This window comes from uncultured Agrobacterium sp., from assembly GCA_913777615.1.
Lineage (GTDB): Bacteria > Pseudomonadota > Alphaproteobacteria > Rhizobiales > Rhizobiaceae > Agrobacterium.
In genome coordinates this window covers 56,663-113,843 of record CAJYTK010000017.1, presented here as the reverse complement: position 1 = coordinate 113,843, position 57,181 = coordinate 56,663, and the positions used below count along the sequence as shown (strand labels likewise).

Annotated in this window: 52 protein-coding genes, 2 tRNA genes and 2 pseudogenes (2 of these 56 cut by a window edge); 29 read left to right on the top strand and 27 right to left on the bottom strand. The window is 57.3% G+C overall.

Features of this window, described 5'->3' with window-relative positions:
• Window positions 1-391: the 5' portion of a YafY family protein gene (locus QZ862_RS15090; RefSeq protein ID WP_296100788.1), read on the bottom strand. Its footprint begins 329 nt before the window's first position; only the first 391 of its 720 coding nucleotides appear in the window; its start codon is at window positions 389-391; its stop codon lies off the left edge, out of view.
• A gap of 191 nt (window positions 392-582) precedes the next feature.
• On the opposite strand from QZ862_RS15090, the gene QZ862_RS15085 reads away from it, so the two are divergent.
• Window positions 583-1,866, top strand: a complete 1,284-nt coding sequence (locus tag QZ862_RS15085) for a TadE/TadG family type IV pilus assembly protein (protein ID WP_296100787.1) — start codon at window positions 583-585, stop codon at window positions 1,864-1,866.
• Window positions 1,867-1,925: 59 nt separating this feature from the next.
• On the opposite strand, the gene QZ862_RS15080 is transcribed toward QZ862_RS15085, so the two are convergent.
• Entirely contained in the window at window positions 1,926-2,825 is a 900-nt protein-coding gene (locus tag QZ862_RS15080; protein WP_296073758.1) for a LysR family transcriptional regulator, read from the bottom strand.
• Between the two features lie 138 nt (window positions 2,826-2,963).
• Between QZ862_RS15080 and QZ862_RS15075 the strand changes: the two genes are divergently transcribed.
• Together QZ862_RS15075 and QZ862_RS15070 are read left to right on the top strand one after the other, a co-directional pair.
• On the top strand, window positions 2,964-4,145 hold the full coding sequence (locus tag QZ862_RS15075; RefSeq protein ID WP_296100786.1) for an MFS transporter: 1,182 nt from the start codon (window positions 2,964-2,966) through the stop codon (window positions 4,143-4,145).
• Between the two features lie 85 nt (window positions 4,146-4,230).
• A complete protein-coding gene (locus tag QZ862_RS15070) occupies window positions 4,231-5,058 on the top strand; it encodes an aldo/keto reductase (RefSeq protein WP_296073753.1) in 828 nt (275 codons plus the stop codon).
• Window positions 5,059-5,060: 2 nt separating this feature from the next.
• Here QZ862_RS15070 and QZ862_RS21355 read toward each other — a convergent pair.
• A pseudogene (locus QZ862_RS21355) lies at window positions 5,061-5,180 on the bottom strand (LysE family translocator); the annotation flags it as partial.
• Between the two features lie 30 nt (window positions 5,181-5,210).
• Window positions 5,211-5,969, bottom strand: coding sequence for an SDR family oxidoreductase (locus tag QZ862_RS15065; protein WP_296100785.1), 759 nt, complete (start codon window positions 5,967-5,969; stop codon window positions 5,211-5,213).
• Between the two features lie 104 nt (window positions 5,970-6,073).
• Here QZ862_RS15065 and QZ862_RS15060 point away from each other — a divergent pair, with 104 nt between their 5' ends.
• Complete coding sequence (locus tag QZ862_RS15060) at window positions 6,074-6,499, top strand: helix-turn-helix domain-containing protein (RefSeq protein ID WP_296100783.1); 426 nt, start codon at window positions 6,074-6,076, stop codon at window positions 6,497-6,499.
• A gap of 12 nt (window positions 6,500-6,511) precedes the next feature.
• Here the strand turns inward: QZ862_RS15060 and QZ862_RS15055 are convergent, their stop codons facing one another.
• Complete coding sequence (locus tag QZ862_RS15055) at window positions 6,512-6,904, bottom strand: hypothetical protein (RefSeq protein ID WP_296100781.1); 393 nt, start codon at window positions 6,902-6,904, stop codon at window positions 6,512-6,514.
• A gap of 211 nt (window positions 6,905-7,115) precedes the next feature.
• On the opposite strand from QZ862_RS15055, the gene QZ862_RS15050 reads away from it, so the two are divergent.
• Both QZ862_RS15050 and QZ862_RS21350 read left to right on the top strand, forming a co-directional pair.
• Window positions 7,116-8,678, top strand: coding sequence for a helicase HerA-like C-terminal domain-containing protein (locus tag QZ862_RS15050; RefSeq protein WP_296100780.1), 1,563 nt, complete (start codon window positions 7,116-7,118; stop codon window positions 8,676-8,678).
• 247 nt (window positions 8,679-8,925) lie between these two features.
• Window positions 8,926-9,267 (top strand): annotated as a pseudogene (locus tag QZ862_RS21350) (GNAT family N-acetyltransferase); the annotation flags it as partial.
• A 188-nt stretch (window positions 9,268-9,455) separates the two neighbouring features.
• On the opposite strand, the gene QZ862_RS15040 reads toward QZ862_RS21350, so the two are convergent.
• Window positions 9,456-9,881: an organic hydroperoxide resistance protein gene (locus QZ862_RS15040; protein WP_296017204.1), complete on the bottom strand. Its 426-nt coding sequence runs from the start codon at window positions 9,879-9,881 to the stop codon at window positions 9,456-9,458.
• A gap of 350 nt (window positions 9,882-10,231) precedes the next feature.
• On the opposite strand from QZ862_RS15040, the gene QZ862_RS15035 reads away from it, so the two are divergent.
• A complete protein-coding gene (locus QZ862_RS15035) occupies window positions 10,232-10,678 on the top strand; it encodes a MarR family transcriptional regulator (protein ID WP_296100778.1) in 447 nt (148 codons plus the stop codon).
• Window positions 10,679-10,818: 140 nt separating this feature from the next.
• Here QZ862_RS15035 and QZ862_RS15030 read toward each other — a convergent pair whose 3' ends face one another.
• From QZ862_RS15030 to QZ862_RS15005, 6 genes are all read right to left on the bottom strand, one after another.
• Window positions 10,819-11,553, bottom strand: coding sequence for a L,D-transpeptidase (locus tag QZ862_RS15030; RefSeq protein WP_296017206.1), 735 nt, complete (start codon window positions 11,551-11,553; stop codon window positions 10,819-10,821).
• A gap of 197 nt (window positions 11,554-11,750) precedes the next feature.
• Window positions 11,751-12,635 carry a L,D-transpeptidase gene (locus tag QZ862_RS15025; RefSeq protein ID WP_296100777.1) on the bottom strand — a complete coding sequence of 295 codons (885 nt, stop codon included), beginning with the start codon at window positions 12,633-12,635 and terminating at the stop codon, window positions 11,751-11,753.
• A gap of 128 nt (window positions 12,636-12,763) precedes the next feature.
• Complete coding sequence (locus tag QZ862_RS15020; protein WP_296017210.1) at window positions 12,764-13,702, bottom strand: alpha/beta fold hydrolase; 939 nt, start codon at window positions 13,700-13,702, stop codon at window positions 12,764-12,766.
• An 88-nt stretch (window positions 13,703-13,790) separates the two neighbouring features.
• A complete protein-coding gene (locus QZ862_RS15015) occupies window positions 13,791-15,422 on the bottom strand; it encodes a cisplatin damage response ATP-dependent DNA ligase (RefSeq protein WP_296100775.1) in 1,632 nt (543 codons plus the stop codon).
• Between the two features lie 2 nt (window positions 15,423-15,424).
• Window positions 15,425-16,435 carry a ligase-associated DNA damage response exonuclease gene (locus QZ862_RS15010; RefSeq protein WP_296101017.1) on the bottom strand — a complete coding sequence of 337 codons (1,011 nt, stop codon included), beginning with the start codon at window positions 16,433-16,435 and terminating at the stop codon, window positions 15,425-15,427.
• Between the two features lie 217 nt (window positions 16,436-16,652).
• The gene (locus QZ862_RS15005) at window positions 16,653-18,173 is read right to left on the bottom strand and encodes an MDR family MFS transporter (protein ID WP_296100774.1); all 1,521 of its coding nucleotides are present in this window, start codon (window positions 18,171-18,173) and stop codon (window positions 16,653-16,655) included.
• A 109-nt stretch (window positions 18,174-18,282) separates the two neighbouring features.
• On the opposite strand from QZ862_RS15005, the gene QZ862_RS15000 reads away from it, so the two are divergent.
• A complete protein-coding gene (locus QZ862_RS15000; RefSeq protein WP_296100773.1) occupies window positions 18,283-18,789 on the top strand; it encodes a MarR family winged helix-turn-helix transcriptional regulator in 507 nt (168 codons plus the stop codon).
• Between the two features lie 37 nt (window positions 18,790-18,826).
• Here the strand turns inward: QZ862_RS15000 and QZ862_RS14995 are convergent, their stop codons facing one another.
• On the bottom strand, window positions 18,827-20,278 hold the full coding sequence (locus tag QZ862_RS14995) for a diguanylate cyclase (protein WP_296100772.1): 1,452 nt from the start codon (window positions 20,276-20,278) through the stop codon (window positions 18,827-18,829).
• Between the two features lie 344 nt (window positions 20,279-20,622).
• Here QZ862_RS14995 and QZ862_RS14990 point away from each other — a divergent pair, with 344 nt between their 5' ends.
• Window positions 20,623-21,282 (top strand): glutathione S-transferase family protein, encoded by a 660-nt coding sequence (locus QZ862_RS14990; RefSeq protein ID WP_296073836.1) that lies wholly within the window; start codon window positions 20,623-20,625, stop codon window positions 21,280-21,282.
• 54 nt (window positions 21,283-21,336) lie between these two features.
• Here QZ862_RS14990 and QZ862_RS14985 read toward each other — a convergent pair whose 3' ends face one another.
• Complete coding sequence (locus tag QZ862_RS14985; RefSeq protein ID WP_296100771.1) at window positions 21,337-22,341, bottom strand: asparaginase; 1,005 nt, start codon at window positions 22,339-22,341, stop codon at window positions 21,337-21,339.
• A gap of 74 nt (window positions 22,342-22,415) precedes the next feature.
• Between QZ862_RS14985 and QZ862_RS14980 the strand changes: the two genes are divergently transcribed.
• Window positions 22,416-23,195, top strand: a complete 780-nt coding sequence (locus tag QZ862_RS14980; protein ID WP_296073832.1) for a DUF3750 domain-containing protein — start codon at window positions 22,416-22,418, stop codon at window positions 23,193-23,195.
• On the opposite strand, the gene QZ862_RS14975 is transcribed toward QZ862_RS14980, so the two are convergent.
• The 4 genes from QZ862_RS14975 to betI form a co-directional block, all read right to left on the bottom strand.
• Window positions 23,138-24,547, bottom strand: coding sequence for a chloride channel protein (locus QZ862_RS14975; RefSeq protein WP_296100769.1), 1,410 nt, complete (start codon window positions 24,545-24,547; stop codon window positions 23,138-23,140). The two genes, QZ862_RS14980 and QZ862_RS14975, sit on opposite strands and share 58 nt — an antisense overlap.
• Before the next feature lie 160 nt (window positions 24,548-24,707).
• Window positions 24,708-26,360, bottom strand: coding sequence for a choline dehydrogenase (betA, locus tag QZ862_RS14970; RefSeq protein WP_296100768.1), 1,653 nt, complete (start codon window positions 26,358-26,360; stop codon window positions 24,708-24,710).
• An 88-nt stretch (window positions 26,361-26,448) separates the two neighbouring features.
• Window positions 26,449-27,912, bottom strand: a complete 1,464-nt coding sequence (betB, locus tag QZ862_RS14965) for a betaine-aldehyde dehydrogenase (RefSeq protein ID WP_296037187.1) — start codon at window positions 27,910-27,912, stop codon at window positions 26,449-26,451.
• 16 nt (window positions 27,913-27,928) lie between these two features.
• Window positions 27,929-28,540, bottom strand: a complete 612-nt coding sequence (betI, locus tag QZ862_RS14960) for a transcriptional regulator BetI (protein WP_296017230.1) — start codon at window positions 28,538-28,540, stop codon at window positions 27,929-27,931.
• A 323-nt stretch (window positions 28,541-28,863) separates the two neighbouring features.
• Here betI and QZ862_RS14955 point away from each other — a divergent pair, with 323 nt between their 5' ends.
• The 3 genes from QZ862_RS14955 to QZ862_RS14945 all read left to right on the top strand — a co-directional run bounded on the left by QZ862_RS14955 (window position 28,864) and on the right by QZ862_RS14945 (window position 32,165).
• Window positions 28,864-29,091 (top strand): type II toxin-antitoxin system ParD family antitoxin, encoded by a 228-nt coding sequence (locus QZ862_RS14955; protein WP_296017232.1) that lies wholly within the window; start codon window positions 28,864-28,866, stop codon window positions 29,089-29,091.
• A 182-nt stretch (window positions 29,092-29,273) separates the two neighbouring features.
• On the top strand, window positions 29,274-31,076 hold the full coding sequence (locus tag QZ862_RS14950; protein WP_296101015.1) for an EAL domain-containing protein: 1,803 nt from the start codon (window positions 29,274-29,276) through the stop codon (window positions 31,074-31,076).
• A 102-nt stretch (window positions 31,077-31,178) separates the two neighbouring features.
• Window positions 31,179-32,165 carry an NAD(P)H-quinone oxidoreductase gene (locus tag QZ862_RS14945; RefSeq protein ID WP_296101013.1) on the top strand — a complete coding sequence of 329 codons (987 nt, stop codon included), beginning with the start codon at window positions 31,179-31,181 and terminating at the stop codon, window positions 32,163-32,165.
• A gap of 354 nt (window positions 32,166-32,519) precedes the next feature.
• Here QZ862_RS14945 and QZ862_RS14940 read toward each other — a convergent pair whose 3' ends face one another.
• The 4 genes from QZ862_RS14940 to QZ862_RS14925 all read right to left on the bottom strand — a co-directional run bounded on the left by QZ862_RS14940 (window position 32,520) and on the right by QZ862_RS14925 (window position 36,450).
• Window positions 32,520-33,557 (bottom strand): sulfate/molybdate ABC transporter ATP-binding protein, encoded by a 1,038-nt coding sequence (locus tag QZ862_RS14940; protein ID WP_296100766.1) that lies wholly within the window; start codon window positions 33,555-33,557, stop codon window positions 32,520-32,522.
• Window positions 33,558-33,568: 11 nt separating this feature from the next.
• Window positions 33,569-34,441 carry a sulfate ABC transporter permease subunit CysW gene (gene cysW / locus QZ862_RS14935; protein ID WP_296083520.1) on the bottom strand — a complete coding sequence of 291 codons (873 nt, stop codon included), beginning with the start codon at window positions 34,439-34,441 and terminating at the stop codon, window positions 33,569-33,571.
• Window positions 34,434-35,291: a sulfate ABC transporter permease subunit CysT gene (cysT, locus tag QZ862_RS14930; protein ID WP_296077558.1), complete on the bottom strand. Its 858-nt coding sequence runs from the start codon at window positions 35,289-35,291 to the stop codon at window positions 34,434-34,436. Before cysT ends, cysW begins: the two co-directional genes overlap by 8 nt.
• 133 nt (window positions 35,292-35,424) lie before the next feature.
• The gene (locus QZ862_RS14925) at window positions 35,425-36,450 is read right to left on the bottom strand and encodes a sulfate ABC transporter substrate-binding protein (protein ID WP_296077556.1); all 1,026 of its coding nucleotides are present in this window, start codon (window positions 36,448-36,450) and stop codon (window positions 35,425-35,427) included.
• Window positions 36,451-36,984: 534 nt separating this feature from the next.
• Here QZ862_RS14925 and QZ862_RS14920 point away from each other — a divergent pair.
• From QZ862_RS14920 to QZ862_RS14870, 11 genes are all read left to right on the top strand, one after another.
• The gene (locus QZ862_RS14920; protein ID WP_296100765.1) at window positions 36,985-37,752 is read left to right on the top strand and encodes a phosphoadenylyl-sulfate reductase; all 768 of its coding nucleotides are present in this window, start codon (window positions 36,985-36,987) and stop codon (window positions 37,750-37,752) included.
• A gap of 32 nt (window positions 37,753-37,784) precedes the next feature.
• Entirely contained in the window at window positions 37,785-38,738 is a 954-nt protein-coding gene (gene cysD, locus QZ862_RS14915; protein ID WP_062425850.1) for a sulfate adenylyltransferase subunit CysD, read from the top strand.
• Complete coding sequence (cysN, locus tag QZ862_RS14910) at window positions 38,738-40,213, top strand: sulfate adenylyltransferase subunit CysN (protein WP_296100762.1); 1,476 nt, start codon at window positions 38,738-38,740, stop codon at window positions 40,211-40,213. The genes cysD and cysN overlap by 1 nt, the downstream gene beginning before the upstream one ends.
• Window positions 40,214-40,616: 403 nt before the next feature.
• Window positions 40,617-42,086 (top strand): glycosyltransferase family 2 protein, encoded by a 1,470-nt coding sequence (locus tag QZ862_RS14905; RefSeq protein ID WP_296100760.1) that lies wholly within the window; start codon window positions 40,617-40,619, stop codon window positions 42,084-42,086.
• Window positions 42,087-42,123: 37 nt separating this feature from the next.
• Complete coding sequence (locus QZ862_RS14900; RefSeq protein ID WP_296100758.1) at window positions 42,124-42,825, top strand: hypothetical protein; 702 nt, start codon at window positions 42,124-42,126, stop codon at window positions 42,823-42,825.
• A 481-nt stretch (window positions 42,826-43,306) separates the two neighbouring features.
• Complete coding sequence (locus QZ862_RS14895; RefSeq protein WP_296100756.1) at window positions 43,307-43,705, top strand: hypothetical protein; 399 nt, start codon at window positions 43,307-43,309, stop codon at window positions 43,703-43,705.
• The gene (locus tag QZ862_RS14890) at window positions 43,702-44,697 is read left to right on the top strand and encodes a dihydrodipicolinate synthase family protein (RefSeq protein WP_296100754.1); all 996 of its coding nucleotides are present in this window, start codon (window positions 43,702-43,704) and stop codon (window positions 44,695-44,697) included. The genes QZ862_RS14895 and QZ862_RS14890 overlap by 4 nt, the downstream gene beginning before the upstream one ends.
• A 7-nt stretch (window positions 44,698-44,704) precedes the next feature.
• Window positions 44,705-44,893: a hypothetical protein gene (locus QZ862_RS14885; protein ID WP_296037147.1), complete on the top strand. Its 189-nt coding sequence runs from the start codon at window positions 44,705-44,707 to the stop codon at window positions 44,891-44,893.
• A gap of 50 nt (window positions 44,894-44,943) precedes the next feature.
• A complete protein-coding gene (locus QZ862_RS14880) occupies window positions 44,944-45,210 on the top strand; it encodes a hypothetical protein (protein WP_296077440.1) in 267 nt (88 codons plus the stop codon).
• The gene (locus tag QZ862_RS14875) at window positions 45,207-45,362 is read left to right on the top strand and encodes a hypothetical protein (RefSeq protein ID WP_296037149.1); all 156 of its coding nucleotides are present in this window, start codon (window positions 45,207-45,209) and stop codon (window positions 45,360-45,362) included. The genes QZ862_RS14880 and QZ862_RS14875 overlap by 4 nt, the downstream gene beginning before the upstream one ends.
• A gap of 5 nt (window positions 45,363-45,367) precedes the next feature.
• On the top strand, window positions 45,368-45,727 hold the full coding sequence (locus QZ862_RS14870; RefSeq protein WP_296077444.1) for a hypothetical protein: 360 nt from the start codon (window positions 45,368-45,370) through the stop codon (window positions 45,725-45,727).
• Between the two features lie 125 nt (window positions 45,728-45,852).
• Here the strand turns inward: QZ862_RS14870 and QZ862_RS14865 are convergent.
• Window positions 45,853-45,929: transfer RNA gene (locus QZ862_RS14865), tRNA-Pro, on the bottom strand.
• 241 nt (window positions 45,930-46,170) lie between these two features.
• Here QZ862_RS14865 and QZ862_RS14860 point away from each other — a divergent pair.
• Both QZ862_RS14860 and mqo read left to right on the top strand, forming a co-directional pair.
• Window positions 46,171-46,575 carry a hypothetical protein gene (locus QZ862_RS14860; RefSeq protein ID WP_296037152.1) on the top strand — a complete coding sequence of 135 codons (405 nt, stop codon included), beginning with the start codon at window positions 46,171-46,173 and terminating at the stop codon, window positions 46,573-46,575.
• A 386-nt stretch (window positions 46,576-46,961) separates the two neighbouring features.
• Entirely contained in the window at window positions 46,962-48,668 is a 1,707-nt protein-coding gene (gene mqo, locus QZ862_RS14855) for a malate dehydrogenase (quinone) (protein ID WP_296100752.1), read from the top strand.
• 127 nt (window positions 48,669-48,795) lie between these two features.
• Here mqo and QZ862_RS14850 read toward each other — a convergent pair.
• Window positions 48,796-48,870 (bottom strand) — tRNA-Gln (locus QZ862_RS14850).
• A gap of 265 nt (window positions 48,871-49,135) precedes the next feature.
• Here QZ862_RS14850 and QZ862_RS14845 point away from each other — a divergent pair.
• Both QZ862_RS14845 and QZ862_RS14840 read left to right on the top strand, forming a co-directional pair.
• Window positions 49,136-50,044: an MBL fold metallo-hydrolase gene (locus QZ862_RS14845; protein WP_296100751.1), complete on the top strand. Its 909-nt coding sequence runs from the start codon at window positions 49,136-49,138 to the stop codon at window positions 50,042-50,044.
• A gap of 11 nt (window positions 50,045-50,055) precedes the next feature.
• Window positions 50,056-50,505: a DCC1-like thiol-disulfide oxidoreductase family protein gene (locus QZ862_RS14840; RefSeq protein WP_296100749.1), complete on the top strand. Its 450-nt coding sequence runs from the start codon at window positions 50,056-50,058 to the stop codon at window positions 50,503-50,505.
• A 3-nt stretch (window positions 50,506-50,508) separates the two neighbouring features.
• Here QZ862_RS14840 and QZ862_RS14835 read toward each other — a convergent pair whose 3' ends face one another.
• Window positions 50,509-51,429: a DUF1499 domain-containing protein gene (locus tag QZ862_RS14835; RefSeq protein ID WP_296036240.1), complete on the bottom strand. Its 921-nt coding sequence runs from the start codon at window positions 51,427-51,429 to the stop codon at window positions 50,509-50,511.
• A 271-nt stretch (window positions 51,430-51,700) separates the two neighbouring features.
• On the opposite strand from QZ862_RS14835, the gene QZ862_RS14830 reads away from it, so the two are divergent.
• On the top strand, window positions 51,701-51,970 hold the full coding sequence (locus QZ862_RS14830; protein WP_296021201.1) for a hypothetical protein: 270 nt from the start codon (window positions 51,701-51,703) through the stop codon (window positions 51,968-51,970).
• Between the two features lie 2 nt (window positions 51,971-51,972).
• Here QZ862_RS14830 and ppdK read toward each other — a convergent pair whose 3' ends face one another.
• Window positions 51,973-54,678 carry a pyruvate, phosphate dikinase gene (gene ppdK / locus QZ862_RS14825; protein WP_296100747.1) on the bottom strand — a complete coding sequence of 902 codons (2,706 nt, stop codon included), beginning with the start codon at window positions 54,676-54,678 and terminating at the stop codon, window positions 51,973-51,975.
• Between the two features lie 172 nt (window positions 54,679-54,850).
• Window positions 54,851-57,181 carry the 3' portion of a chromosome segregation protein SMC gene (gene smc / locus QZ862_RS14820; protein ID WP_296100745.1) on the bottom strand. It continues 1,134 nt past the right edge of the window, so 2,331 of the gene's 3,465 nt are visible here — the last part of the coding sequence; the start codon falls outside the window, past its right edge; its stop codon occupies window positions 54,851-54,853.

The following is a 57,181-nucleotide window of genomic DNA, read 5'->3' as shown; positions in this document are numbered from 1 at the left end:
TGACCTTACCGGGCCCGACAAGAAGCGTGGAGTTGTCCAGCTCTTCTGCCAGGGCTTTTGGCAGGACCGCGGCGATCTTGGAGAGCCCGGCTCGGGCCGCCTCCGCCAAAGCACCATCTGCCCTGCCTGCCACCCACCGAGAGCCCAAAACCAGCGCCTCGATCTCCGCTTCGGAAAACATCAGCGGCGGAAGTAGATAGCCAGGTCTCAACACATAACCGACACCGGCCTCTCCTTCGATATTCGCACCCTGCGCCTGAAGCGTGGCGATATCGCGGTAGAGCGTGCGCAGGCTCACCCCGGTGGCTGACGCCAGTTCCGCACCGCCAATCGGTCCACGACGGCTACGCAGCAATTGAAGGAGATCAAGTAGACGTTGCGAACGTGACAATGATTTCTCCGGCCACACTGACATCATTTGCTCGCCGCCCAGCAAAACAAACAAATATCAAATCTAAACGGCGATTTTTATTGGTCGAGTAAAATTTTTACGGCGTTCAAAACCGTTTTTTATTCATTTAGCGGCAGTTATTTCCAGTATCAATAAGTCAAACGGGCTCGCTTTTATTTCAAGAGGCTCATATGCGCAATATATGGCGTGACAGGAATGGCAATTTCGCCATCATGACGGCTCTACTGGCGGTGCCACTTTTCGGCGCGGCCGGAGTCGCGTTAGACATCAGCCAAGCCCTCGTGGTCAAGGAAGATCTGCAAAAAGCTGCCGATGCCACGGCCCTTGCCGCCATTGCCAAAAATTCCCCCTATGTCATCGAGGCTCGAAAAATGAGCGGAGACGGGCCGATCATCGCTCAAGGCAACGTCTCGATGGATTTCTTCAACAAGGCTTCGGCCGATCATGGAGACGACTTCGTCGTTACCAACATAGCCTTGAAAGTCAACAAGACCGGTAACGAAGTCGAGTCTTACGTGGAATACAAAGCCACGGTGAACACCACACTGTCACAACTTTTGAACATGGAGTTCTTCACCGTCAGCGGTAAAGCGACGGGCAAGTACGTGACCGAGCGATATACCAACTTCTATCTTCTTCTAGACAATACGCCATCGATGGGTGTGGGCGCGACGCCTAGAGATGTCGCCACACTGGTGGCGAACACGCGAGATCAGTGTGCCTTTGCATGTCATGATGTGTCGGCAGGCGCCAATAGTTACTACAACCTAGCCAAGAAGCTGGGAGTGACGACACGCATTGACGTCGTGAGCAAGGCAACCGTTGCTCTGATGGACACAGCAGCGGATATGCGGCTGGTGCCCAACCAATACAGAATGGCGGTCTATACTTTTGGCGAAAAGGCCGAGGACACGAAGCTGTTGGAGGTGGTGCCTCTAACGGCGGATCTGGCGCTCGCAAAGAGCAGCGCGAGCAAAATCGACCTCATGTCCATCCCCAAGCAGGGCTACGATAACGACCAGCAAACAGACTTCGATCGTGCAATGACGCAAATTGGTAGCAAAATGGGCCTTCAAGGCGATGGCAACAGCGCGGTGACACCGGAGAAGGTTCTCTTTTTCGTTTCCGATGGCGTTGGCGACAGCTACAAGCCAACGATTTGTACTAAGCGAACCACGGGTGGACGTTGCCAGGAGCCAATCGATACAAAGCTGTGCAGCGCTCTGAAGTCGCAAGGTTACCGCATTGCTGTACTTTATACGACCTATCTTCCGCTGCCGACGGATGGCTGGTACAATCAATGGATCAGCCCGTTCCAATCGGAAATCTCGGGACGCATGCAGGATTGCGCTTCGCCCGGTCTCTTCTTCGAAGTCAGCCCGACGCAGGGTATTGCCGACGCAATGTCAGCCTTGTTCAAACGTGTCGTGACCTCTCCTCGCCTCTCCGGCTGACCAAGACCATGAGAGCGCGGTGCCGTTCTTTCGGTTTGAATGCACGCCTCGTGCGGTGATCAATTCGTTTCGATCCGCTCGACAAGGAAGTCTATGAAAGCACGGATACGGGCCGCCAGATGCTCGTGTCCGGCATAAACGGCATGGACGAGTTCCATGTCGCCACCGTTATAGTCCTCTAGGATCGGCACAAGCCGTCCGGCCTCGATGTCCGGGCGAACGTGGAATTCCCCTATACGGCCTATGCCGACGCCGAGCAGACATAGTTGCCGCTTGATGGAGCCGCTCGACACGAGGATATTGCCACTTATTGCCTTGGTATAGGTGACCTGCGTGTCAGGGTCGCGGAATGGCCATTCATCGAGGCTGCGACGAAAGTTAAAGCCGATGCAGTTGTGATGATCAAGGTCGTCCGGCGCCTTCGGGACACCTTGCCGGCTCAGATAATCCGGCGACGCCACGATCACGCGCCGGCTGGAGAAAAGGCGCCGCGCCATGAGTGACGAGTCCCTCATAGGGCCAACGCGAATCGCAATATCGGTGCGCTCGCCGATGAGATCGATCACGCCATCTGTCAGTGTGAGATCGAGTCGAACTTTCGGGTGACGGTCGGCAAACTCGCCGAGGAGCGGAAGAATGCATCGCTCGCCAAAGCCGACCGAGGAATTGACGCGCAGCAAGCCTCTCGCCTCTTCACGCCCGCCAGCGACCAGTTCCTCCGTCTCGTCGATCTCTTTCAGAATACGCCGGGCGCGGCGAAGATAAATCTCGCCCTCGGGTGTGAGTTCCAGCGTCCGGGTGGAACGGACGAGAAGGCGCGTTCCCAGCCGCTCTTCCACCCGTGACACGAGCTTGCTGACGGCAGAGGGCGAGAGCTTCAACCGTCGTCCAGCGCCAGAGAAGCTTTTCAACTCCGCAGCCAGTACAAAAACCTCCATCTCGCCCGCGCGGTTATCCATCAGCTCGCCTATGATTTCAATTCAAAAATGATTATCGATTAATCGGTATTATCAAACAAGTACCTTGCGCCGATATTCAGCCTCGAACCTCAAACCCATCGAGATTGCCTGCTATGACAGGCCTGAAAGGCACACCCCATGCCCCTTGCTCTTTTTGCCCTGACGATTGCTGCATATGCTATTGGCACTACGGAATTCGTCATCGTGGGTCTTCTCCCCACCGTCGCTAACGATCTTCACATTACATTGCCGCTCGCCGGGCTCATCGTGTCCGTCTATGCGCTGGGTGTAACCTTCGGCGCGCCCGTTCTGACGGCGTTGACCGGCCGCATCGAACGCAAGCCGCTTCTGCTTGGACTGATGGGCCTTTTCATTCTCGGCAATAGCGCTGCGGCACTGAGCCCCAGCTACGAGATGCTGCTAGTGGCACGCGTCATCTCCGCCTTTGCCCACGGCGTGTTCTTTTCCGTCGGCGCGACCATTGCCGCTGGGCTTGTGCCGGAAGATAGAAGGGCGTCGGCCATCGCCATGATGTTCATGGGGCTGACCGTCGCCATCGTGACCGGCGTGCCGCTGGGCACGCTGATCGGTCAGATTTTCGGCTGGCGCGCCACGTTCTTTGCGGTTGCAGCACTCGGGATTGTCGCCTTTATCGGCATTGCGGCACTGTTGCCATCAACACTTCAAAAAGCACCGGCAGCAAGTCTGATGGAGCAATTGCGCGTTCTCGGCTCGGGGCGGTTGCTGCTTGCCTTCGCCATGACGGCACTTGGTTATGGCGGTACATTCGTCACATTCACCTTCCTTGCCTCCATCCTTCAGGAACTGACAGGCTTTGCCGAAAGCACCGTCAGTCTTGTCCTGGTGCTTTACGGTCTCGCGATCGCGGCGGGCAATCTCGCAGGCGGACGAATTGCCGACCGCGATCCGGTAAAAGCGCTTGGCTGGCTCTTCGGGCTTCAGGCACTTGTTCTAGCGCTCTTCACCTTTACCGCCACCTCCGCACCTGCCGCACTTCTTACGCTCGTTGCCTTGGGGTTTCTGTCCTTTGCCAACGTTCCCGGCCTTCAGCTCTACGTGGTGCAACTTGCCAAGCGTTTTCGTCCGAACGCCATCGACGTGGCCTCTGCACTTAATATCGCGGCCTTCAATCTCGGCATCGCCGTCGGCGCCTGGATCGGCGGCATGGTCGTCGCTTCTCCATTCGGACTTGGCGCAACGCCATGGGTCGGTGCGATGCTGGTCTCGTCTGCGCTCGTGCTTACGCTCATCAGTGCAAGCCTCGACCGAAAGCGGGCAGATCGCGTGCAGCCCGTTTGAACCAAACCCGCCCTTTAAGACTTAGGCTAACGACCTTCCTGTCCCGCGTCCAAGCGGGACCACAATCCGCAAATGGAGACATAACATGAAGACAGTAAACGCCAATGGCGCAAATATTCCAGCTCTCGGCTTCGGCACCTTCCGCATGCCGGAAGAGGATGTGCACCGCATCTTGCCGCAGGCGCTGAAACTCGGCTTCCGCCACGTGGACACGGCGCAGGTCTACAAGAACGAGGCGGCTGTCGGCGATGCCATCGCAAAGTCCGGCATCGAGCGCGGCGACATCTTTCTGACCACCAAGGTGTGGGTAGATCAGTACAGGCACGACGACTTCATCCGCTCCGTGGATGAGAGCCTGACGAAGTTGAAAACGGATTATGTTGACCTTCTTCTTCTGCACTGGCCGAAAAGCGATGTGCCGCTTGCCGAACGGATCGGCGCGTTGAACGAACTGCACAAGGCGGGCAAAGTCCGCAATATCGGGGTCTCCAACTTCAACGTGGCACTGATGGATGAATCGGTGCGCCTGTCTGAAGCGCCCATCGCCAATAACCAGATCGAGTATCACCCCTATCTCGATCAGACCAAGGTGATCGAGGCTGCCCGCAAGCATGGCATCTCGATTACCGCTTACTATCTGATGGCCGATGGCAAGGTGCCGAAAGACGAGGCGTTGCGCGACATCGGCGCAAAGCACGGCAAGACCGCAGCGCAAATCGCGCTGCGCTGGGCGGTCCAGCAGCCCGATGTGATCGCTCTTTCCAAGACTGCAACGGAAAGCCGCCTCCCCGAAAACTTCGATATCTTCGACTTCGAGCTTTCGGAGGACGAGATGAAGGCAATTTTCGCGCTCGCGAAAAAGGACGGCCGCATCGTCAATCCTGGCCATCTCGCACCCGACTGGGATAACTGAGCCTTTTCAGTGCTACACAAAGGCCGCTTCGGGCCGAGTACAACGGAGGCTGCGCCGAGACTACGGCGCAGCCACACCAGGACAGCCGGTCGCGAAGTGACCTGCTGCCTGGTCGAAGCCGCAACGCGCAGGCCAGCCACGATCGCTGAACATCAAGAATGCAGGCTGTTCACCATGCCGAAAACCTGATCGAAATTGCCGTTCTCGGCTGCAAAACGCAATGGTTTGCAGCGTTCCACGATCACTTCCTTTTCATCAGGCCTGCTAGTCAGGATTCCCATCACCTCCGCGACGAACTCATCGAGCGGCATGGCGCGTTCGTCGGTGGCCTGTTTCTCACCTTGAAGCGTAGTCTGAACGTAGGGTGGAGCAATTTCGATGACCTCGACCGATGTATTTTTCAATTGCTCCCGCAGAGCCATGGAATATGCATGGATGGCAGATTTCGTCGCGCTGTATGTCGGTGTCGCCACCATGGGTACAAAGGCTAGGCCCGAAGAGACGGTGATAACAGCGGCGTGAGGCTTTCGCAGGAAATGCGGAAGGAGCGCCGCCGTCAGACGGATCGGGCCCAGAAGGTTGGTGGCAATGGTTTCCTCGGCAATGTCCAGATAATCGGGCGCCGCAGTAATGTCTTCGTTCTTCATGATACCGGCATTGTTGATGACGACATTGAGGTCCGGATGTTTCCGGATCAGCGTGTCGGCAAAGCTGCGGATGCCATCCGCCTTCGTTGCATCCAGCACCACGGAAACCATGCCGGGATTGGCGGCTGTCACGTCATCCAGTGACGAATGCCGGCGACCTGAGATGATGACCTTGTTGCCGAGCGCGTGAAAAGCTTCTGCGAGCGCACGACCGATACCGGAGCCGCCGCCGGTAATGAGAATGGTGTTTCCTGTCATTTTCATCTTGGCTGTCCTCTCTTGTTGGATGGACTCAACCTAGATATGCTGCTCTCCTATAGAAAGTAGGCACCCGAAAGATTTATACTTACTCGAAAGAGAGTGTCTGTATGAAAAGGCATCTGGCAGATCCCGCCATTGAGCAGAAGCGTCTCGATCCGCCACCGGATCAGACCGATCCGGTTATCGAAGCGCTGGTTCAGGACATCATCGCGAAGGTGGCGGACAAGTGGACGATGCTGATCCTTGAAGCCTTGGAAGAGCATGGCACCCTGCGCTTCACGCAAATCGGAAAGGTTGTCGGCAATATCAGTCAGAAGATGCTGACCAAAACGCTACGGCAGATGGAATGCGACGGGCTGGTGACGCGCATCATTCATCCGGTCATTCCGCCGCATGTGGATTATAGCCTCACTCATCTCGGCAAGACACTCGGCAGCGCTTTTTGCGGCGTATGGATTTGGGCAGAGACGCACCATGCAGACATAGAGAAGGCGCGGAGAGCCTTTGAAGAGCAGACTCCGCGCCTTACATAACGAATGATGCGATCAGGCGAACTGGCTGAGGCCCGGTACCGAAGCAATCACCTTGTCCACGACTTCATCGCCTGCATGCTGGCGAGCAATCGAGATGGTCGTCTTTGCAAGAGCGGAAATTTCGCCCATGCCGAGACCCTGGCTCATCAGTTGCTGGCCTAGCCCCATGATACCACCGCCGCCGATTGCGCTCATCAGACCACCAAGAAGGCCACCGCCACCCTGGCCTTCGCCGTTGTAACGGGCGACGAGCTCCGGCGCGCCTGGGATCGCTTCGATCATCTTGGCGACAGCCGCGTCATCAGCCTCGCGCTGGAGGAAACCAAGCATCATGCCGAGAGCCTTTTCCGCCTTGTCCGGCGCAATGCCCACTCTATCCGCGATCTGAGTTACGATTTCGCTCATAAATTTCCTCCTGAATGCGAAATTACGTTCACGTCAACGTAAAACAATTGAAACCGAGACTCAAGGCCGCCAGGGTCAGTCCATCAAAGGTTTTTCGATACGCTCTTTTCAAGCTTATCAAACAGTTGTTGAGGGTAAAAACAGTTCCTATAAGTATGAAGAGGAAATCGAAATTGGGCACCGCTGCCCGATAGTTGGGAAGGAACGCCAGATGCTGCAGGACGGCAAGCTTTACATCGGCACGAGCCGCAACCCGGACGACAGCCTCAACAAGGGCGAATATCTCGACCTTCGGTTTGGCAACCGCCACGGGCTGATCACCGGGGCGACGGGTACAGGCAAGACAGTATCGCTGCAGGTGCTGGCAGAAGGCTTTGCAAAGGCGGGTGTTCCGGTTTTCTGCGCCGATATCAAGGGCGACCTTTCTGGCATCGCCAAGCCGGGCGAAGCCAAGGACTGGGTGACCAAGCGCGCCGAGCAGATCGGTTTCTCAGACCTATCCTTTGAACAGTTCCCGGTGATCTTCTGGGACCTTTACGGCGAGAAAGGCCACCGCGTTCGCGCCACCATTGCCGAAATGGGACCGCTTCTGCTCGCCCGGCTCATGGATGCCTCCGAAGCGCAGGAGGGCGTTCTGAACATCGCCTTCAAAATCGCCGATCAGGGCGGCCTGCCGCTGCTCGATCTGAAGGACCTGCAATCGCTGCTGAACTATATGGGCGAGCATGCAAGCGAGCTCTCCAGCCAGTTCGGCCTTATCTCCAAGTCCTCCGTTGGATCTTTGCAGCGCGGTCTTCTGGTGCTGGAGCAACAGGGTGCGGAGCATTTCTTCGGTGAGACCGCGCTGAAAATTTCCGATATCATGCGCACGACAAGCGACGGGCGCGGCGTCATTTCCGTGCTGGCTGCCGACAAGTTGATGATGAACCCGCGCCTCTACGGCACCTTCCTTCTGTGGATGCTCTCCGAACTCTTCGAAGAACTGCCCGAAGTGGGCGATCCGGCAAAGCCGAAGCTCGTCTTTTTCTTCGACGAGGCGCATCTTCTGTTCAACGATGCGCCGAAGGTGCTCGTCGAACGTGTCGAGCAGGTCGTTCGCCTCATCCGCTCCAAGGGGGTAGGTGTCTATTTCGTCACTCAGAACCCGCTCGACGTGCCGGAAACGGTTCTCGCACAGCTCGGCAATCGTGTGCAGCACGCGCTTCGCGCCTATACGCCGCGGGAGCAGAAGGCGGTGAAAACCGCAGCCGATACCTTCCGTCAGAATCCGGCCTTCAGCACGGCCGAAGCAATCACCACGCTTGGCACGGGCGAGGCGCTGGTGTCAACCTTGGAAGACAAGGGCGCACCCTCCATCGTCGAACGCACGCTGGTGCGTCCCCCATCAGGGCGCGTCGGCCCGGTCAGCGACGACGAGCGCCGCAGCATCATGGCCTCCAGCCCGGTTGCTGGCGTCTACGATCAGGACATCGACCGCGAATCCGCATTCGAGATTCTGGGAGAGCGAGCCCGTAAGACCGCAGAGGCCGAAGCCGCAAAGCGAGCAGCGGAGGAGCAGGCAAGCCAGCAGCCCGACAGCGCGGCTGGCCGCTGGAAGCTGCCGGGCTTCGGCGACGAAGAACCGAAGCAAGCCTCAACGACCGGCGCACGACGCTCCAGCGGATATCAGCGCGAAACGGTTATCGAAGCTGCCATGAAGAGCGCAGCTCGCTCCGTGGCAACGTCCGTCGGGCGCGCGCTCGTTCGCGGCATTCTGGGAAGTCTGCGACGATAGCGCGCCGCCCTCCCCTGTTCACACGGCTGCCTCAATGCGCAATCACTTGCGTCGGTTCTCGCTGGCAACGAGATAACCCCCGGAGCGCAATAACTCCAGGGAGACATATGAGAGCATGCAATTTCTGCCGGTGGAGACCGAACGCCTTGTCCTGCGCCGGTTCGCTCCAATCGATTTCAACGCCTGTGTCGCCTATCATGGCACCGACGAGGTCTGCTGATTTCTTTACGCAGAGCCGCCCTCAGGCGACGCGCTGAGAACACAGTTCGATAGCACGTTTTCAGCTTCTATTGATAAGGATGGCGATCTTTCGCGCTTGGCGGTTGTGCGGAGAGGGGATCGGGTACTGCTGGGAGAGGTTCTGCTGAAAATCGCAAGCGCGGATGCTTTACAGGCAGAGGTGGGCTGTATCTTCAATCCAGCGTTCAGAGGCAAAGGCATTGCCACCGAAGCTGCACGCGCCACGATCGAGCTTGATTTTGTCGAGCTCGGCTTTCAGCGGATTTTTGCACGGCTGGATGCGCTCAATCGCGGCTCTGTCGATGTGGTCGAGCGGTTGAAGATGCGCAAAGAAGCCCATCTCTTGTAGAATGATCGCTTCAACGGCGTATGGGGTTACGGTTTGATCTACGCCATCCTGAAATCAGAATGAACCGACTTCAAGCGATAATCAAACGCCCAAACGTAGCGCGCAGTGCTTTTCAAAAAAAACGGCCGGTTTTAACAACCGGCCGCTTCGGGAAAGATAATGTCTCGACGAGTACCGTCGAGGAAGACTTATTCCACGGAAACCGGGACTTCCGTAGAGGTGCGCAGGGCGTGGGAATAAGGGCAAACGATGTGCGCCTTTTTCACCAGGTCTTCGGCCGTTGCCTTGTCGAGGCCTGGAATATTGACCTTGAGCGACACGTCGATGCCGAAGCCACCGCCGTCTTCGCGCGGACCCACGCCAACGCTCGCCGTCACTGTGGTGTCATCTGGGATCTTCACCTTTTCCTTGCCGGCCACGACGCGCAACGCGCCGAGGAAGCAAGCAGAGTAACCAGTCGCGAAAAGCTGCTCTGGGTTGGTGCCGTGTGCGCCATTGCCACCGAGTTCTTTCGGAACGGTCAAGGTGACGTCGAGAACACCGTCTTCAGTCTTGGAATTGCCTTCGCGTCCACCACCGGTCGCCGTTGCCTTGGTCGTGTAAAGAATGGGCATGCCATGTACTCCCTTCGTTTGAGTTGGACTTCTTGTAGCGCTCAAGTCAATTGCGCGCAATATAATTTTGCGCATTGAAAAAATTTTTATGGTCTGCGATAAGGTTAAGAAGATTACTCGGCCTTCGCATGCAGCAGGAACCGAGTGACGGGATAAAATGTTCCCTAGAGCGCTTCCCTCCCAAGCGGAATTGTTTCGCCGGAGCACAGCTTCGCAGAATGGACCAAACCGTAGCGATCAATCCCGCGGATCGCTGCAATGTTTGCATCCCTCACTGTGGAGACGGCTTCCGGCGAAGATTTCTCAAGCAGAGGATAAGCGCTTAACAGCGCATTCTGGAGCTCACGCGAATGGACGACGGGACGATGGAAGGCCTTTTAAGGCTGGACGTGCAGATATGTTTCGCGCTTTACGGCGCAGCCCATGCATTTACGCGGGCTTACAAGCCGCTACTGGAGCCGCTCGGACTCACATATCCGCAGTATCTGGTAATGATGGCACTTTGGGAAGAGGACAATGCGACCGTCAAGGCGCTGGGCGAAATGCTGGGTCTCGATTCAGGTACGCTCTCGCCTCTTTTGAAGAGGCTGGAACAGGCAGGACTGATCACGCGCAAGCGCGGCAAGCAGGATGAGCGTCAAGTGGTGATCAGCCTGACTCCAGCGGGGGCCGACATGAAGAAAAAGGCTGTTCACGTAATGCGCTCCATTGGCAAAGCCACCGGGTGCAGCCTTGAAGAGCTCGGGCAGATTCGGGATCGATTGAATTCTTTAAAACTCAATCTATCGCGGGCATGACGGGCAGCCCGCTATTCCGGTCTATTATATATGTAGAGGTGCCTAGAGATCATTGACGGCCGGCGCGGCAACGATGCCCGTCTGTCAATTTATCACCCTCCGATGCGAAGGAGGGTGATAGATCGGTAAAATGATGCAGGTTACTGCCAGACGACAACGCGCGCCTTGTTCGGCACACGGTCATAAAGGTCGATAATGTCCTGGTTCATCAGGCGAACACAGCCGGAAGAAACCGCCTTGCCGATGGAATTCCACTCCGGCGAACCGTGCAGACGGTAAAGCGTATCCTTGCCGTTCTGGAAGATGTAGAGCGCGCGAGCACCTAGCGGGTTCTTCAGGCCCGGCTGCATGCCGCCATTCTTGGCAGAGTATTTGACCAGTTCGGGCTGACGCGCGACCATTTCGTCTGGTGGCGTCCACTTGGGCCATTTCTGGCGCCACTGGATAACGCCCTCGCCCGACCAGGCAAAACCTTCGCGGCCAATGCCGACGCCGTAGCGCATGGCCGAGCCGCCCGGTTCCACCACGTAGAGGAAGCGCGAACGGGTGTCGACAACCACCGTGCCCGGGCGCTCCCCGGTCGGATCCACGACACGCTGGCGATAATAACGGCGATCGATCTTCTGATAGGGTATTGCGGGGATGACGAAACCGCCATCTTCCACCGTGCCGTACATGACAGCGAGCTCGGCGTCGGAAATACCGGACGAGAACATCTGGCGAAAATCATTCGCCACGCCGCCGGCGAAACCAAGCGGCTGCGTGCTGTCGTAGGGCGCGACACCGGATGATGCACAACCCGCCAGCAGCGACGCGGAAGAAAGGCCCAGAAGGGAAAGGAAAGTCCGTCTTGAAAGATCTGTGTCGGTGCTCATCATAAGTCCGGTTTTCTCACATCGGAGGCGAATGGGAAGGCACTGTGCAGAAGCGCTCAGAACCTGCCGTTCAATCTCGCCGTACGTCATTTGTTCCACGATAGATCAGCTATTGCTATAGTGGTTAAGACATACTGAAAGCCAGTTGCAGACGTGCAACATTTGGCGCGGTCTCATGCTTTCGTCGGCTGACGTGTTCAGATAACCACAATCGGTGCGCCCTGTGGCACGCGATCGTAAAGATCGATCACATCCTGATTGAGCATTCTGACGCAACCCGACGAGGTCGCCTTGCCGACGGACTGCCAGTCCGGCGTTCCATGCACACGGTAAAGCGTGTCTTTGCCGTCCTTGAAAATGTAAAGAGCCCGCGCACCGAGCGGGTTGTTCAGCCCTGGAATCATGCCGCCCCTCGCCGCTGAGATAGACGCCAGCTCAGGTTGTCGCTGGACCATCTCGTCAGGCGGCGTCCAGCGTGGCCACTTGGCCTTCCATTGAATGGTTCCCCGCCCGGCCCATGCGTAACCGGAACGCCCCAGACCAACACCGTAGCGAACGGCCTTGCCGCCCGGCTGCACCAGATAGAGGAAATGCTGCTTGGTATCCACGACGATAGTGCCGGGCGCTTCCGCCGTCTGATAACCCACTTCCTGGCGAAGGAAACGCGGATCGATCCGGCTGTAGGGAATTGCGGGAAGCGTGTGCCCTTCATCCGATAGCACGTCATACATGGCGCGATGGAGCGGATTGGAAACAGGAATGCCGTATCCAAGCGTGCGATCACGGTAGGCAGGAGAAAGTGCCGGCCCGGGGCGCGCTGTGGTCGGCGGGCCGTAAAGTTGCTGGAACTGCGAGCGGAAGAGATCCGGAGGACGGCTGTTGATAGAGCCGGGTGTGGGCGGCAACGGGTCGCGTGGAATCGATCCGACATTATTGTAATTGAAGACGGGTGCTGTTTCGCGCACGAACACGTCGGCATTCATGCGACTGGTGTCGGTGATGAAAAGGCAGCCGGACAGCAAGGGCGCTGCCAGCAACACACAGGCAAATCGACGCATGGTCTTCAGGGCAAATACAATCATCGAACCGCTTCAGAGATAAATCACTTGCGGCACAATGACTCGCGCGGCTGGCGCGAGGCTGGATAACCGAGGCCAGGCCCGTTTCTACCAACGGGATATGAGAGCCCGTGTAAACGCCAGCTGACTTCTCAGGTGAAGGCATTGAAGAATTTGATGCTTTCATCGACCGCATGCGGAACGACACCATTATGCGTGCCCGGCAAAAGCTGGTGATCGATCTTCGTGCCAACAGACGTCGCACGCGACATGAGAAGCTCGTGATCGGCATCGAACGGCCGCTCTTGCGTTCCGCGCAACATCAATGTCGGGCATTTTAGACTATGACCGAAACAGACAGAGGAGCGCATGATAAATTCCTGCGGATCGGTCTCGTCAAAGCAGAGCTCATCGGCGTAGCGGTTGAAGTAACGCCATGAATTGACGCCAGCGGAGATGGGAACGGCTGCGCGAAACTTTCGCGTCATGGCAGCTAGGAGAGACAGCGTGCCACCATTTGAGTGGCCAGCAAGGAAGAACCGGTCTTTGTCGATCCCGGGTAGATTTTCCAGATAGGCCGCAGCGGACAAAGCGTCCGACGTTTCATCATAGAAACCCGAATAATTGCCCTGCTGGCCGTTTTCACCGCGAAAAGAGGGCAGCAGCACCACGAAGCCTGCCTGCCAGAATGGCTTCATCAACGCCCAGTGACCGTCTCCGGTCGCATTGCCGCCGTGCAGAAACAGAACAGCGGGTTTTAGCGTCTTTGAAGGCGTGTATTCCGACAGCCACGCAACCAGCTCGATGGAACCATTTGGCCCGCCGGGATATGTCACGCGACGCGCTCCGGGCGGCGTGCCGAGCGGCTCGGACTTTTCGGGCGCAGGCATTTTTCGCAAAAGATGTGTGTGAAATCTTTCTCGGGCCTTGGCGTAATCCTCACGCTCCAGCGGCAGGACGGGGGGCTGATCTACCTCGGAATGCGCGCCTTTGGGCAGGAACGCTGCTGCGCTCAGTCCGAACGTTCCCGCAAGCAACGAACGCCGGGTTGGAGAAAAGGAAAAAGGCTTGTCGATGCGCTTGTCTGTCATTTTCTAAAATCCGATCAGCGTTGCACGGCTCAAGTTCACCACTGCACGATCTGCTTGTCTACTCAATGTTTTGTTTTCATGCATGAATTTATGCCGAACCTTCTCGCTTATCCACCATAGCCATCAATGTGGATAGCCGGTCTGCCTCTGAAGGAGGTTTGTCGGCCCGCAAACGAGCAATTCTTGGAAAGCGCATCGCCACGCCGGATTTGTGGCGGGCTGAACGATTTATGCCCTCGAATGCGACCTCGAGCACAAAGCCGAATGAGGGCGTTGCGCGTACTGCCCTGACAGGACCAAAGCGTTCCACGGTGTTGTCGCGCACGAACTTGTCCAGTACCTCAAGTTCGGCGTCGGTGAAGCCGAAGTAGGCCTTACCCACGGGCACCAACTGTTCGCCATCCTCGCCATCTGCCCAGACACCGAAGGTGAAGTCTGAATAATAGCTCGAACGCTTTCCATGACCGCGCTGGGCATACATCATCACCGCGTCTATATTGAACGGGTCTCGCTTCCATTTGAACCACGGACCCTTGGCGCGACCCGCCTGATAGACGCTATCCTTGCGCTTGATCATCACGCCTTCTATCACCGGATCGGGCGGGGCCTTTCGCAGATCGTTCAGTTCCTGCCAATTGGAGAAGCCAACGAGCGGCGAAAGATCGAAGCGGTCATGCGGTGCAGCCTCGATCAGATCAGTCAAATATTTGCGTCGCTCCAGGTATGTCTGACCGCGAATATCATCCTCACCCTTGAACAAGAGATCATAGGCGCGGATGAAGGCAGGATAATCTTCCATCATTCGACCCGTCACCGTCTTGCGGTTGAGCCTTTGCTGCAGATCGGAAAAGGTTCTGGTGGCGCTGTTGGATCGCGCGGTACCGCCAATCAGAAGTTCACCATCGATGACTCCATCGAAATTGGCAGCCTCCAATATGTCCGGGAATGCACCGGAAATATCGTCGCCCGAGCGCGAATAGAGCTTTCGGATATCGCCCGAGCGAGACAGCTGGACGCGGATGCCATCCCACTTCCATTCGGCAACGAAGTCCTTGGGATCCAGATTGGTCAGGTCGTTGTCGCCAACGGGCGTCGATAACATGACCGAATGGAAAATGGCGGGCGTTGCAAGAAGCGGACGCTCTGTTTTCCCCTCCAGCCACGCGAAGAGCGGCTCGTACGGCGTTGTCAGGCCGTGCCACAGGGTTTCGATTTCCGTGATATCCTTGCCCGCAAAATCCGCCAGCGCCTGTCGCGCAAGCCGAGCGGAAACCCCGATCCGCAGGCCGCCGGTCACCAGCTTCAAGAAAGCGAAGCGGGAGGATGTGTCCAGCCGATCAAGGAGATCGCGCACCGCTGCGCGCACTTGCGTCTTTGCGAGCGCATTGATCTGCGCCACGACTTCTCCAAGGCCCGGGTCATCGGGCTTGGGTTGATCGGTACTCTGGCTGGTGTCCCAGACCAGCGATATCGTTTCCGCCAGGTCGCCGACATAATCATAGGAATAGCGAAACAGCACCTCGTCCATTCGTTCCAGCACGAGTTCGCGCAGCATGGCGGGCTTGACGCTCTTCAGGTCCAGCGTCCCCGCGATCGCTGCAAGCCCATATCCACGATCGGGATCTGGCGTGTCGCGAAAGTAATCGGTCAGGAGCTTCAATTTACCGTTTCTGGACGGGGTCAGAACAAGCCGGTCGAGAAGGGTCGCAAAGGCTTTCACGCTTAATCTCCCTCATCTTCATAACCGACGAGATGAAGCGGTCGAGCCGGAATTCCCTGAAGCTCGCACCAGCGTACCAGCGCTTCCTCGCGACCGTGCGTCACCCATACTTCAGACGGCGCTACTTCCTTGATGGTTTCCAACAGTTCGGGCCAGTCGCAGTGATCCGATATCACGAGAGGGAGTTCAACTCCTCCCTGCTTGGCGCGTTGACGCACCATCATCCAGCCTGAGGCAAAAGCGATCAGAGGCTCGTTAAAACGCCTTGCCCAGCGATCTTGAAATGCTGATGGCGGGCCGACCACGATTGCGCCTTTAAATTGAGTCGGATTGCTTTTCTCTAGGGTGGCAGGACGCAGGTCGCCAAGATCGATGCCTTGCGAGACGTAATAATCGCAGAGCTTGGCAAGAGCACCATGGATGTAGACAGGTCCGGCATAACCGTTGTCACGTAGTAGCCGGAGAACACGCTGCGCCTTACCTAAAGAATAGGCACCGACAAGATGAGTCCGCTCCGGAAACTGACGGATCGACGTGAGCAGTTTGGCGATTTCGCGGCTCGGCGCCGGGTGATGGAACACCGGAAGCCCGAAGGTTGCCTCGGTAATGAAAACATCGCAGGCGACCGGCTCGAACGGCGCACAGGTAGGGTCGACACCGCGCTTATAATCGCCCGATGCGACAATACGAGTACCGTTATATTCGATAGAGATCTGGGCCGAGCCGAGCACGTGACCGGCAGGGTGGAAGCCTACTGTAACGCCATTGACTTCGATCGTCTGGCCGAACGCAATCGCTTGCTCGCTAAAGGTGAAATCCTCACCGTAACGCAGACGCATGATGTCCAGTGTCTGGCGGGTGGCCAACACTTTTTCATGTCCCGCCCGCGCATGATCCGAATGACCATGGGTGATGAGCGCTTTGTGCACCGGCCTGACAGGGTCGATGTAAAAATCACCCACTGGACAGTAAAGCCCTTTCGGCGTCGGATTAAGTAGCTTTTCTGGTTTCATGAGCGTAGGGATCGGTCGGGATTGCCAATGATGTGATGCGCGCAATGAAAACGAACGGTCGGGAATAAGGTTCATTTCGACGATCGCCTAAGAGCAGCAAATGCGCGCGCCATCGGGTCTCAGCCTTTGTGCAAAAAAGCGTTCGAAACCGATTATGCAGTCGAGCCCCCCTGCGGTCCCGAATTTGACAAAGCAAAGCGTTCCGCGGGCACGGCCCTCATTCTTGCAGCGTGGGCTTTTCTGTGGCGACCGGCAGGCGGATATTCTTCAGCATCACAGCCGCGATCAGACCGATGAAGGCTGTTGCGGCAGCAGCAAGAAAGAGCGGTGTGAATGCGGCTGCATAGAGATCAGCGACCGCATGCTGAGAGTCCGCTGGCAGTTCCGCCAACATCTTCGGCGTCAGCTCCTGTATCCGCCCAACACCTGGGATATCGATACTCGGGCTATTCAGACTGGAGGAAATAACCGCACCGTAGATCGAGATTGCGAGCGCTGCACCGCCCATGCGTGTGAGAGAAACAGCCCCGCTTGCGGCACCCACATCCGCCCTGGAGGCAGAATTCTGCACTCCGATGATCGGCGCCTGCTGCCCAAGGCCGACACCAAGTCCCTGCAACAGCATCAGTCCTGCGATAATCGCCAGGGGTGTGCCGGCATGGACCTGCGACAGCGAGAGCATCGCCACCACCGCAATCGATAGACTGATCACGGAAAAGGGCTTGTAGCTGCCCGTCTTCGAGATCAACCTGCCTGCCGTCAGCGAACCCATGACGATGCCGCCTGTCACGGCGATGAAGAAAAGACCGGCCTGCGAAGGAGAAAGCCCGGTCGTGGTTTGCAGGAAGAGCGCATAATAGTTGACCATGCCGATGCCGAGACCACCGCTGACCAGTGAAATGATCATCAGCAGCGGAAATGTCGAATTCTTGAAGAGACGCAAAGGCACGACCGGCTCAGGCGCCCGCTTCTCCACCTGCACCCAGAAGAAGGCGCAGACCGCCGCGAAGGCAATGATGGCAAGGCTTTGCCAGGCGATCAACGATCCGAAAAGCTCGGCACTGTCGGCCCAGAGCACGACACTGGAAATGGCGGCAGCGAGAAGAATGGCGCCGATATAGTCGATCTTGGGCTGACGGTCCGGTCGCCGATAGGGCAGAAGGAATGCGAGCCCCAGAACGACGATGATGCCAATCGGCAGATTGATGAGGAAGATGGAACGCCAGCCGAAGAGATCGCTCATCGTGCCGCCGAGGATGGGGCCGACACTGCCCGACGCCATGATGACGAGACTGGAATAGCTCTGGTAGCGAGCCCTTTCACGCGGGGCAAAAAGATCGGCATTGACGGAGAAGATGGACACCATGATGCCGCCGCCACCGAGCCCCTGGAGAACGCGGGCGGCGATCAGCGAGTTCATCGACCATGCAAGGCCACAGACCAGTGAGCCAACCGTGAAGATGACGACAGCGGAGATCATTACATACTTGCGACCGAAGAGGTCTCCAAGCTTGCCATAGACCGGCATGACGGCGCTGGTTGCAAGGAGATAGGCGGACCCCACCCAGCCAAACCGCTCCAGTGCGCCAAACTCACCGACAATCGTCGGCAGCGCCGTGGAAACAATTTGATTGTCCAGCGTCGCCATGAACATGGCCAGCATCAGAAAAAGGAAAACTACAATCCTGCGGCGCGGGTCCGTGACGAGAGGAGCCGCAGGGTTCACCGACATGTCCATGAAAATGCCTCGCGTTATATGGCATTTTATGTGCTTATAGCATATATGTGTCAATAGCATCTTCTCATTGTTTGCTATAAGCTGGAGTGCGGATGGAAGCGGGGCACCCATGAGCATGCAGAATTTGAAAAGCGCAGAGACTGACGAGACGACGCGAGATGACGTTCTCGCGATCAGTGATACCATGACACGTATGCGTATCATGATCGGCCGTCGCGTTATCGGTCGTATGGCCATCGCGAAGCTGTCACCGGAGCTGGAGCTGTCTCATCTGGACGTTCTCGACGTCGTTCATCGCACCGAGGGCGATGCGACCGTAGGCTCGATCGCGGAAGGCATGCGCCTCGATCCGTCGCGCGGAAGCCGTCTGGTTTCGGATATGGTCGGCAGAGGGCTACTGCGGCGGGACGTGTCACAGGAAGATGGGAGACGCAGCGTGATCGCCGTAACACCGCTCGGCCTCGATGTTCTGGATGACGTGCGAAGTGCAAAGATCGCCATTATACGCGATGTGGTCAGCGACTGGCCGGATGAGGATATTGCCGCCTTCGCGCAGCTTTTCGATCGCTTTATTGGGCGCTTCGAGACGCGCCTCTCGCCTGACACGCGACTTTAGACGACTGACCTGCGGCCTCAGATGTCGCTATCGACCGTCATTTTCCTTTCAGGCGATCGCGGCTGTCGCGCTTTGCCCGGTACATCGCGGCATCGGCCTTTGCAAGAAGGCTTTCGGGCGTCTTTCCATCGTTGGGATAGAAGGCGGTCCCCATTGAACAGGTTACAGTAAGAGCGGTGGCCGATAGAGCGATAGGCTCTTGCGCGATCCTGCGGATCTCCTCCAGCCGGGCCAGAATGCCAGCCTCGTCATGGGTCGGATTGCTGAAGATGATGGCGAATTCATCACCACCGAGACGCACTGCGACATCGGAAGCGCGAATGCAGGCGGTAATACGCTCGGCAAAGGCGCGTAGCACGTCATCTCCTGCTGCATGACCATAAACATCATTGATTTGCTTGAAATTGTCGAGGTCGAGATAGGTGATCGCGACAAGACGGTTTTCCCGCTTCGCCTCATGCAGTGCGCGGCGGAACTGACCCCAGAACAGATTGCGGTTCGACAATCCCGTCAGAGGATCGTGATGGGCCATGTAATGCACACGCTCTTCGGCGCGACGCCGATCGATAGCGATTCCGGCGATATTGGTCGCCATATCAATGATTTCTTTTTCCATCTCGGTGGGCATCCGAACCGATCTGGAATACAGCGCGAATGTTCCGAGCAGGACATCATTGTTGCCGAAAATGGGCGTGGACCAACAGGAACGAAGACCATGTTGCTTCGCGATATCGGCATAATCGGCCCAAAGCGGGCTTTGACACGTATCGCTTACATAGACCGCATCCCTGCGAAACGCAGCAGTACCACAAGAGCCGTTGTTAGGCCCCACCGGAACCCCGTCTACAGTGGACACATAGGCCTCGGACAATGAAGGCGCCGCTCCTGAACGCAAGATTAGTTTTTTCTCGTCAAGCATCAAAACAGAGCCGAAAACATTATCCAGCAACCCCTCTACCTCCTGAACAAGGGCGGTGAGTATGTCTTTGAGAGGCTGACCTTTAACGATCATTTCCAGTAGACTTGCGTGACTTCTGCGCATCGTTTCCTGGCGCTTGGCAAAAGTAATTTCCCGTGAAATTCCGGCAAGCCCAACCGGCGCGCCCGATTGGTCACGCAGGATGATACGAGTTCCCGCATACCAGCGTGTCGTCCCGTCCTCGCCAACCAAACGCTCTTCGGCATCGTATATATCACGATCTCCCGCCAAAATACGGCGGTCCAGCTTATCGATACACTCCGCAACGGGCTTTGAAGCCAGATCGAAAATCGTCAATGTACGACTGTTGAGATAATCCCGGCCAAACCCAAGGGACGCCAGCGCCGCAGCGTTCATATATTCGTATCGACCGGAACAGTCCTTGATGAAGACGAGTTCGGGAACATTATCAAGGAGGAAAGCCAGTTGATGCTTGCTCACGTCCGATAGGGACGTTTCCGTCGACAGCAACTGCGAAGTGGGCGGCGCCAGACCGTTTTTCTCACCCATTCCTAGAAATGCTCCTCAGATAAATTGATCCGGCAGCGCTCTTTGCTTCACATACCACCAAGAGCACGCCTATATTATGTAGAAATCCTTATTGAAAATTTGCTTACACAGAATTAAAAAAATTCATTGTAATACTAAATCCATTAAATTCGGACATTTAAATTTCCGCTACATCGTGCCGATCGATAGTTATTTGGCTTACCCCAGATTGAATTGATATTTGATAGATTTGTAGCGATTAAAGCTTGCCGGCTGATCGAACCTCCTCTCCGTAAAAACTCCATGATCACTGGATTTTGCAAAAAATGTCTCTAGTCTGCCGACGACGTTGAAGGGGCTTTGCAATGCTGACAATTTATGGCGTCTATCGTTCCCGGGCCACGCGCACATTATGGCTCGCAGAAGAACTTGATCTTGCTTTCAAACACGTACCTGTCATTCAGGCACGACGCCTGGCAGATCCGCTGGCCGACGATGCGCCGACCAATACGCTGACACCGTCCTATCTGGCGATCAATCCCATGGGAACGATACCGTGCATCGATGACGACGGCATGGTTCTCTATGAGTCCATGGCCATCAACCTATATCTCGCCCGCAAATACGGAACGTCCGTCGCCCCGACCGATGCGGCGGAAGACGCATATATGATGCAATGGTCTTTCTTCGCCGCGACCGAGATCGAAGCAAACGCCCTGAAGATTTCCTCCACCTTCGCCGAAGGACTGGCGGATACCGACAGTGGCAGGGCGGTCATCGACGTTGCAGCACGAATGCTGCGCCGGCCTTTTCGCGTTCTGGAACAGCATCTTGCGGACCGGGACTATCTGGTAGGCAACCGCTTTACGGTGGCAGACCTCAACGCCGCCGAAGTCGTGCGTTATGCTCAGGCTCATACGCCGATTTTCGATGCACATCCGGCCGTCAAAGCATGGCTGGCACGTTGCCAGTCACGCCCTGCATTCAAGGCCATGTGGGATGCGAGAACTGCCGAGCCATCCTGACAATTTCGCGCAAAGGGCCTGGCTCTACGATAATCGGCTCCCGCGTTTTTGGGCTCAGGAAAGCGAAGACGTGACTCGAATATCGCCGACATGGATGCCGTTCCAGTTCTTCAAGGAGCGGTTCGCCATGGCATCAAGTGCCGCTCGTTCGGCACTATCGCTCTCAAAGTAGCGTGCGAGAAGAGACGCAATCATAGCTTCTGCCGCGCGCGTCGTTCCGTCTTCACATTTGACCGCGATCGCCAATCCTTTTTCCGGAAGAATACCGACAAAGACGCCTTCCGCGCCGGTCTTGGCGAAAATCTTACCCGGCGCGATCTCCATCAGCTTCGTGCAGGTTCTGCCCGTACCCGCCACATAAAAAGGTTCTGCCATGCAGGCCTCGATCAGACGGCGCGAGGCTTGAGCGCGTATCGGTTCAAGTCCGCGTCCCGTCGCCATCTTTGCAAAACCATGCGCCAGCGCCTTGAGCGGCACGGCATAGGCTGGGATGGAACAGCCGTCTACTCCGCAGCTGTCTTCGGCAATCGCCGTCCCGGTCAGGCTTTCCATCGCCGCGCGGATTTCCCGCTGCAATGGGTGGTCGCCACGAACGTAGTCACGGGTCTCGATCAGATTGTGACTGCAAGCACAGATGAAGCCGGAATGTTTGCCGGAGCAGTTGTTATGCAGTGCTGTCGGCTTGTCCATGCGGCGAGCCTGCGCAATCAGCGCCGTCTGGTCGAGCGACCAATGCGCGCCGCATTCCAGGTCATCGACATCCTTGCCCGCCCTCGTCAGCATGGAGGCGGCAAGGCCCACATGCGCCTCCTCACCTGAATGCGAAGCACAGGACAGCGCCAGTTCGCGATTGCCGAAGCCGTAAGCATCAGCCGCGCCGCTTTCTACCATGAAAAGCGCCTGCATGGCCTTGCAGGCTGAGCGTGGAAAGACAGGGCGCTCGACCTCGCCTGCGGAAAAGACGATTTTGCCGTCCCCATCCACAACGACCGCCATTCCTCGATGACGGCTTTCGACGATGTTGCCGCGGGTTACTTCGACAGTCACGGGGTTGTGCATGATGCTGGCCTCAAAAAATTCGAAATGCGATCTCTATCTAACCAGATCGGTCACATGTTGCACGGGGCTCTCCATTGAAATTTGCCAAACGCTTTCTGGCTGCCGTCTTTTTCATCTATCTGCTGCCTGCGCTCGCTTCTGCGGGGTTATGGGCAATGAAGGATCACCCGACCGGTTATCGCAATGCGCGCTGGTCTTCCGCCGGCATTCTGCCCGAAGCGGCTTTGGACAAGCCAGCCGCAATCTATGTCTATTCCGCCATGACGGGTGGCTTCAAAGGATCAATTGCCAGCCATGCGTGGATCGTGATGAAGCCGGAAGGCGCCTCGACCTATGAGCGTTACGACAAGGTGGGTTGGGGGTCGCCTATTCGTCGCAACGCCTATGCCCCTGATGCTTATTGGTATTCCAACACGCCGAGGAAAGTCCTGGAACTTCATGGCGAGAATGCGCAGAGACTAATTCCGAAAATCCAGAAGGCGATTGCGGACTATCCTTATAGCAAGGCTGGTGGCTATCGTATTTATCCCGGTCCCAATTCGAATACCTTCATCGCGCATGTGCTGCGCAGTGTTCCGGAACTCGGCGTGGTGCTGCCGCCGGACGCGGTCGGTCGGGACTACCTGCCGAATGGCGAGTTCTTTCATATTGCCGATGACTGGAAGGATATGAGCGTCTCGCTGGGTGGGCTTTTCGGATTGTCCGCCGGTGTGCGCAGTGGCTTCGAGGTCAATTTTCTTGGGCTCGTCGCCGGGATCGACATTCAAAATCCCGGCATCAAAATCCCGGGCCTTGGCTACTTCGGCGTCAACTCGTTCGAACCGGCACCGGAGCGCAAGCCCGAAGCCGCATGAGCGTCACCCTCGTGATGCTCGGCTTCACTTGCGCGCCTTGCTCTTATGCCCTGGGCAATGAAGACGCGTGACAGACCGTGATAGAGCGGCTCGGGCGAAATCATGCGTGAGGTCAGGTAGCCCAGCATAGACGCGGCCATAATAGCGATGACGCCATCATGATTTCCTGTCATCTCCAGGATGATGACAAAGGCCGTCATTGGCGCCTGAACGACACCGGCGAAATAGCCAGCCATGCCGAGGATGGCACCGAGCGCGATGCTGCTGCCAAGAAGCGAAGATACCGTGCTGCCGAAACCCGCGCCGACGGACAGCGACGGCGCGAAGATACCGCCTGGGATACCCGATAGCATGGCGAGGAATGTCGTCATCAGCTTTTCGACAAAGAAGAACAACGGCGCCGCGTCACCCTCGACCGCCGCTCTTGCCTGTTCATAGCCGGTTCCGAAGGTGGCGCCACCGCTCAGAACGCCAATGACCGCCGAGGCCAGGCCGCACACGCCTGCAACGATCAGCATCCGCCTCAATGGAACCGTATGAGCCCAGCGGCGGATACGTTGCGAGGCGCGAAGCGCGCCAGCGCTGAAAATAGCGCCCAGAAAGCCGCCGCCGATGCCGCAGAGCAGAACGAGGCTCCAGTCCTTGCCCGTCTGCATCAACACCGCGCTGGTGCCGAAATAGGTGTAGCTGCCGACTAGACCGAGAGAGGCGAGACCGGATAGAATGACAGCGGTCAATACCAAGCCGTTGGCCCTCGACTGGTAGGACCGGCTCATCTCCTCGATGGCAAAGACGATACCGGCAAGCGGCGTATTGAAAGCAGCGGCAATACCTGCTGCCGATCCGGCAAGAATGAGGCCCCTCGCCTGCGCCATGCCACCCACGCGCGCCGCCAGAAGCATGATCGACGCACCGACCTGTACCGTCGGCCCCTCGCGGCCAATCGATGCGCCCGACATCAGACCGACGACAGTGAGGATGATCTTTCCAACGGCAAGCTTGATCGACAACAAACGAGACCGGTCTTCATCATGATGAAAATGGCGCGCAGCAATGGCTTGAGGAATGCCGCTTCCGCCGGAATTTGGAAACACCACCATGGCCAGCCACGCGCAGATGACAAAGCCAAGCGGCGTGATGACGAGCGGCAGGAGAAAGGCCCACTCGCCCGACGATGTCGTGGCGGCAAACATATGCTGCGCCCAGTCGGCAGCCTTTGCAAAGCCAACGCTGATCAGCCCCACCGCAATGGCTCCAAGCCAGAAAACGGCCCTGGGCTTCCAGATGCGCCATGAACCCCACATAACGCGGGATCGGCGTACCATTTTCATTTTTTTATAAGTGTCTGGCATGGCAAATTTCTGCATTTCAAAAGCTTGGTTTCTTATCGGTCCCGAAGGCCTCGATTGCAACCATGTCTTTGACAAATGCCATGCAAAGGCATTTTACGGCCCGCTCTCGATCATACGGAGACGGTTCCGCCTTGAGTAGAAACTGGCCTCATGGCCCCCCTTATCGATCGCTTACCTCGGCACGTGGATTGACCCAGGGCTCCTGGTTGGAGCGCGGCAGTGGTTGCCTTCCCAGAATGTGGTCTGCGGCTTTTTCTCCCGTCATGATCGACGGTGCATTGAGGTTGCCATAGGTCACATGCGGAAAAATGGAGCTATCGGCCACGCGCAGTCCATCGATCCCGATGACGCGACACTCCGGATCTACAACGGATAACGGATCGTCCTTGGCACCCATGCGGCAGGTGCCACAGGGATGGTAGGCGCTTTCCAGATGTTCGCGAAGGAACGCATCGATCTCCGCATCCGACTGGACCTTTTCGCCCGGCTGGATTTCCGGGCCGCGAAATTCGTCAAACGCCTTCTGGCTGAAGATCTCACGGGTGAGACGCACGCAACGGCGGAACTTTTCCCAGTCTTCGGCTTCACTCATATAGTTGAAGCGGATCACTGGGTCGTCCTTCGGATCGGAAGAGCGAAGCGTAACATTGCCGCGCGACTTCGACAGGTTGTAGCCCACATGCACCTGGAAACCGTGGCTCTTCGCCGCCGCCTTGCCATCATAGGAGATGGCAACGGGCAGAAAGTGGAACTGGATATCGGGCTGCTTCAATCCGGGTGCCGAGCGGAGGAAGGCGCAAGCTTCGAACTGGTTGGAGGCACCAAGTCCGCCCTTGGTCATAAGCCACTGCGCACCCGCCACACCCTGCCAAAACCACGGCAGCCACGAGTAGAGCGATACGGGCTTGGTGGAGACCTGCTGGAAATAAAACTCCATGTGGTCCTGAAGATTGGCGCCGACGCCCGGGCGATCCACTTTTACGTCGATGCCCATATCCTGGAGATGCTGTGCCGGACCGATGCCCGACAGCATCAGCAGTTTTGGAGAATTGAAGGACGAGGCGGAGATGATGACCTCACGATTGGCCGTGATCGTCTCGACCACGCCTTTTCGTTCGATCTCGACGCCTGTTGCACGACCGTTTTCGATCACGATCTTTCGGGCGAAGCCATGCACCAGCGTAACATTGCCGCGTTTAAGAGCGGGTCTCAGATAGGCGTTTGCGGCAGACCAGCGACGACCATCATGGATCGTCTGCTCCATCAGGCCGAAACCCTCCTGCTTGGAGCCGTTATAATCGTCCGTTAGCTCAAACCCGGCCTGGGCACCCGCTTGGATGAAGGCATGAAACAGCGGGTTCTTGACCGGACCGCGCTGAACATGAAGAGGCCCATCCGTGCCGCGCCAACCTGCCTCGCCGCCATGGCTATGCTCCATGCGCTTGAAGTATGGTAGAACATCCGCATAGGCCCAGCCCTGTGCTCCGAGTTCCTCCCAGCGGTTGAAGTCTTCGGCATGGCCACGAACATAAACCAGACCGTTGATAGAAGACGATCCGCCGATGACCTTGCCGCGTGGAGCGGTGATGCGGCGGTTGTTAAGATTGGGCTCAGGCTCGGAGAGATAGCCCCAATTGTAGCGCTTCATGCTCATCGGCCATGCAAGTGCTGCCGGCATCTGGATGAAAGGACCGAAATCCGATCCGCCAGCCTCGATGACGATGACAGAATACTTACCGTCTTCCGATAGACGATAGGCCATGGCTGAGCCAGCGGACCCGGAACCGACAATGACAAAATCTGCCTGCTGCATCTGTTATCTCTCTAGGTGGCGATACCCTGCTTAACAAGCGCGGGCTAACGGGACCGATTGGTCACTCCCCTGCTAGGGAGGTATCTGATCAATACGGAGCTTCGACTTTGCCGGTCGATACGTAGACCGTCTTCAACTCGCTATAATGATTGAGGGCTGCCGCCGAGTTTTCTCGACCAAAGCCGGATTGCTTGGAGCCGCCGAACGGCATTTCGACCGGGCACAGATTATAGGTGTTGATCCAGAGAGTTCCGGCTTCCAGCTGATCGACGACGCGATGCGCGCGTGACAGATCCGCAGTGAAAACGCCGCCTGCCAGGCCGAACTCCGTGGCATTGGCACGCGCGATGACCTCGTCCTCGTCATCGAAATCCAGCACGCACATCACCGGTCCGAAAATTTCCTCGCGGGCAATCGTCATGCCGTCCTTAACATCGGCAAAGACCGTGGGCTGGACGTAGAAGCCTTGGCCGGACACGTTGTTGGGGATGCCACCGCCGGTGACGAGTGTTGCGCCTTCCGCCTTGCCCTTTTCCATATAGGCCAGCACCTTTTCCTGCTGCGCTTTGGAGACGAGCGGGCCGATCTGGGTGGCCTCATTCATAGGGTCTCCGATGACCATGGCGTCGGTGCGGCTTTTCAGATTGTCGAGGAAGCGCTGCTTTGCGCCGCGCTGGACGAAGACGCGCGTCCCATTGGAGCAAACCTGGCCCGAAGAGTAGAAATTGCCAAGCATCGCGCCGCCGACTGCACTTTCGATGTCGGCGTCATCAAAAACGATGAGCGGCGACTTGCCGCCGAGTTCCATCGTCACATGCTTCAAGTGCCCCGCAGCGGCCGCGGCAACCTTGCGGCCCGTCGGCACCGATCCGGTCAGCGATACCTTGGCGACATCTGGATGGTTGACGAGCAGAGGGCCGGTGTCGCGGTCGCCCTGGATGACGTTGAAGATCCCTTTCGGCAGTCCCGCCTCGATGAGGATTTCAGCAATCTTCAACGCACCGAGCGGTGTATTTTCAGACGGCTTGAACACCATGGCATTGCCCGCAACAAGCGCGGGAGCAGCCTTCCAGCACGCAATCTGTTGCGGATAGTTCCAGGCACCGATTCCAACGCAGACACCCAGGGGAACACGCTTGGTATAGGCAAAATCGCCGCCGAGCGGGATGTAGTCGCCGTTCAAAGCGGATGGGGCTATACCGCCGAAGAATTCAAAGGAATCCGCCCCGGACGTCGGGTCGGCGACGATGGTTTCCTGGATTGGTTTGCCCGTGTCGAGCGTTTCCAGTTCGGAAAGCTCTTGGTTGCGCTCGCGCATGATGTCAGCGGCGCGGCGCAGAATACGTCCGCGCGCCGTCGGGCTCACCGCGGCCCACTCTTTCTGCGCGCGCTTGGCCGAAGCGATCGCTCGCTCAACGATGGCAGGCGTTGCCGCGTGAAGGCGTGCGATGACTTCGCCGGTGGCCGGATAGATGCTTTCGATCAGAGTACCGCTCTCGTCTTCAACATAGTCGCCATCGATGAAATGCGAGGCTTTGGGTTGGGCTTTCAAAGTCATGATCATGTCCTCAAAGATGTCGGGTGGACGTCTTGTTGTCTGAAAAGCGTTTCAACTGCATGTCGAAATAATCTTCGACCAGGGCTGGCGCTGCGGAGATTCCCAACGGTGCCGCTTGCAGGCTGTGGCGAATATAGAGCCCGTCAATGAGGGCTGCGGCCCCTTCCGCGATCCGCGCCGCATCGTCCGGCGGGCAAAGGCGGGAAAGACTATACATGATGTTCGAGCGAAGGCGCTTGGCATAGAGGACAAGAAGCCTGCGGGTTTCTTCGGAACGTTGCGCCTCCACATAAAAGGCGAGCCATGCGGCAACGGTTTCCTGGGTGAACTGATCGCTTTGAAACGAGACGCGCACGATGGCGCTCAGACGCTCGCGCGGTCCGGAGGCACGCATCAGGGCCGCGACTGCATCGCGTCTCAGATCGCGCAGCAGGCTGCGGATCGTTTCCAGCAAGAGCTGTTGCTTGCTGCCGAAATAATGGTGCGCAAGCGCGGCGGATACGCCCGCTTCCCGAGCGATGTCCGACATCGTCACATTCAGCGAACCATGGTGACCTATAGTGCGAAGAGCTGCATCGACCAGCGCCTTTCGCCGCAGCGGCTCCATTCCAACCTTAGGCATCAGCGATCTCCTTAGGTGATCTGTTTATTATTGATTGATCAGTCAATCAATAATAAATTCGAGGTCTCGGTGTTCTTTGCGCCATGTCAAGGCGAGCATGCGCTTTGGCTTTAAGACTGCAGTGAAGTTGGCAGACCAGACAGGCCTCGTGAGGCCGTCATTCGTCGCGCAAATGATGCCTCGTTTGGAACCGATGCACGTGCCTTGCGTTCATAAATACCTCCACCATGCGACTGACAGATCGACTTTGCCTCGATCGCCTCAGCGTGGAGGCTCATACGGTTGACGGAAAAATCCGCAGCTTGGTAATCGGGAGGACCACTATGCCAGTATTGACCGTATCGATCTCTCCGGAACAGGCTGCCCAACTCCACGAGGCAGTAGCATCCGGTGCCTATGCATCCAGCAGCGAAGTCGTCCGCGCGGCTCTGAAGCTCTGGGGGGACACGCACCAAAGAGAAAGGCGGGGGATTGCCACCGCGGCTAGAATGGATGGCGAAAGCGTCAATGTGGCGGAGCTTTACGCTTTCCACAACACTCAGAGGCGTTAAAGCCAAGCGCACCCATTTGGACGTATCAATCATCACCCGAACGTGCGGCATAAGACCGAGTGTTTAAGCTGTCATAGAAGTTTCACATCACGTAAAGTTTTCATTGAGGAGTTGTCGCCACAATCCTGCCAAAAAGACGATCCGGCGAAGCCGTAAACGGATCCGAAATGGTGGAGAAGCAAGTGATGTCGAGCAGTGCCGAGCAGAATGTCGTCAGACGGTTTGCCAGCGGTCAGATGATTTCAATGGCCAAGCTCGTTCTCGAGTGTGCCTTCCAGCCCATAGTTGAGACGACGACTGGGTCAGTATTCGGATATGAATCTCTGATGCGCGGTCATGAGCGCATCGGTTTTGCCAACCCGATCGAGCTGCTGGATCATGTGGAAGCCGAGGGACAACTCGTCGAGCTGGAGAAGATGATCGCCAGCCGCGCGCTTGCGAAATTTTCCACCCTTCCGGACTGCTCCTCTGCCACATTGTTTCTCAACCTGGACGTACGCCTGATCCGTCACGGCGACATCATTCTGGACAAGCTTCTGGAACAGCTGACGCAGGCCAAAATCCCTCCCTCTTCCATTTGCTTCGAGCTTTCAGAACGCTTCGACAATACCAGCGTCCCAGAGTTCGGCGCGCTCATCGACCGTATGCGCAAGGAAGGCTTCAAGCTGGCCATCGATGATTTCGGTGTTGGCCATGGCGAAATGAAATTGCTTTGCGATTTCGATGTCGATTACCTGAAGATCGATCGTTACTTCATTCAGGACGTTGAGCGAAATCCGCGCAAACGGCACATGGTCAAGAACATCGTCAATATTGCCCATGTGCTAGGCGTGCGCGTCATTGCGGAAGGCATCGAGACGGAAGGAGAGTTCCTGACCTGCCGTGAAATGGGTGTGGACCTCATCCAGGGTTGGTTCGTGTCCCGCCCGACCACTTTCGTCAAAGAGTTGCACGTCTCGTTTCCCCATCTCCAACTACTGGGCGACACTCGCCGCAATCGTCAGACGCTGGATGAAATCCTGATCCGCCGCCAGATCGAACATCTTCCCACAGTTTATGAAAACGACAGTATAGACAGCGTATTCGAATTGTTCCGGCGCAACCCGGAACAGGCCTTCTTCCCGGTTCTGAATGCCAATGGCGAGCCGCGCGGTGTGATCAACGAATACCATTTGAAGGAATACATCTATCAGCCCTTCGGCCGCGACCTGTTGAAGAACAAGGTCTATGAGAGAACCATATCGCACTTCGTTGATCGGGCGCCGATCGTCGGGCTGGATGCAGATGCGGATCGGCTGATGAATATCTTCGCCAATATGGGCGGCAGCGCCTGTGTGATCCTCACCGAAAACATGCGCTATGTCGGTGTCGTCTCCGCCGCATCGCTGATCAAGGTCATCAACGAAAAGCAGTTGAAGCTGGCGCAGGAGCAAAACCCGTTGACAGCACTTCCGGGGAACCGGGCGATCAGCGGCTTCATCGAGGAATCCTGCCGCGATAGCGACGAGGATCGCTTCTTCTGCTACTGCGATTTCGATAATTTCAAGCCGTTCAACGACAAGTATGGCTTCCACGTCGGCGACCACGCCATCAGCCTGTTCTCGGCGCTGATGAAGCGCTACTTCTTCTCCGGCGACTGTTTCCTTGGCCATATCGGCGGCGACGATTTCTTCATCGGCGTTCGTGACTGGACGACGGATGAGGTAACGGAAATTCTTGAGCGGTTGCTCGGCGACTTCCATGACGATGTCATTGCCCTTTATTCGGAAGAAGACCGGCTGGCAGGACAGATCAAGGGTTTCGACCGCTTTGGCAATGAGAGGGAATTTGCCCTTCTACGTTGCTCGATTGGCGTCGTTCAACTTCCCAAGGGCATGTTGATCGGCAACCCGGACGGAATTGGCGCGGAGATTGCCAATATCAAGAAAGCCGCCAAGAAGAGCGAAACCGGACTCGTCATCCACAGTCATGGTGAGATGAAATGACTGGAGCGGCATTACGTCTCCTTTTTTAATCCGCATAAGTGACCTAAGTCTAGCTGACAGTAGCAAGCTTTGAGGAGGCCACCCGTGTCACTGCCATCCACCATGCGTTTTGTCGATCTGCCCAACTTTGGCGGCCCCGAGGTCATGACGTTCTCGAATGGGCCTCTGCCCTCACCCAAAGCTGGAGAACTGCTGGTGAAGGTGCAGGCTGCCGGCATAAACCGGCCGGATGTGGCGCAGCGTCAGGGCAATTACCCCGCACCAAAAGACGCAAGCCCGGTTCTCGGCCTTGAGGTCGCTGGAGAAGTCGTTGCACTTGGTGAAGGCGTCAGTGATTTCCAGATTGGCGACCGGGTCTGCGCACTTGCCAATGGCGGCGGCTACGCCGAATATTGCGTGGTGCCAGCGGGCCAGGCCCTGCCGTTCCCCGCGGGTTATGATGCGGTCAAAGCCGCGGCCGTGCCGGAAACATTTTTTACCGTATGGGCCAATCTCTTCCAGATGGCTGGCTTGACCGAAGGCGAGAGTGTCCTGATCCACGGCGGCAGCAGCGGCATCGGCACGACGGCGATCCAACTGGCCAAGGCTTTCGGTGCCGAGGTTTACACGACCGCTGGCTCCAAGGAAAAATGCGCCGCCTGCGAGAAGCTCGGTGCAAAGCGGGCGATCAACTACCGTGAGGAAGATTTCGCCGCCGTCATCAAGGAAGCGACCGGCGGTAAGGGCGTGGATGTCATTCTCGACATGATCGGCGCATCCTATTTCGAAAAAAACATCGCCTCACTTGCGAAGGATGGCTGCCTGTCGATGATCGCATTCCTCGGCGGCACCGTCGCCGAAAAGGTGGATCTGCGGCCCATCATGGTCAAGCGCCTTACCGTGACAGGCTCGACCATGCGCCCGCGCACCGGCGACGAGAAGCGCGCCATTCGTGACGAGCTCGTCGAGCAGGTCTGGCCACTGCTGGAAAGCGGTAAATTGGCACCTGTCATTCATGACGTGATCGATTTCGATCAGGTTGCGGAAGGCCACCGACTGATGGAAAGCAGCGGCCACATCGGCAAGATCGTGATGCGAGTTAGTCAGTGATATCAGCTGCTTGGCGTCAGCGTCAGCGAAGCCCGCGGCTTTTCTGACATGACACTGCCGTTCATCGGCGATGGCGCCTTGTTCGGATTAAAACATCGATATAAGGGCGACCCCTTGCAATCGGCGCGAATCGGATTACCTTCATACTATGTTCAACGTAGAGAAAGGAAGGTGATCCAATGTCTAGTGAGATTTCGGTCTTCGTAGCAGGCAATGGAAAGGATTTGATTTTGACGAGGCAGCCCTCGGCCTGATCCGCCTTCCCTTCGAAGCGTTGCGAAACGTTTCGGGTCTGAAACAAGGACCAAACTCATGGAAGGGCCGCTCAAAGCGGCCCTTTTCCGTTTCTGCCTGTTACTTCCTAAAAACTTGCCAACGTGTCGGACGAAAGCGCACGTCGTTGCCAACCGACACGGATGCATCGAGCGGCACCTCGATTTCCAGATGATAGGGCTCGTGGCCATTATTGGCGATGTCGATTTCGGCGATGCGCGTCCCTGCCAGCCGGCGACAGGTCGTCACCTTGCCGTAGAGCGCTTCGCGTTCGTCCGTCAGCGCCACATCCTCCGGGCGGAAGAACAGGTCGCCCTCGCCCTGTCCAGTCTCGGCAATGCCGATGCCCTCTCCCTGAAACAGGATATTTCCGTCCCGAATTTTCACCGGAAGACTGGAGGATTCGCCAATGAAGGAGAACACGAAGGGAGAATTCGGCGTATCGTAAACATCATCCGCCGTACCGACCTGCTCGATCTTGCCCTGGCTCATCACCACCACACGGTCTGCCAGTTCCAAGGCCTCTTCCTGGTCATGGGTGACGAAGATGGTGGTATGACCGGTGCGGTCGTGAAACTCGCGCAGCCAACGGCGCAATTCCTTGCGGACCTTGGCATCCAAAGCGCCGAAAGGTTCATCCAGCAGAAGAACCCGAGGTTCGATGGCAACGGCGCGCGCCAGCGCCACACGCTGACGCTGGCCGCCGGATAGCTGGTTGGGATAGCGCTTTTCCAGGCCGGACAGATGCACCATGTCCAGCAGTTCCGAGACGCGTTTGCGAACTTCCGCCTTGGGCGGCCGTGTCGCAGACGGTCGCACCTTCAGACCGAAAGCAATATTTTCCGCCACCGTCATGTGACGAAACAGAGCATAATGCTGGAAAACGAAGCCGACATTGCGCTCCTGAACGGAGCGATGCGAAGCATCTTCATCGCCGAAAAAAATCTGTCCTCTGGTCGGCTGCTCCAACCCTGCGATCAGACGCAGAAGCGTCGTCTTGCCCGAGCCGGAGGGTCCAAGCAGCGCAATCAACTCGCCGGAGCGGATGTTGAGCGACACGTCATTCAACGCCGGGAAGCGGTCGAACTGCTTGGTGATACCGGAAACTTTCACTTCCATGGATATGCCCTTCAATGCTTGCCGGCAGCGTTGCCCGCGCCAAAGCGTATTTCGAGAATGGTTTTGAGAACAAGCGTGACGAGCGCAAGCCCTGCCAGCAGCGTGGCAACGGCGAAAGCAGCACCGATATTGTACTCGTTATAAAGAATCTCGACATGGAGCGGCATGGTGTTGGTCTCTCCACGAATGTGGCCTGACACGACCGATACGGCTCCGAATTCCCCCATGGCGCGGGCGTTGCAGAGAAGCACGCCATACAGCAGACCCCATTTGATGTTGGGCAGCGTCACATACCAGAAGGTTTGCCAGCCCGACGCGCCAAGTGAAATGGCCGCCTCCTCATCGCCGGTCCCTTGATCCTGCATCAGCGGGATCAGTTCGCGGGCGACGAAGGGAAAGGTGACGAAGATCGTGGCGAGCACGATGCCAGGTACGGCAAAGAGAATTTCAATGCCGTAGCTCTTCAGCCACGGCCCCAGCACGCTGTGTGAGGAAAACAGGATCACATAGACCAGGCCGGAAATGACCGGCGAGATGGAAAATGGCAGATCGATGAGCGTGATGAGAAACGCCTTACCCTTGAACTCAAACTTGGCGACGGCCCAGGCAGCAGCAACCCCGAAGATGAGGTTGAGCGGCACGGAAATGGCAGCCACGAGAAGGGTGAGACGAATGGCCGAGAGTGCGTCCGGCTCGACGATCGCTTCCCAGAACGCGCCCGTGCCTTTGCGGAAGGCTTCGAAGAAGACCGCCACCAGAGGCATGACGAGGAAGAGCGCGAGAAACAGAAAGGCAACGAGAAAAAGCGAAATCTTGGCGGGCAGACCCTCGCTTGCGGGGTCTCGGAACGGCTTTGAAGAAACGGACTGCGCTGTGTCAGGCATAACCGTACCTCTTGCGGCTCCAGGCCTGAATGAGATTGATGACGAAAAGCATGGCGAAGGAAATGATCAGCATGATTGTGGCGATACCGGTTGCGCCCGCATAGTTGAACTCCTCAAGTCTGATGACGATGAGAAGCGGCGCAATCTCCGAAACATAAGGGATATTGCCGGCAATGAAGATGACGGAGCCATATTCACCAACGCCACGGGCAAAAGCGAGCGCAAAGCCTGTGAGAATTGCCGGCACTAGACCCGGCAGAAGTATGCGCGTGATCGTCTGGAAACGGTTGGCCCCGAGTGTAGCCGCAACCTCCTCAACCTGCCGGTCGATTTCTTCCATGACGGGCTGCACCGTGCGTACGACGAAGGGTAGCCCGATGAAGATCAGCGCAATGACGATGCCGAGCGGCGTAAAGGCGATCTTGATACCGAGCGGTTCGAACAGCGAGCCGATCCAACCTCGATTGGAATAAAGTGTCGTCAGCGAGATGCCTGCCACCGCAGTCGGCAGAGCGAAGGGCAGATCCACGATCGCATCGATAAAGCGCCGACCAGGAAAGCGATAGCGGACCAGCACCCAAGCGATGATGACGCCGAAAAAGGCATTGACCAAGGCTGCCAGGAAGGCCGTGCCAAAGCTGATGCGTAGCGCATTCAAGGTTCTGCTGTCGGTCGCAATGGCGAGGAACTCGGCGAAACCGAGATGGGCGGTGGACCAGATGAGCCCACCAAGAGGAATCAGAATAATGAGAAAGAGATAGGTAATCGTGTAGCCGAGCGTCAGGCCGAAGCCTGGCAAGACGCTGGACTGCCGCCACTTCCATCCGCTTTGCGACGGGGTGTTGCTCATCGAGGCTCCGGGTAAACTAGTGGCTCAACAAGCCATCATATGCGCCATCGACCGGCCCTGAAGCCAGTCGATCTGTCCTGCTCCTCGCTGGGCAGACACAAGGCCTGCCCGGGCGGTTCGCTATATCATCCACTTACTTTCCGGGCTTGTAAATCTGGTCGAAGATTCCGCCATCGCCGAAATGTTCCGGCTGCGCCTTTGCCCATCCGCCGAAGATCGGATCATCGATGGTGACGAGCTTGATATCCGGCAGCTGCTTCAGGAGATCCTTGGAGACCACAGACGGATTGCTCGGACGATAGAAGTGCTTGGCCGCAATATTCTGCCCTTCGTCGGAGTAAAGGTATTGCAGATAGGCCTCTGCCACCTTGCGCGTACCCTTGGCATCGACATTGGCGTCGACCACGGCAACAGGCGGTTCCGCCAGGATCGAGATCGGTGGAACGACGATGTCGAAGGAATCTTCGCCAAATTCCTGACCGGCAAGATAGGCCTCGTTTTCCCAGGCGAGCAGAACGTCACCGATCTGGCGCTGGGCAAAGGTTACCGTCGAGCCACGCGCACCGGTATCGAGGACTGGGGCGCGCTTGTAGAGCTCGCCGACATAGGCCTTGATCTTGTCCTGATCGCCCTTGAACTCTTCATTCGCCCAAGCCCAGGCTGCGAGATAGTTCCAGCGCGCGCCGCCGGAGGTCTTGGGATTCGGCGTTACGATCTGGACGTCGCCCTTTACGAGATCGCCCCAGTTATGGATGCCCTTGGGGTTGCCCTTGCGGACAAGGAAAACGATGGTGGATGTGTAGGGCGAGGAGTTATGGGGTAGGCGCGCACGCCAGTCCGCATTGATCTTGCCACTGTTCTTGACGATGGCGTCAATATCGCTCTGCAGCGCGAGCGTGACCACATCGGCCTCGAGTCCGTCGATGACGGAACGGGCCTGTTTGCCAGAGCCGCCGTGCGACTGCTGGATCGTGACGTCTTCACCCGTATCGGCTTTCCACTTTTTGGCAAAAGCCTCATTGAAATCCTTGTAAAGCTCTCGTGTCGGATCATAGGACACGTTGAGGAGCTTGGTCTGGGCGGAAACCGGTCCTACAGCACCCAATGTGACTGACAGGCTAAGCGCGATTGCGCCAAGGCTGGAAAGAAATTTCGACATCACTACCCTCCTGGATGCGTACGGTCTCACACTAGCGTCTGAGATTGCGTGGTCAATCAGCTGCGATTTATTCGCAAAAGTGTTTCCCTGCCGCATCCTCCGGCAATATGAAAAACGCCGCGAACGGAAAGAATGATGAAACAAGTAATGCGCGGAATTCCCTAGATGCGCAAAACCAGTTCGCGATTTTGCTGCATTTCGCCCCATAAAGTGAGAAAAAATCGCTTCGCTGGAATGGCATTTCCGATTTTTTGCAGCAGCCCACCAATTATATATCAGCCAGCATCACGCGACGCCGGAAAAGAATTCTATAAAAATTACAGAAAATATCGCAATTCTCTTGCAATTGGTTGCGAACAACGTTTTATTGTGATCAGCGACTAGGAACAGATTCAATATATTGGGACTCTTTTGCGCGTAACTCTGCTGCAAGAGAGATATTTGCTCGTTAGCGCCTGAGAGAAGCACGAGCATTTCTGTAAAAGATGGCGTCTTTCGAAGATTATCGGGACAGTAAAGTTTCGGAATCGAGAAATGACGATAAACACGCCTCCGCAGCCCATACCCCAGCACGATATCACTTCGCTCGATGAAACGTTGAAGCATCTTTCTCTTGTCGAGAGGCTGGCCTTTGTCGCGGGGCTTGGGTGGCGGACTGTGTTCACGACGAGCCTCGGCATCGAAGACCAAGTCATCACAGCCGCAATCGGCACGCATCGCCTTCCTATCGAAGTGGTGACGCTTGAGACAGGTCGCCTGTTTGCAGAGACGGTTCGATTGATCGATGAGACGGAAGACCGCTACGGTCTGACGATCACGCGCTTTCATCCAGAGCCGGATGATGTCAGCGCTTATGCTGAAAAATATGGCTTGAACGGCTTTTATGAGAGTGTCGAGGCGCGCCACGCTTGCTGTCATGTCCGCAAGTTGATCCCGCTCGGCAAGGCACTCAAAGGCGCCGGCTTCTGGATAACCGGCCTTCGCCGAGGCCAGTCCGGCAACCGCGCTGCCACTCCTTTCGCCGAGTTCGATTCCGATCGCAATCTCATCAAGATCAATCCGCTGGCGGACTGGGACATCGAAACAATCAAGGCACATGTCGCGGCGGAAAACATTCCTGTGAACCCCCTCCACGAGCGTGGCTACCCTTCCATCGGCTGCGAGCCCTGTACCCGCGCCATCAAGCCCGGCGAGCCAGAGCGCGCCGGTCGCTGGTGGTGGGAAAATGACGAGAAGCGCGAATGCGGCCTTCATGTTGCCGAAGCCACGCAAGCCTCGCCAATCCCCGCCTCACGCCATTAACATTTCAATCAGTACATTGCCGGAGTTTTAAAATGTCCAATGCAGTTCCGGAAACGGAAGGCACCAGCGTCAGCACACCCAAGCAGCCGCTCGACCCCCACTTGAAAGCCCTCGAAAACGAAGCCATCCACATTTTCCGTGAAGTTGCCGCCGAGTTCGAGCGTCCCGTGATGCTCTACTCCATCGGCAAGGATTCATCCGTGCTTCTGCACCTCGCGCGCAAGGCATTCTTCCCGGGCCGCATCCCCTTCCCGCTTCTGCACGTCAACACCGGATGGAAGTTCAAGGAAATGATCGAGTTCCGCGACAATATCGTCAAGGAATATGATCTCGATCTGATCTCGCATACCAACCCGCGTGGAGCGGCGGAAAACGTGACGCCTTTCACCCATGGATCGGCGCTCTACACCGATATCATGAAGACCGAAGCGCTGCGCCAGGCGCTCGATGCCGGCAAGTTCGATGCCGCCTTTGGCGGTGCGCGTCGCGACGAGGAGGCCAGCCGCGCCAAGGAACGCATCTATTCCTTCCGCACGCCCGATCACAAATGGGACCCGCGCAACCAACGCCCGGAACTTTGGAACATCTATAATGGCATGGTGCGTCAAGGAGAAAGCGTTCGCGCCTTCCCTCTATCCAACTGGACGGAAGTCGATATCTGGCGCTACATCCAGGCAGAAAACATCCCGCTCGTTCCGCTCTACTATGCCAAGGAACGCCCCTATATCGAGCGTGACGGCATGATGATTCTTGCGGAAGACGAGCGGCTGGAACTGCAGCCAGGCGAAGAGGTGAAATATGATTCGATCCGCTTCCGCACGCTTGGCTGCTTCCCGCTAACCGGCGCGATCCACTCCGAAGCCACGACGCTGGACGAGGTTATCGCCGAGCTTGAAATTGCCACGGTCTCCGAACGGCAGGGCCGCGCCATCGATCGCGATCAGTCCGGCTCCATGGAAAAGAAAAAGCGCGAGGGTTACTTCTGATGACACAGATCTCCACGGCGCAATCCGCCACCATTTTGCCGTTCGTCGAGCCGGCAAAGACCGTCAAGGATACCCGCCCGCTTCGCCTCATTACCTGCGGCAGCGTGGATGACGGCAAATCGACCCTGATCGGTCGCCTGCTTTGGGACACAAAGGCGGTGAAGGAAGATCAGGCGGCGACACTGAAGCGCGATAGCGGCAAGCAGAATGATCTCGGCCTTCCCGATTTCGCGCTTCTGCTCGATGGCCTTCAGGCCGAGCGCGAACAGGGCATCACTATTGATGTCGCTTATCGCTATTTCGCCACCGACAAGCGTGCCTTCATCGTCGCCGATACGCCCGGTCACGAGCAATATACGCGCAACATGGCGACCGGCGCCTCGACTGCCGACCTCGCCGTACTTCTGGTGGACGCGCGAACCGGCATTCTAGAACAGACGCGCCGTCATGCCACGATCGCGGCGCTGATGGGCATTCGTCAGTTCGTGCTCGCCGTCAACAAAATCGACCTTACCAACTACGACAAGGCCGGTTTCGAACTGATCGCGCATGACTTCAAGGAGTTTGCGCTGTCGCTTGGCATCAAGCAGATCGTCGCCATTCCGATGTCTGCACTCAAGGGCGAGAATGTCGTGCTTTCCGGCAAGGCTTCGATGCCTTGGTATGACGGCCCAACACTTGTGGAAACACTCGAGCTCGCCACGGTCCGCTCCACACAGACTGGCGGCTTCCGTCTGCCTGTGCAGCGCGTGTCTCGTCCGGGCGAAAGTTTCCGGGGCTATCAGGGCACAGTTGCCGGTGGCGCGGTGAAGCCCGGCGATTCCGTCGTCATCCTACCGTCCGGCATGGTCGCCAACGTCAAGCAGATCGTTACTTTCGATCTGGTGCGTAATGCCGCTGTTGCTGGCGATGCCATCACACTGGTTCTTGATCGTCAGGTCGATGTATCGCGAGGCGATATGATCGTTTCTATCGATGCGCAGCCGCAGACGGGCCTCGCTTTCGATGCTCAGATCGTGGCATTGCAGCCCGGTGGCATCGAGCCAAACAAGCGATACTGGCTGAAAAGCGGCAGCCGCCGCCAGCGCGTCAGCGTTCAGCCCGTTACGCAGCTCGACCTTAAAAAAGGTCACTGGCAGGCGCATGATGAGACACTGCCAATGAACGCGATTGGCAAGGTTCGTCTGACGTTCGACGAAACTGCAATTTTCGACCCGTATGAACATAACCGTTCGACGGGCTCCTTCATCCTGATCGATCCCGACACGAACAACACCGTCGCGGGCGGGATGATTCTCGGCAAACGCAGCGATACGGGCAAAATTTCGGATGGCGAACGCGTTATCCTCTCTCTGCCGGCAGACCTGGCGGAAGCGCTACTGGCAGGCGAATTGCTCTCCGCCCGGCGTGATGAAATCGAAATCCGCAGAACGAGCGCTAAATCCGCCTCAAGACTATTGGAAGATATGGAATAAGGAAAAAGGCGCCGGACTGTCCCGGCGCCTTTTTTTTCGATTTCGCATTCGTCTGCGTCCTCGAAACGCATTGATATGTCTTAGATGCGTTTCGTTCGCTTTTAGATTTTGCCCCCAGCGTCGAACGGGACGGGTGCGCGCCTATGTTCTGAATGTCTTAAAAGACAAACATCCACAGTAGAACGACGACGAAGAACGGGACGCCAAGCGCCCATAAGAGTAGTCCTCTCAGCATTTTAATCTCTCCTTATATACCGAGATGAACTTCTTTCAGACGCAGAAGGTTCCTTGCGCAGCGAATTACCGAGCCACCACAGCATCGGAAATGCCGATCACAAGGTTCGTAAAAGCTTTGCCCGCTAACGTGGGGAGGAATAGAAATTCATCCGAAAGCTCGCCATTCATGCAATCTTCCGCAGCATTGATTTTCATGACCGGGCGTAATTGCGCGCTCTATGCGCCGCGTGCGATCGAGAGTGTCGCGAAGCAGACATTGAAGGACGTGCATATCCTCTTCATCGACGATGCCTCGGATGACGGTACCGGCGAGGCGGCCAGGGCATCTCTGGAGAGCCATTTTGCTGATCGACACACTCTCGTCGTCAATGAAACGCGCTTTGGAAAGGCGCGCAATGCTGCGGAGCATCTGCGCCCGCTCGTTGGTAATGCGACCTTCGTCGGTGTGGTGGATGCGGACGATCAACTGATAGAGCCGCGCGTTCTGGAAGGCATGAAGGCACTGTATGACGCCGGCAAGGACGTCGTCTGGACGAATTTCGCTCTGGATGATGGCCGTGTCGGCGGCAATGGTCCGCTGGACCCAAACCGCCCCCCGCGCTTACAGGGCTGGAAGACAAGTCACTTTTTCAGCTTCCGCGCCGAGCTCCTCGGCAATGTGCCGGATGACTACTTCAAGGATAGCGAGGGGGAATGGCTGCAGGCAGCCTGCGATATCGCGATTGCTCTGCCGATTCTCGACCAGACTCGCAGGTATCAGTTCCTCGCCTCGAATGCTTATCTCTACACGGCGACAAATCCGCTGTCGCACCACAATCTCGATCCGAACTCGCAGGGTCTGAATTCGACGATACAGCAAAAATCAGCGCATGCGGTGTTCAACAAGACACCGCTTCCGCTGACGCGGCCCGCGCCGGAGACTGAGCCGGCCAAAACGCCTTCCACCGTCGCCAAGCCGAAATCCCTGCACAACAAAAGTGAGCCAGCTTCCATGACTGCGAAATCCTCTCCTCAGACATGGAGCGATATAACGGGTAATCTCGTCGTGGCTGAAATGCCTGCGATCATCAATGCGATGGCCTATTGCGGGCCTCTGCGGTTGACGCCGGAACAGGTCTGGTCGCTTCGTGGCATTCTGTCGACACGCACCGACAATGCCGACATCCTCCACGTCGGCAGCACCCGTTCGGCTCTCACGCTGGCCTGCTTCGTCCGCGACACGGGGCGTCAGCTGACGTGCCTTTGCTCGTCTGAGGAAGAGGCTCAAGAACTCGACCTGCGCCTCAAGCTTTGCGGCTTCGGTGGCTATGTTTCGATTGCCGTTTCACAGCCGCAGGCCGTCGAGTTCGGCGACAGGAAGGGCATGTTCCCGGACGCTCGCGTTCTCGAAGCAGAGCCGAAATTCGATATGGTCGTGGTGGACTTCTCCAAGTCTGTTCCGTCCGAAAGCGCCGCGGTATCGCTTGCCGCACTTGCTCCCTATCTTTCGCCGCGCGGCTTTGCTTTCTGCCTCATGGCGGGAGACGCGGCTGCCGAGGCCGCTATAGCAGCGCAGTGGAAAGCTGTCGGCAGCGGACTGAGCTTCTGCGTGAACGCCATTGGCGGCTCCGGCCTGCTTGTCGTTGCCGGTCAGTAAACGAACGCCGGACACTCTTTTTGATTGAGAGATTATTGTGACCAAGAACCTTGCCGGAGCGCTGCGCTTCGATAGTCAGAACGACGTTGACGAAGACTTGGATCTGTCTGCGCAGGAGAGTTTGCTCAGTGGCGTTCTGCGCGAGCACTACAATCCCGACGCCCAGATGTCCCCCGTTCAGATCGAGGCTGTTTCTGCTGCGATCCGATCCCGTGGGCCCAATTGCAACATGCTGGTCTTCGGCCTTGGTAATGACAGTCCCTTATGGGCCAATCTGAACCATGACGGCTACACGCTTTTTCTCGAAAATATTCCCGACTGGATCGACAAGGTCAGAAGCAAGCATCCTGATCTGAACATCGACCACATGGATTATCCGACGACCGTAGACGCTTCCCTGAGGGACCCGGCTCTCACCGTACGTCAAGCCGTTGTGCCGGACAATATCAAGTCTCGCCGTTGGGATGTTATCCTTGTGGACGCGCCCATGGGATGGCGACCGGACAATCCAGGCAGAGCACTGCCAATCATCTGGACTGCACTTGTTGCTCACGACGACACGCATGTTTTTGTCGACGACTACGAGCGCGCCCTCGAGAAGCGCTATGCGGATTTCCTTTTTGCCGAAAGAGCGAAAAACAGAAGCGTGGTCCTTCCCCGGCCCGCAACCGCACGATTGAATGCCAGCGAGATGCTCTGGCTCTTCGGCATTTCACAGAGCCTCAGCGACAAGCGCTGAGACGAAGATCAGCCGTCCCATGTCTCGAAGCTTGCCGTGCGTCAGACCAAAAGAAGCCTGAGATGGCAGCGCGCATCAAGTGCGTTCGATGGAAATCTGGAGCAGGATTGAAATTCGCTTAGGTGAACTCTCGTCACCTGTATCGCAGGGATAAGCTGCTGCCTATGCCTTTGGGCAGGAACACGGCTTTAACGCCTAAACTGCCGGGGAAATTCGCAAAGCCCGAAGACGGATCATCGAGACAGCCATAGCGCGGCCGGTTTTTGCGAAACTTATGGTCCGGTTTTTATGCATTTTCGCTGATCTACAATCGCGGCAGCCCCTTGCTGGTGCGGCGATATTTGAGGCTACGATCAAAAACGACCACGCTGCGTGGGAGCTGCCGCCCTTATCTTTTCCTTATTGGCTAATGCCCAATTCGCAATCGAAATCCTACATCGATCAGCCCTAGATCAGTGTCTGTTCAACAGTAGTGAATTTCATGGCACACGGCGAACTCTCACTGTTCGATCTGAATGATCGCATTCTTCTTGGCGGAAAAGTTCGGGAGGAGCATGTCTGGTCTTATGTCAAACTGAGCGAAAGTCCCCTCTCAAGCCGGCATCACCCATCCAGCAAGCGCTTTAGCGCCCTACTGGAAGCCGGCGCAATCTTTGAGGCCCTCCTTCTTCTGGCGCAGGACCTGACCCCGCCCGCAGAGCTTTGCTCGTTTCAACGGGTCTGCGATGGCTGGGTTTGCGCCGCGGCGGCAAGGCCGCTGTCGAAGCCGGTCAGGGCACTGCATCAGACGCTAGAGGGGGCAATCTTTCTCACCCTGTTGAAGCTATCCAGCGCGACCACCCGCCCCCGCATTTCTTCCAAACAAGGCGCAATATCGTGAGCACACCACTTCTGAACGGCGTCATTACGCCTCTCGTCACTCCTTTTCGGGCAGGCGAAATCGATTATCTCGCCTTTGATCACCTCGTCAAATGGCAGGTGGAACAAGGCATAGCGGGCCTTCTTCTGCATAGCCTGACAGGCGAAGGCCCGACGCTATCGGCCAGCGAATGGCGCGCGCTGATAAGCCGCGCCGTGCAGATCAATAGAGGCCGTGCGGTCATCATCGTGCAGACCGGCACCTATTCGACGGAAACGACAATAAGCCAGACCGAAAAAGCGCATGAGTTGGGTGCAGATTTCGCACTCGTGGTACAGCCCTATTACAACCGGCCAACGCAGAAAGGCATCATTCACCACTTCGAGCAGATCGCCCACGCGACCCGTATCCCAATCATTCTTGACAACGACCCGCAGCATGCAGGCGTTGCGCTGAAGGATGAGACGATCGAAACGCTCCTGCAGATCCCGAACATCGTCGGCATTCTGGAGGATACGTCGGATGCGCGCACGGCGCAGTCTCCGTACCAAGCCATATTTGGACGGCCCCTCCATATGACCGGAGGAGAAACGAGTTCCCCCCTCACGCACCAACAGCGCGCCTGCTGCATTTCGCCAATGGCGAATGTGATACCCGATCTGACCGCGCGTATGCATCAGTTGCGTCAGGAAGGCGACGCCACTGGTTTCGGCGCCCAGATGAAACGGATCATCGAACTCGCCAATGCTTTGGAAAATGGTGGCGATGTAGCCTCACTGAAATATGCCGTTTCCTGTCTTCGCGGGATCGATAACGCGGTGCGGTTGCCATTGACGCGGGTCAATCCCGAGGCTGCCAGATCGATCGAACGCGCTCTGCGCGGTCTTCGCGTCCTGCGGCGTCGGCGCTATGCCAGCTCACTGGTTCAGGAAGCGCGCGTTGCAAGAGCCGGCTTGCAGCCTGCCATCTCGGCCGAAGCCCTGATCTCGAAATTACACTCATCGATCCTGTGAGGACAACATGACCCTACCGCTTGGAATGTATTACCGGCTTCGTGAAGAACGGCAGAAGAAGGAAAGCGAAGCTTCGCGAAAACACAGTCGCCCTCGCGCAAGACGCGCATCCGAAGGCACGATGTTTCTTCGGCTCATCGCCGTGACAGGAGGACTGCTGCTTGCGGTCTCGCTCATCATGCAATCGGTTCAATGACCACCCCAAACAGCAAGCCCACCTGGAGCATCAGAAAGAAGATGTCGCAAATGCTGCGCAACGCAACACTCATGCAGAGAGCTCGACCCTTGCCGTGTCGTTTCCTTGTCGGCCAAAGTCGCAACGGTCGCTGGATCGTCGCTGACCGTATGGGCCTTATCGGCGGTCTCTTCACCAATCGCGAAGCCGCTTTGCACTTCGTCAAAGTCGAAAGCGCCGACGTTGTGCCAATCGAAAGCTCCGTCGCGGAGGTGTCGCGACTGGAACTGGCCGATGTCTTCTCCCCTGCCAAAGCACTGAGAGGAACACGTCCGTGATCATGATGTCCGGCGGGAAGATACAGCCCGATCACAAGAGCATTCTCGCATTGACCCTCAACGCCTTAGCGGAAATCTTCGTGATGGCGGTGATCGCTTCGCTCGCCATCGGCCTCGTCGTGGCGCCGACGATTTATCTAGCGATGCGGTAATCCCCATGAAACAAGACCTGATTGGTTATTGCCTTGAGAGCGGTTTTGTGGACTGGACGCTGCTGACAAGCTGCAGCGCGTACCGCAAGATGCTCTCCGAAAACTTCTGCCGCGCTGAAGAGCGGCAAGAACGTGCTCACCGCCTGACAGCTATCCACGATTTCGAAAGCCTCTACTGGGATGCGATCGATATGGCCCGAAGCATGGGCTCCGACGGACACTTCCTCAAAGAACCTCATATCGGCGTCCTGCCATCATCGGGCCAACAGAGATACTATCTCATCTGGTCGGATGACGATCACGGCAGCATCTTCGTCATTTCACCAGTGGAGATGCAATGGCTAGGCAAACCGCAAAAGCGCTAGGCCCCAGACGACTGGATATTGACGTGCAACGACGATAAATGCGTCCAAGACACGACAAGTTTTAGAGGCATTCTGATAAGAGTCTGCGTTGATTTGGAGAGTGTTCAGATCGGACACTGTCAAGCTGGTCGGAGTGAGAGGATTCGAACCTCCGACCCCGTCGTCCCGAACGACGTGCGCTACCAGACTGCGCTACACTCCGTGACCAGCGGCGTTTCTATAGACCAGCATCCAGTTCTCGACAAGCGGCGGTTACGAATTTTTTGTGACAGGACGAGTTGCATCGTAACGAGGATATACGCGCGCTGAAATCGTTACAAAAAAGCAATTGTGGCAGGAAATTTTAAACGAAGCCCCAGTTGCCGCTGCCCCTTCTGGCGAAATCTGTTACGGGAACGCATTCCCGGCGACGACGCCGGCCCGGCTAAAAAAGGACGTTTATCATGCGTTTTCGCATCGCACTGCTCGCGGGTATCTCCCTTACCCTGTCTGCTTGCACCACCACACCTTCAATCGCCACGAAGAGCCCGGTCGAAACCCGTTGGGCCGGTCAGTCTGCTGGCATTTTCTTCGCCAAGTTCGGTCCGCCTTTGAGCGACGTCAGCAACGGCAGCACCACCACCTATACATGGCGTGGCGGCTACAAGAAGGCGAAGATTCCTGCGAAGTATGACGAGAAAGACGGCAAGCGTGGCCGTCAAATTTCCCCGGCCCGCAGTGCTTCCCTGTCCTGCACCGTTCAGTTGACCGTCGATTCGGCTTACAAGATCAGCTCGATCCGCACCGTTTCCGATCGTCCTGGCGTGAATGGCCCGAGCTACTGCGCTGAGTTCCTTGCTGGCGAATAAGGTCTGCAACTCGCAGTCTTACTACAAGGCCTGTCCGATCTATCGGGCAGGCTTTTTTACGGTGTTGTCATGGCATAAGCATCTTTTCTGAACACCGCATGTCAGCCATGCAAAAACACATTCCTTGATCTAAAACGTTTGAATTTTGACATAGCTGAGACACGGATTCACGCCAGACATTGATTTGCGCGTCACTTATCACTTTGAATACACTTATAGAATTTTTCGATGCCGCGGGCGGTGCGTCACTTCCAACGCTGCTTTGAAATTACGCCGAATTGCGCGTTCCCGCATGAAACGAGGTTGGCGCGTGTGTTGTCGCCCGTTTCCCGATGATCTATTGCGGCGCACAAAATCTGATAATTCTCAAAAAATCGGTTAGCGACATGATCAAAAACAATAAGGGCAACACCCTGCCAAGCGACATTTCTCAAGGCACTCTCACCATGAACCGCCGTCAAGTCCTCGGCAGCGCCCTGGCTGGTCTTGCTGCTGCTGCTCTGCCTGGGGTTCCGGCGCTGGCTCAATCTGCCGACAAAAAAGTCGATGTGCTGCTGATCGGCGGCGGCATCATGAGTGCCACGCTCGGCATCTGGCTGCGCGAACTGGAGCCGAACTGGTCCATCCAGATGCTCGAGCGCCTGGACGCCGTTGCTCTGGAAAGTTCCAACGGCTGGAACAATGCCGGTACCGGCCACTCCGCTCTTGCCGAATTGAACTATACGCCCGAAACTGCCAATGGCGGCATCGACATTTCCAAGGCGGTCGAGATCAACGAATCCTTTCAGATTTCCCGTCAGTTCTGGGCATGGCAGGTGCGTAACGGTGTCTTGAAAGACCCGCGCTCCTTCATCAACCACACGCCGCATATGAGCTTCGTTTGGGGCGATGAGAACGTTGCCTATCTGGAGAAGCGCTACGAGGCGCTAAAGGCAAGCCCGCTCTTTGCCGACATGCAATATTCGACCGATCCAGAGCAGATCAAAAAGTGGGTGCCGTTGATGATGGAAGGGCGCGATCCTTCCCAAAAGATTGGCGCAACCTGGTCACCGCTCGGGACCGATATGGAGTTCGGCGAGATTACACGCCAGTTCGTATCTCACCTGAAAAGCACGTCGAACTTCGATCTCCAGGTCTCGAGCGAAGTCGATGCGATCGAGCGCAATGCCGATGGATCCTGGCGCGTCAGCTACACCAATTCTACCAGCGGTTCAGAACACACGATCGATGCGAAGTTCGTCTTCATCGGTGCAGGTGGCGGCGCGCTTCACCTTCTGCAGATGTCTGGCATTCCGGAAGCGGAAGATTATGGCGGCTTCCCCGTGGGCGGCTCGTTCCTGGTGAACGAAAACCCGAATGTCAGCATGCTGCATCTGGCCAAGGCCTATGGCAAAGCGTCGGTCGGCTCTCCACCCATGTCCGTTCCGCATCTCGATACCCGGGTCATCGGCGGAAAGCGCATCGTTCTCTTCGGACCGTTTGCAACCTTCTCCACCAAGTTCCTCAAGGAAGGCTCCTATTTCGACCTTCTGACCTCCACCACCATGAGCAACATCTGGCCGATGATGCAGGTTGGCGTCGAGGAATATCCTCTGGTCGAATATCTGGCAGGTCAGTTGATGCTATCCGACGAAGATCGCATCGCGGCGCTGCGCGAATACTTCCCCAAGGCCAAGGCGGATGAGTGGCGCCTGTGGCAGGCGGGCCAGCGTGTTCAGATCATCAAGCGCGATCCGGAAAAGGGCGGCGTTCTCAAGCTCGGGACAGAAGTGGTTGCCGCCAAGGATGGCAGCATTGCAGGCCTTCTCGGCGCTTCGCCTGGGGCCTCCACCGCCGCGCCGATCATGCTCGGCGTGCTGGAAAAAGTGTTCAAGGACAAGGTTGCCACGCCGGAATGGCAGGCGAAGCTGCGCGAGATCGTTCCAAGCTATGGCACCAAGCTCAATGGTGACCCGGAGAAAGTTCAGCAGGAGTGGGATTACACCGCCGAACACCTGCAACTGCCGACACCACCGCGCATCGATGTGAGCGCGCTGAGTTCATCTGCTCCGGCGGATGCGCAGATTAAGAAGACGCCGGACATGGCGCTTTAATCACAGCGAGCACATCACTTCTCGATGGCCGTGCATTTCCGGATGCGCGGCTTTTTCTTTGGAAGCCGAAAAACGCAAACGGTAATCGCCCGGCGCAGTACGGTTAGTCGGATGGATAGTTATAAGATGGCTGGGGCGCCAGGATTCGAACCTGGGAATGCCGGTACCAAAAACCGGTGCCTTACCGCTTGGCGACGCCCCAACGAAGCAGGTGGGCGAAACGCCACTGCCTGAACGGCGCCTGATTAGCAAAGCATAGAGGCAGCGGCAATCATTAAGTTTCGAGCGGACCAGATTTCTTGTGGGTGCAGCGGCTTCTTCGTGTTAGTTCCGAAGACCAAGGCATGGCATGCGACACGCCCTTCGCGGCTTTGCGTCAGCACCTGCTGAAAACAGCAGCTTGAAGCGCAGCACTTAACTGACAGAGTTTGTGCAGCACTTCATGGATTGTGAAGAGCTTTTGCATCATGGCAGACCCGGCTTTCGATCTCGAGTTTCAACCCGCCTATGGCACTGCGGTGAGCGTTGCGGACAACGTCCAGCGCCTTACGGTCAACAACCCATCGGCTTTCACCTTTCACGGCACCAATAGCTACATCGTCGGTAATCGCTCGGTGGCGGTGATCGATCCGGGTCCCGAAGATGAGGATCATTTTCGGGCGCTGATGCGTGCGCTGGATGGTCGCGAGGTGACGCATATCTTTGTCAGCCACACGCACCGAGACCATTCGCCGCTGGCTAACCGGCTAAAGGAAGCCACGGGCGCGATCACGGTCGCGGAAGGGCCGCATCGCGCAGCGCGTCCACTGCATATGGGAGAGCGCAATCCTTTCGCCGAGAGCGCCGATAGCGATTTTATGCCGGATCTGGTGCTTGGCGACAATGAGACCGTCACGGGCGAAGGCTGGTCCTTGACCGCGCTGCATACGCCCGGCCACACGGCAAACCATTCGGCCTTCGCGCTGGATCGTGACGGCATCGTCTTTTCCGCAGACCACGTCATGGCCTGGGCGACCACCATCGTGGCGCCCCCGGACGGCGCAATGAGCGACTATATGGCCTCGCTCGATAAACTGCTCGAGCGCAAGGACCGTGTGTTTTTGCCCGGCCACGGCGGACCGGTAAATGATCCGACAGCTTTCATGCGCGGGATTCGAACCCATCGGCGCATGCGGGAAAAGGCCGTGTTGGCGAGAATAAAGGCTGGCGACCGGACGATCTTGGAGATGGTCAAAGTCATTTACCGCAGCACCGATCCGCGCCTGCATGGCGCCGCTGCCCTGTCCGTCCTCGCCCATATCGAGGATCTCATCGCAAAAGGCCTGGTTCAGACGGATGGTCCGCCTTCGCTTACCGGAATTTATCTGCCAAGATAGGAATGTCACGTATGACCAGTGCCTATAGCTATCGCGACGATCCTTCCGTGCCGAATTTTCCCGATGACAAGCCGTTGATCATATTCGACGGTGAGTGCGGATTCTGTTCGCGTGACGTCGATATTGTTCTTCTATATGACAAAGATCGCCTCTTCCGTTTTACACCGGCTCAATCTGAGCTCGGTACCGCCCTTATGCGTCACTACGGCTTCGAAACGAAGGATTACGAGACCAGCCTGCTGATCGACAGAGGCATTGCCTATTCCTATTCGGACAGCGTTCTGAAGGTGTTCGAGTTGCTCGGCGGCTTGATTGGTTTGGCAGCCACATTGCGGTTCCTACCACGCTTCATCCGCGATGGCATATACCGCGTGGTTGCCCGAAACCGAATGAAAATTGCCGGACGACGACAGACCTGCCGGATGCCCACCTCGGAAGAGCGGGAGCGTTTCCTGTCATAGGTCTCAGTTGTCGTTGAGTCCCTGCATTTGCGCATCGAGAGCATCAAGATAACTGTCGGCGATCTTCTTGGCCATGCCGAGATCATGCGGGCCAAAGCGTGAAGCAACCCGCACGTCCACCAGTGTCGTTTCGGTATCTTCACGCAGACGGATCAACACATCGAAGCGTGCTCCAAGAATCAGCGTGCGCGTATCGCCCTGCATCAACACCGTCCCGCTGCCGTTAAAAAATGTGGGCGCTGGCGCTTCCGCCGGACGCGCCAGCGGCACAGGTATGACAGATGGTAGATCTTCCACCGGCGTATCGGCCGCGCCCTCCTGAACGTCCTGTTTCGGTGCGCCGGGCTGCGCATCCGGAAGCGCGCCAATCAAGCCATCGGTATGCAGGATACGGATATGCTGCGCTTTGGCGACCTTTCTGGCGGCCGCATAGACGCGGTCGATCGCGCCCTCGTAGCGGTGGCCGAGAAAGCCGGGATAGGCTTCCAACTGCGCGCTCCGTTCCACTGGTGAAACCGCCGCCGAGCGCGGCAGCCATTGCTGGTTGGCGGTAGGAACGGAAAGCCAGCTTGGAATATCGGTCGTATCCGTCGTCACGTCATAAATTTTTGGGTTCTGCCAATAGAGAAACGCAGCGTAACCGACGACCGCAAGTGGAACGGCAGAAAGCAGTAGCGCATAGAGGCACCACAGGCCACCCTTGGCGCCAACCGACCAGAGCCGCTGGAGACCGATGAGTGCGAGCACGAGCGCAATCGCGGCAATCCCTGCCGAAATCAGAGTGAGCGCCACGAAATCCGGTGTGGTCAACGGCCCGAAACGGTGTAATGGCGCGGCAATAACGAAGAGAAGCAGCGCGGCAAAGCCGAGATAGCGGGAAAGGTACGCCGCATGAGAAACGGGCCTAACGAAACGCACTGTCATAAAGCAGCACCCGTGAACACATGCATTGCCAGAGAAAGCGCTTCAGGCGGGTATGACCGTCTGAATCACTGATACGGGGTCTTCATAAAGTGTTTTCGAAAGAATTGGAATCGCTGCACCGATTTTGCATTCCACCCTACCGCAACCTTTCCAGAGAGCGGGTCTTTTACACATCACCAATTGGGCGTATCAGGATAACATAAGATGTCTCGCCGGTATTGTTTTGCGTCAATGAATGCAATGGCGCCTGAAGCTCCAAAGGGGTATGACCATGCGTGTTTCGATCGTTCTCGGTTCCCTCGCCGCCTTGCTGGCGCTTAGTGCGTGCCAAACGCTGACACCGGAAGAGCGCCGGGCGCGCGATGAGGCCACATGCCGCGGTTACGGCTTCCGTCCGAATACCGATCAGATGGCACGCTGCCTTCTCGATCTCGATCTTGACCGTCGGGCTGACAACAGGGCTTGGCAGGCGCAAGTCAACCGCGACATGTTCTGGTCACCCGTTGTTGTCGAGCGGCGCGTCATCGTCGAAAACCGCTAACCTTACAGCGAGGCGATCTTCCTAGCAGGTGCGGCCTGCCGCTGTTGCGCCTGCGACAGTGTCGCCTGAGCGGCGGCCAGGCGTGCAATAGGCACGCGGAATGGCGAGCAGGATACGTAATCCAGCCCCACATTTTCGCAGAAATCGATAGAGGTCGGGTCGCCGCCATGCTCGCCGCAAATGCCGAGCTTGAGCTCAGAGCGTGTCTGTCTGCCTCGCTCCGCAGCAATGCGGATCAGCTCCCCTACCCCGTCGAAATCCAGCGATACGAAGGGGTCTCGCTCAATGATGCCTTTGCGCTGATAGGTGTTGATGAAGCGGGCAGCATCGTCGCGCGAGATGCCGAAGGTCGTCTGCGTCAAGTCGTTGGTGCCGAAGGAGAAGAATTCGGCAGCCTCTGCGATGACATGGGCGCGAAGTGCTGCACGGGGAAGTTCGATCATCGTTCCCGTCAGATATTCCAGGGCCATGCCGCTTTCTGTTGCGACTTCAGCGGCCACGCGGTCGATGACGCCGCGAACATAATCCAGTTCAGAGCGAAGACCAACGAGCGGCACCATGATCTCGGGAACGATGGGCGCACCCGTTCGCCGCGCCGCTTCCACCGCAGCCTCGAATATGGCGCGGGCCTGCATCTCGGCGATTTCGGGATAGGAGATTGCCAAACGGCAGCCGCGATGGCCGAGCATGGGGTTGAATTCATGCAGCGCATCCAGTCTCTGGCGAAATAACGTCTGCGGCATGCCCATGGCTGCCGCCACTTCGACGATCTCGCCATCGGTCTTTGGAAGAAATTCGTGCAGCGGCGGATCGAGCAGACGGATCGTCACCGGCATGCCATGCATGATGGAGAAGAGTTCGGTGAAATCCTCCCGCTGCATGGGCAGCAACTGGTCAAGCGCTGCGCGCCTGCCCGCCTCGTCCTCGGCAAGGATCATTTCGCGCATGACGTGAATACGCTCGCCTTCGAAGAACATATGTTCTGTACGGCAAAGGCCGATCCCTTCGGCACCGAAGGCGCGGGCAGCGCGCGCATCGGCCGGCGTATCGGCATTGGTGCGCACCGTCATGCGACGCGCGCCATCGGCCCATTCCATCAGCTTGCCGAAATCGCCGGAAAGCTCCGGCTGCGTCATAGGCACCTCGCCTCTCAACACCCGGCCCGACGATCCGTCAATGGTGATGACATCGCCCTTGCGCAGCATGCAGCCGATACCGACCAGCACGCCATTGCGCAAATCTACACGCATCGAGCCTGCGCCCGTCACGCAAGGTATACCCATTCCACGTGCCACCACAGCCGCATGGCTCGTCATGCCGCCGCGCGTAGTCAGTATGCCCTCGGCCGCGTGCATGCCGTGAATGTCTTCCGGGCTGGTTTCCATCCGCACCAGAATGACGCGTCGCCCCTCAGCCTTGGCTGCGACAGCTTCTTCAGCGTTGAAGACGATCTCGCCGGAGGCAGCCCCTGGCGAGGCGGGAAGGCCAGAACCGATAATGGGTCTTTCAATGGAGGAATCGATCGTGGGGTGCAGTAATTGATCGAGGGACGACGGCTCTATCCGGCACACCGCTTCATCGGCCGTGATCAGGCCCTCCTCGACCATGTCGACTGCAATCTTCATCGCCGCGCGCGTGGTGCGCTTGCCGCAACGAGTCTGGAGCATCCAGAGCTGTCCGCGCTCGATAGTGAACTCCATGTCCTGCATGTCGCGGTAGTGAGTTTCCAGACGCCCGCAAATCCCGATAAACTCCTGGAAGGCTTCGGGCATCAGCTTTTCCATCGACGGCTTTTCGGAGCCGGATGCTATGCGTGCCGCTTCGGTGATGGATTGCGGCGTGCGGATGCCCGCCACCACGTCCTCACCTTGAGCATTGACGAGAAACTCACCATAGAGCTCCTTTTCCCCGGTCGACGGATTGCGGGTGAAGGCAACGCCCGTGGCGGAGGTCGAGCCGAGATTGCCGAAGACCATGGCCTGCACGTTAACCGCAGTCCCCCAATCACCGGGAATGCTATGAAGATGGCGGTAGGTGACAGCGCGGGTATTCATCCAGCTTGCGAAGACAGCGCCGATGGCGCCCCAGAGCTGAACTTCGGTATCTTGCGGAAACGGCTCGTCGAGCTCGTCTTCGAGCAGTTGCTTGTAGCGCGACACCACATGCTGCCACTCGTCGGCTGAGAGCTCCGTATCATATTCATAGCCAAGGCGACCTTTTTCGTCCTCGAGTATTTCCTCGAAGACTTCATGATCGAGACCCATGACGACGTCTGCATACATCTGGATGAAACGTCGGTAGCTATCCCAGGCGAAGCGTGCATCGCCCGAATCTTTACACAGAGCCTGAACGGTCTCGTCATTGAGGCCGAGGTTGAGCACTGTGTCCATCATGCCAGGCATAGACGCACGTGCGCCGGAGCGAATGGAGAGCAAGAGGGGGCGTGGACCTGCGCCGAACTTGCGGCCCGTCATCGCTTCCATGCCGGCGAGGCCATTCAAGACCTGCAACTTCAAATCGTTGAGTAGCTGGCGTCCGCCCTGATGGTAGCGCCCACAGGCTTCGCTGATAATGGTAAAGCCGGGCGGAACAGGCAGGCCGAGGCTCGCCATTTCGGCAAGGTGCGCGCCCTTGCCTCCCAATATGGCCACATCGCCAGCACGGCCTTCGGCAGCACCATTGCCAAAGGTGTAAACCCACTTCTTCATTATACGCTCTCCACCCAGAAGCGTTCTTGTTTTTCAACCCATTATAGCATTGTCACACTGTTGGGAACGCCAGAGAGCACAAGATGACAGTGCAGTGCAGCATAATTGCGGCGTTCAATGGTCGATATCCGGCGACGCAGGGATAAAATCTCTGGTAGCGGGAGCCAGGGCTTCAGACCGCTTCCGCCAGCCTCTCCGCCATCTGCAGATCGACCGACACGAGTTGCGACACGCCCTGCTCCGCCATGGTGACGCCGAAGAGGCGATCCATGCGGGCCATGGTGATGGGGTTGTGGGTGATGATGACGAAACGGGTTTCTGTGGATGCCGCCATTTCATCCATCAGGTTACAGTAACGCTCCACATTGTGGTCATCGAGCGGTGCATCCACCTCGTCCAGCACGCAGATGGGTGCGGGGTTTGTGAGGAAGACAGCGAAGATCAGGGCCATGGCGGTCAGCGCCTGCTCGCCGCCGGACAGTAGCGTCATCGTCTGCGGCTTCTTGCCCGGTGGACGCGCCAGGATTTCAAGACCGGCTTCCAGCGGGTCGTCGGACTCGATCAGTTGCAGTTCCGCCGTGCCGCCGCCGAAAAGATGGGTGAAGAGCCGCTGGAACTGGGTATTGACCACATCGAATGCGGCGACCAGACGCTCACGACCTTCGCGGTTCAGACTTTGAATACCTGCTCGCAGCTTTCTGACCGCGTCGATTATGTCGTCCCGCTCCTTGATGAGAGCGGCGAGCTTTGCCGACAGTTCCGCCTGCTCCTCATCGGCGCGCAGATTGACAGCGCCGAGACGCTCACGCTCGATCTTCAGCCGGTCGAGATCGCGCTCCACATCGCGAATTTCGGGCAACGGCGCCCCTTGAGCCAATCCAGTGAGACGCAGCGCCATTTGCGGCTCCACATTCAAAGTCTCGCGAATGCGGCTCTCGCTCTCCTGACGCTTCTCACGGGCAGAGACCAGCCGCTCCTCGGCACGGCCGCGCTTTTCACGCGCTTCCGCCAGTTCGGAGAGTGCGGTTGCCGCCGCACGGTCGGCGTCGCGCTGGAGATTTTCCGCTTCGGCCAGGCGATCCGCGGCGGCGCGGCGCGCCTCTTCCATCTTCTGGAGTTCAGTCAAGAGGTTACGACGCTTCTCGTCAAACTCTTCAGGTGCAATATCGAGCTCCACGAGTTCGTCGCGCGCTTCCTCCTCGCGCTCCCTGAGTTTGGCAATGTGGTCTGCGGCGCTTGCGGCACGGGCAGCCCAGGTGGCGCGTTCCTGAGCGATGGCAGTGACACGGCGCTGACGGGTTTCCGCCTCCCGGTTCAATCCCTCATGGCGCGCACGTGCTTCCGCCAGAAGGCTGCGATCGGTGGCAACCTCCAGCTGGCTATCTCGCAGCCGCTGATCGAGATCCGGAAGATCGGCGCTGTTCTCAAGTTCTATTCGTGCATTTTCCTCCTGAACGGCGATCTCCTCGATCTGACCGCCGATCTGGTTCAACGCCTCGGAAACGACATCGCGACGGCGTAGAAGGTCGCCGGACGCACGCTCTGCCATGGAGAGCGCATCACGTGCCTCGGTCAATTGTCTGGCGGCAAGGCGGCTGCGCTCACGCGCTTCGGTCAGGCCAGTTTCCGCCATGCGGATCGCATCCGTCGAAACAGACAGCCGTTCCTCCGCCTCTTCCAGTGCAAAACGGGCTTCATCGATTTCGTTTTCGATTTCCGCGAGACGATTTTTCTGTGCCAGCCTGAGAGCTGCACTTCCCGGCGCATCGGCGCTCGCCACATGCCCATCCCACCGGAAGAGAGCACCCTCTTTCGTCACCAGACGCTGACCGGCCTTAAGCTGCGGCATCAACTCCTGCCCCTCCTTCACACTCGGCACAATGCCGATCTGGCGTAGGCTGCGCATCAGTGCGTGAGGTCCTGACACGTGGGAAAGGAGTGACAGGACGCCTTGGGGCAGGACTGGATCATTCGCACCGTCACCGTTCGCCGTCCAGTAAGCGGGTGCTGCCGGATCGAGCGGGCTTTCAAGATCGTCGCCAAGGGCAGCGCCAAGAGCCGCCTCGAAGCCACGATCGACCTTCAGTTCTTCCGCCACAGGAGTATAAGAGCCGGAGGCGGCACCGGCTGCCAACATTTTAGAGATGGTGCGGGCTTCGGTTTCCAGCGCATTGAGGCGATTGCGGGCACTATCCACCGGCCCGCGCGCAAAGGATTCGGCAGAGCGCGCTTCAGCAACCGCAGTTTCCGCCTGTACAACGGAGCTCAGCGCATCTTCCGCCACCATTTCCGCTGCCTCGACGCTCTCACGTCTTTCGGCGGGATCAGGCAATTGCGACAACTTGTCATCGATCGTGTCGATCTCGGAGGTTGCCTCTGAAGACTGCCGTTCCAGACGCATTTTGCGGTCGGCAAGATCGCGAATGGAGCGCTCAAGCTGGGCGCGAGACGCGGCGGTCTCGGCTCGCTCTGCGGTCAATGCCGCAAAGACCCGTTCACTTTC

Bases quoted from the DNA above. Each gene is read 5' to 3' on its own strand.
- QZ862_RS15085 (WP_296100787.1), top strand. From the start codon at position 583: ATGCGCAATATATGGCGTGACAGGAATGGCAATTTCGCCATCATGACG.
- QZ862_RS15080 (WP_296073758.1), bottom strand. From the start codon at position 2,825: ATGGATAACCGCGCGGGCGAGATGGAGGTTTTTGTACTGGCTGCGGAG.
- QZ862_RS15075 (WP_296100786.1), top strand. From the start codon at position 2,964: ATGCCCCTTGCTCTTTTTGCCCTGACGATTGCTGCATATGCTATTGGC.
- QZ862_RS15070 (WP_296073753.1), top strand. From the start codon at position 4,231: ATGAAGACAGTAAACGCCAATGGCGCAAATATTCCAGCTCTCGGCTTC.
- QZ862_RS15065 (WP_296100785.1), bottom strand. From the start codon at position 5,969: ATGAAAATGACAGGAAACACCATTCTCATTACCGGCGGCGGCTCCGGT.
- QZ862_RS15060 (WP_296100783.1), top strand. From the start codon at position 6,074: ATGAAAAGGCATCTGGCAGATCCCGCCATTGAGCAGAAGCGTCTCGAT.
- QZ862_RS15055 (WP_296100781.1), bottom strand. From the start codon at position 6,904: ATGAGCGAAATCGTAACTCAGATCGCGGATAGAGTGGGCATTGCGCCG.
- QZ862_RS15050 (WP_296100780.1), top strand. From the start codon at position 7,116: ATGCTGCAGGACGGCAAGCTTTACATCGGCACGAGCCGCAACCCGGAC.
- QZ862_RS15040 (WP_296017204.1), bottom strand. From the start codon at position 9,881: ATGCCCATTCTTTACACGACCAAGGCAACGGCGACCGGTGGTGGACGC.
- QZ862_RS15035 (WP_296100778.1), top strand. From the start codon at position 10,232: ATGGACGACGGGACGATGGAAGGCCTTTTAAGGCTGGACGTGCAGATA.
- QZ862_RS15030 (WP_296017206.1), bottom strand. From the start codon at position 11,553: ATGAGCACCGACACAGATCTTTCAAGACGGACTTTCCTTTCCCTTCTG.
- QZ862_RS15025 (WP_296100777.1), bottom strand. From the start codon at position 12,635: ATGATTGTATTTGCCCTGAAGACCATGCGTCGATTTGCCTGTGTGTTG.
- QZ862_RS15020 (WP_296017210.1), bottom strand. From the start codon at position 13,702: ATGACAGACAAGCGCATCGACAAGCCTTTTTCCTTTTCTCCAACCCGG.
- QZ862_RS15010 (WP_296101017.1), bottom strand. From the start codon at position 16,435: ATGAAACCAGAAAAGCTACTTAATCCGACGCCGAAAGGGCTTTACTGT.
- QZ862_RS15005 (WP_296100774.1), bottom strand. From the start codon at position 18,173: ATGGACATGTCGGTGAACCCTGCGGCTCCTCTCGTCACGGACCCGCGC.
- QZ862_RS15000 (WP_296100773.1), top strand. From the start codon at position 18,283: ATGAGCATGCAGAATTTGAAAAGCGCAGAGACTGACGAGACGACGCGA.
- QZ862_RS14995 (WP_296100772.1), bottom strand. From the start codon at position 20,278: ATGGGTGAGAAAAACGGTCTGGCGCCGCCCACTTCGCAGTTGCTGTCG.
- QZ862_RS14990 (WP_296073836.1), top strand. From the start codon at position 20,623: ATGCTGACAATTTATGGCGTCTATCGTTCCCGGGCCACGCGCACATTA.
- QZ862_RS14985 (WP_296100771.1), bottom strand. From the start codon at position 22,341: ATGCACAACCCCGTGACTGTCGAAGTAACCCGCGGCAACATCGTCGAA.
- QZ862_RS14975 (WP_296100769.1), bottom strand. From the start codon at position 24,547: ATGCCAGACACTTATAAAAAAATGAAAATGGTACGCCGATCCCGCGTT.
- betA (WP_296100768.1), bottom strand. From the start codon at position 26,360: ATGCAGCAGGCAGATTTTGTCATTGTCGGTTCCGGGTCCGCTGGCTCA.
- betI (WP_296017230.1), bottom strand. From the start codon at position 28,540: ATGCCTAAGGTTGGAATGGAGCCGCTGCGGCGAAAGGCGCTGGTCGAT.
- QZ862_RS14955 (WP_296017232.1), top strand. From the start codon at position 28,864: ATGCCAGTATTGACCGTATCGATCTCTCCGGAACAGGCTGCCCAACTC.
- QZ862_RS14945 (WP_296101013.1), top strand. From the start codon at position 31,179: ATGCGTTTTGTCGATCTGCCCAACTTTGGCGGCCCCGAGGTCATGACG.
- QZ862_RS14940 (WP_296100766.1), bottom strand. From the start codon at position 33,557: ATGGAAGTGAAAGTTTCCGGTATCACCAAGCAGTTCGACCGCTTCCCG.
- cysW (WP_296083520.1), bottom strand. From the start codon at position 34,441: ATGCCTGACACAGCGCAGTCCGTTTCTTCAAAGCCGTTCCGAGACCCC.
- cysT (WP_296077558.1), bottom strand. From the start codon at position 35,291: ATGAGCAACACCCCGTCGCAAAGCGGATGGAAGTGGCGGCAGTCCAGC.
- QZ862_RS14925 (WP_296077556.1), bottom strand. From the start codon at position 36,450: ATGTCGAAATTTCTTTCCAGCCTTGGCGCAATCGCGCTTAGCCTGTCA.
- QZ862_RS14920 (WP_296100765.1), top strand. From the start codon at position 36,985: ATGACGATAAACACGCCTCCGCAGCCCATACCCCAGCACGATATCACT.
- cysD (WP_062425850.1), top strand. From the start codon at position 37,785: ATGTCCAATGCAGTTCCGGAAACGGAAGGCACCAGCGTCAGCACACCC.
- cysN (WP_296100762.1), top strand. From the start codon at position 38,738: ATGACACAGATCTCCACGGCGCAATCCGCCACCATTTTGCCGTTCGTC.
- QZ862_RS14905 (WP_296100760.1), top strand. From the start codon at position 40,617: ATGCAATCTTCCGCAGCATTGATTTTCATGACCGGGCGTAATTGCGCG.
- QZ862_RS14895 (WP_296100756.1), top strand. From the start codon at position 43,307: ATGGCACACGGCGAACTCTCACTGTTCGATCTGAATGATCGCATTCTT.
- QZ862_RS14885 (WP_296037147.1), top strand. From the start codon at position 44,705: ATGACCCTACCGCTTGGAATGTATTACCGGCTTCGTGAAGAACGGCAG.
- QZ862_RS14880 (WP_296077440.1), top strand. From the start codon at position 44,944: ATGCTGCGCAACGCAACACTCATGCAGAGAGCTCGACCCTTGCCGTGT.
- QZ862_RS14870 (WP_296077444.1), top strand. From the start codon at position 45,368: ATGAAACAAGACCTGATTGGTTATTGCCTTGAGAGCGGTTTTGTGGAC.
- QZ862_RS14860 (WP_296037152.1), top strand. From the start codon at position 46,171: ATGCGTTTTCGCATCGCACTGCTCGCGGGTATCTCCCTTACCCTGTCT.
- mqo (WP_296100752.1), top strand. From the start codon at position 46,962: ATGATCAAAAACAATAAGGGCAACACCCTGCCAAGCGACATTTCTCAA.
- QZ862_RS14845 (WP_296100751.1), top strand. From the start codon at position 49,136: ATGGCAGACCCGGCTTTCGATCTCGAGTTTCAACCCGCCTATGGCACT.
- QZ862_RS14840 (WP_296100749.1), top strand. From the start codon at position 50,056: ATGACCAGTGCCTATAGCTATCGCGACGATCCTTCCGTGCCGAATTTT.
- QZ862_RS14835 (WP_296036240.1), bottom strand. From the start codon at position 51,429: ATGACAGTGCGTTTCGTTAGGCCCGTTTCTCATGCGGCGTACCTTTCC.
- QZ862_RS14830 (WP_296021201.1), top strand. From the start codon at position 51,701: ATGCGTGTTTCGATCGTTCTCGGTTCCCTCGCCGCCTTGCTGGCGCTT.
- ppdK (WP_296100747.1), bottom strand. From the start codon at position 54,678: ATGAAGAAGTGGGTTTACACCTTTGGCAATGGTGCTGCCGAAGGCCGT.